This window comes from Pseudomonas sp. LFS074 (assembly GCF_047978165.1).
GTDB classification, from domain to species: domain Bacteria; phylum Pseudomonadota; class Gammaproteobacteria; order Pseudomonadales; family Pseudomonadaceae; genus Aquipseudomonas; species Aquipseudomonas putida_P.
In genome coordinates this window covers 3,018,653-3,074,331 of the sequence record NZ_JBFPFV010000001.1, presented here as the reverse complement: position 1 = coordinate 3,074,331, position 55,679 = coordinate 3,018,653, and the positions used below count along the sequence as shown (strand labels likewise).

Here is a 55,679-nt window from a genome sequence, read left to right as displayed (position 1 = left end):
CCGGAAACGGGCGGCGTGGCCCGGCACAGCTTCAAGGAATAAGCCGTTGCGCCTGACTGGTCGGTAGCACGGCCAGTTCGCCAAAGCGCTGCGCCGCGTCGATGTAGCGCAGCGCCGACTTGGCGTCTTTCCAGCCCACGTAGCTCATCAACGACTTCAATTCCCAGCCATTGGCGGTTGCCCAAGTGGCGAAGCCACGCCGCAGCGAGTGGCCGGTATACAGCGCCGCCGGTACCCCGGCACGCTCCAGCATGCGCCGCAGCAGGCCGACCAGGCTGTTGCTGTTGAGCGCGCTGTCGCCAAGGTTGCCCCAGCGGTCGAGCTTGCGAAACACCGGCCCATGGGCAATGCCGGCGACTTCCAGCCATTGCAGGTAGGCCGTGACCGGGCACAAGGCTTTGAGGGCAGGGGTACGATGTTGCACACCCAAGGCTTCGCGGTCGCCCTTGCTGCGTGGCAGGAACAGCGTGATGCCGACACCGGCCTCGGCCTGGATGTGCTCGATGCGCAGGCGTGCCAGTTCATCACCGCGAAAACCGCGCCAGAACCCCAGCAACAGCAACGCGCTGTCACGACGTGCCCGGCGCAGGGCGGCCAGGTCGTGGTGTTCACGGGCCTGGCGGGCTTCTTCTTCAAAACACGTCACGGCGGTTTGCAAATGTTGCAGCAACAGCGGGGCAGCCTGTTTGGGGGGTGTCGGGTGCAGGGTGCGGATGCCGCGCAGCACCTGACGCACCAGCGGCGCCTTGGTTGGGTCGGGGAAGCCTTGGGCGACGTGCCATTGGCTGAGCGCGGCCAGGCGTTGGCGCAGGGTGCTGACCGCATGCTGGTCGGCGTGGTCAACCAGGTAGCGGGCGATGCTCTCGGCGGTGGCCGGGAGAAAACCGCCCCAGTGGCTTTCGAAGTGCTCGATGGCGGCCTGGTAGCTGCGCCGGGTGTTGTCACGGGTGGCGGCGCGAAGGTAGCGCTCGATATCGGTCATGGTGCGGGTGTCGATGGGTAGTGGAGCACACCATAACGCGTATCAAGGGATATTGCATGCCAGGGTCAGCGCGGCAGCGCGGCATCCATCATCCGCTGCAGCGGCGCATATTCGGCTTGGCTGACTGGCACCAGCCCACTGGCATCCTGCGATTGCACGAACGCCGCCAGGGCCTGCGGGTCTTCGAGCATGGCGTGGCGAATACGCGCCCTCAGCGCCGGGCACAGGCTGGCACTGAACACGTATGGGTCGTAGTAGATCGGCCGCGAGCGCCACAGTGCCTTGAGCCGTGTCGGCGCCATGGCGTGCCGGGCCAGGTAGGCATCGGTGCGCTCGCTGGCAACGAACGCCGCATCCACTCGGCCCTCCAGCAGGGCTTCCAATGCCTTGTCGTGATTACCGGCATACACCAATGCGCCAAAGAACCGCGACAAGGGCATGCCTACCCGGGCGGCGAATTCGACGCTGGGCACCAGGCTGCCCGAAGTGCTAGCCGGGTCGGTCAGGGCCACACGCTTGCCCCGTAGGGCCTCGATGTCTTCTGGCGTGTCGTCACGGGTCAACAACAGTGCCTGATAATGGTTGCCCGCCGGGGTGTACGGGCCGGCACTCAAGGTAAAGGTGGCAAACGGCTCGATACGCGGGTCGCGACGGTGTGCCAGCACATACGAAGCCGGGCCGAGCCGGGCGATGTCCGCGCCCCCCGACACAATGGCATCCACCACGCTTTCGTAGGAGGCCGCGATCACCAGTTCCACCGGCACCCCAGCCGCCTGACTCAGGCGCTGCAACAGTGGCTGGTGCTCACGGGTCATGTCTTCGGCGCTTTTGATCGGGATAACGGCCAGGCGCAGGCTGTGCGGGGTGCAATCGGCCAACGCGACATTGGCTGACAGGTTGAGCGCCATCAGGCATACCAGTGTTTTCAGTACACGCATGCCTTGTCCTCGACGCCGTTGAAGGGCGGGTAATCGCATAACTGTGCCGGCGACAGCGGTCGGCTGAAGTGATAGCCCTGGGCGATATCGCAGCCGGCAAGCTTCAGGTACACCACCTGCTCACGGGTTTCGACACCCTCGGCCACCACTTCCAGGCCCAGGCGTTTGGCCAGGATGATGGTGGAGGACACGATAGGGCTGTCGTCATGGCTGTTGGACAGTGCCGCAATCAGCGACCGGTCGATCTTCAGCTTGCTTAGCGGCAGCGAGTGCAGGTGGGCAAAACCAGCGTAACCGCGGCCGAAATCGTCCAGGCTGATGCCCAGGCCCGCACCGCGCAGGGTGTGCAGATGGGTCACCGCCGTGCCTTCGGGGTCGAGGATGGTGGTTTCGGTAATTTCCAGCTCCAACTGCTGTGGCGCGATGCCGTGATGCTGCAATTGGCTCAGCAGGCGGGCAGCGAAGTCGCCTTGGCGCAACTGCAGCGCGGATACATTGACTGCCAGCCGAGTTTCCCGGCCCTGGGCATCCCAGCTCGACAACGCTTCACAGGCCAGGCGCAGCACCTCCCAGCCCAGTTCGACGATGAAACCACTGCGCTCGGCCAGGTCGATGAAGCGGTCCGGGTACAGCAAGCCGAACTCTGGGTGGTCCCAGCGCACAAGGGCTTCGTAGCCCAATACCTGCTGGGTGTCGAGGCGAATCTGTGGCTGGTAGTGCAGCACGAACTGGCGTTCGGCCAGGGCACTGCCGAATGCCTGCTCGAGGGTGAAGGCCTGGATGTCGGCCAGGTTCAGCGAAGGGTCGAAGAAGCGGTATTGCGCACGCCCGGCCTGCTTGGCCGAATACATCGCGGCGTCGGCGCTGCGGATAAGGCTGTCGATATCCTGGCCATCGCGTGGGCAAATGCTCACCCCAACGCTTGGGCTGGTGTTGACCTCCTGACCATCCAGGGCGTAAGTGGCTGACAGTTTTTGTACCAGTTCGCGAACCCAGGCGTTGATCTGCTCTTCGCTGCGCTCGCCGGCCAACAGCACTACGAATTCGTCGCCGCCAAAGCGCGAAGCCTCGTCACCGGGTTCCAGCAGCCGCTGAATGCGCCCGGCCACAGCTTGTAGCAGCAGGTCGCCAATCTTGTGCCCCAGCGAATCGTTGATCGACTTGAAGCGGTCCATGTCGATGAACAGGATCGCCATCAGCCGGCGCTTGCCACGCTGTCGCGTCAGCGCCTGGCCGGCCACCTCGACGAACTGGCGGCGGTTGTGCAGGCCACTCAGGTGGTCGGTGGCGGCGGCATGGCTGCTGCGCCGATGTTCGTCCTCGAGGCGCCCGATCAGTTGCTGGTTGACCTGCTGGGCATGTTCCAGCGCATCGAATGCCTCCTGGCGTTTACGCAGCAGGCGCAAGGTCCATAGCAGGCTGGCAAGAATCATCAGTGTCATGCTCAGGTTCAACCAGAACTGCCGGGAATAGGCCAGCGCCGAGGGGGCGAGGATTTCATCCTGGCGCTGGCTGACCACCACACTGAAGCCGCGCTCAGGTACATGGCGGTACAGGCTTTGGTAAGCGTCGCCCGCCACGTACTGGGTCATCATGCCCGCTTCAGTGTCAGTGCCAGGCAGCTCGGGCTGCAATGAATCGCCAGCCACCACCACGCCGCTGGTATCGATGCGCAGCCGCTCCAGGCCGTCTTCCTGCAGCAGGCGCACCAGGCCGCTGCTGCCCAGGTCGATATGCTGGAACAGCACTGCCAGGTAGCCAATATCCAGTTGCACGACCAGGATGTTGTCGATTTCTCGGCCGGCCGGGTCGGTCAGCGGCAGCAGAAAGGGCAAGCGCCAAGTGGGCAGGGCGGTGGGTTGGCCGGGGGGCTGAATGCTTGGCAGGAAGGGTTTGAAACCGTAGCGACCTGCATGGCGCCGCAACTGGCGCAACCAATCGGCAGGTAACTCGGCGACCTCGTCGGCATGGCTGGCCGACAGCAGCCGGCCTTGCCGATCGTACAGGCTCATGCGCTTGAACACCGGGTCTTCAGCCAGGATACGCGCCAGGCTGAAGTTACCTTGACGCAGCACTTTCATGTCGTCCTGGGTAACCCGGCCCACCGCTTGGGCACGGTCAACCAGCTGGCGCAGGCTTTCGCCGACAATACTGGCCAGGTTCAGGTGTTCGGCGGCCTTGGCCGACAACGCATCCTGGCGGGCGGCGGCTTTCTGCGTAACGTGCAACCCCCAGAGAAAGGCCAGGGTCGCTGCACAGAGCATCAGGATCAGCAGCCGCAAAAGGCTGGAAGAGGAAAGCGAACGGCGTATCACTGCTGATAGTTCCCGACCCTGGGTGATGTTCGGAAAATACGACAGTAAGATGACAACCTAATGACTGATGGCCAATCGCCTTTAGGGGTTTTCCCTATTCGCCACGGGTGTCTGCAGACGTGCGGTTTCTTCTTCGATGTAGCTCATCAATGCGCTGACTTCGGCATCGCCGAGGCGCATGTTGGGCATGGCCAAGCGGTTGTATTGCTCATACAGCAGCATGGCCAGCGGGTCTTTCTCGGCCAGCATCTGGTCGGGCTCCTTCAGCCAGCGGGTCAGCCAGTTGGCGTCACGCTGACGCGTCACGCCCAGCAGGTCGGGGCCGATGCCTGGCTGGCCTGGCTCGATGTTGCCCAAGGTGTGGCAGGACGAGCAGCGGGTGCGGAAGATCTGCTCGCCACTGCTGGGCGGACGCACCTGCGGGGCCTGGGCATAGTCATTGGCCAGGGCGCTGGCCTGCTTCCAGTTGTGCAGGCTGTTGCCCAGACGGTCGGCGAGGATATACGGGCTTTCGAAGGGCGAAGCCTTCATCCAGCGGCCAGTGGCCTGGTTACCGATGATCAAGCTCAGGTTGTGGTCTTTGGAGCGGCCGTTTTCCAGGCCATCGATCCACAGCCCCAGGCTGCGGCGCAGTTGCTCGATATCGTCGGGTTCGCCGGTCAGCAGCGTCCAGCCAGGGCCTATGCCGAACTTTTCGGCATAGCGTTTGAGGGTGGCGGGAGTGTCGTTGTAGGGGTCGATGCTGATGGAATAGAGGAAGATATCCTTGCCGACACGGTCACCGAGGATTTTCTGTACCTGCCGCAGGCGGGCGGTTTCCACCGGGCAGGAATCGGAACAGCCGGTGAAGATGAAGTTGATGGCGACCACCTTGTCCCTGATCAGGTCGTCGAAGAAATGCACTTTTTCGCCGTCCTGGGTCAGCAGGGGTATGTTGGGGAAATAGCTGGCACCCCAGGGCGTGGCGGCTTCTTCAGCTACCGGTTGTGGCGGCTGCAGTGGCCAAAATGGAATGCTGGCGGCGAACAGCGCGAGTACCAGCAGGAAACGCCATGAGCCGTGCATGATGCGATCCTCGTTGCTTGGTTGAAGTGGGGCCGCACAGCGGCCCCGTTTCACGCGTCGGTTACTTGATGCTGATCGGCACCGTCACACTTTGCCCCAGGGCCGATTTCACGGTCACCGTTGCCGGCGTTGCCGGGCCCGTGCCGGTGGTGGTCACCGACAGTTTCCAGCGAGCACCGGAGGTGGCGACCGTCAGCGTGGCATTGCCCAGATTCAGTGGGCCGCTGGTAGACGCTGCAGTCACACTGATGCTGTTGCCGGTCGCCACCGAAGTCGTGCCCGCCACGTCCCAGGTGTAGCGGTTGCCACTGCGCACCTGCACCGTGGCACTGGTGACCTGGACCTGGTCGACCGCGGCTGCCGGGCTCACGGCAATGCTGACGGTGGCCGGGGTTACCGACTCGGCACCCTTGGCATCACGCGCGGTGTAATTGAAGCTGGCAGTGAACGGCGTCTCGACCGTGGCCGGTGGGGTATAGGTCACCGTGGTGCCATCCGTGCTGACGGTGCCCTGGCCAGAGTCCGGTTGGCTGAGGCCGGTCACGGTCAGCGGTACGTTGCCGTCCGGGTCGGTGTCATTGGCCAGCACGTTCAGGGTGATCGGTTTGCCAGCGGTCGTTGCAGCACTGTCGTTAGCCGCCACAGGTGGTTTGTTGGCCGGGTCGTCGTTGTCGTCATGGCCTTTGGTGCGGAAGGTCGGCAGGCCAACCGACGCCATGTATTGCACGCCATCCCACCCTGGCAGCGGTGTCGGCATCACCTGGAACTGCCCTGGGTGTTCAATGTCCCAGCGCAATAGCATCGACGAGTCTTCATGCTGGGTGTTGTGGCAGTGCTCCATGTAGGTACCGGCGAATTCGCGGAAGCGGATGGCCATTTCCACCTCTTCCGAAGAATCGGCATCCGGCCCGATACGGTATACGTCCTTGCGTGCCCATTTTTCCCATTCTGGCGGGGCCTTGCCGTCACGGCTAAGAATCACGCCTTCCTCGAAGTGCACGTGTACCGGGTGGCTCCAGCCATTACCGCCGTTCTTGATCTTCCACACTTCCAGGGTGCCGTCGCCACTGAAGCCGCCGTCGGTGGACTGGTTGGCCAGTTGCGGTGCCGCACTGATACGCCGTGGGTCCATGCTGTAGCCAAAGCCACCGTCGGTCTTGATGGTCCAGGGGGTGGTGTCGGTGCCATCGGAGCGGCCAAAGATGAACTCACGGTGGCGGGCATCCTTGATCTTGGCCAGGTCGGTAGCCGAGTTGCGATCAATGGGCAGCGGCAGCATTTTCAGGCCTGCGGCTTTGCCTGGTTTGGCTGGCTCGTAGGCCACCGGGTCCATGCTCAGGTCCTGGCCGGTGTATGGCTGCACCAACAGTTGCAGGAACTTGCCGACCGCTGGGTCGCCTTTATCCCACTGTGGGCCTTTGCTGGTCTGCTTGATCACCGCCTTGTATTTTTCCGACAGTACGTCGGCCAGCGAAATGGTGCCTTCCGGGCCCTTGCCCGTGCGGTGCTCTTCCAGGTTGACGAAGTACAGCTTGTCGCCCGCCTTGATGCCGTTCTTGGCGAAGTTGATGATGATGTCGTAGCGCTCGGCGATGCCTTGCAGCGGCAGAATGCCGTTGTTGTCCTGCAGGTTGCCGTCACCGTTGAGGTCCAGGGTGCCGTCGAACGGCACGGCGTGCTCCATGATGTTGCCGTCGTTGGCGATCATGTGGAACGGCACTCGGGCATACGATACGTTGGAGCCGGAAGGGCCTTTGAACTCGCCACTGGTGCCGGCAATTTCCCGCACCACGGCAAACTTGAAGTAGCGCGACACCGAGCCGTTGAGGATACGGAAGCGGTAGCTGCGTGCACGCACCTTGAGTTTGGGCTGGTACTGCCAGTTGACCAGGATCTGATCACCCAGGAAGCCGTCGGTGTTGAACGGGTTGAACCACAGTTGGCCGTTGGCATCCCAGGCCTTGTCGGCTATCACCAGGTTGACGTCGTAGTCACGGTTACCCCACGGCATGCCCGAACCGCTGGGGAAGCGCAGGTTGACGCCGTCCTGCAGGGCTTCGTTGCCACGGTCCAGGGCGCTGTAGTAGTTCATCATCACGGCGTTGCCTTTGTAGACGTTCTGCGCCGTGAAATCCATCATGTGGTCGTGGAACCAGTGGGTGCTCATGGTTTCACGCCAGTCGCCGCGAATCTTGATGCTGCCGTTCTGGCAGGTTTTCAGGCCCGGTGTGCCGTCGTTGACGAACAGGGTTTCGCCCGGCGAGCAGGGGAAGGCCGCACGCGGGTCCTGGGCACGGGTGTTGATGGTGTCGTAGCCGGCCAGTTGCACCGGCCAACGGTAGTCGTAGTACTGGCCGGGGAAGAAGTAGGCGTTGGCGAAACCATCGCTTTCGGCCGGGGAATGGCCGTTGTGCTCGTGGGTCGAGATGGTGTGCAGGCCAAAACCGCCGTTGGCCGACGGGTCGATCGGCAGGGCATTGTAGTGGCGCATCAGGATCGGCTGGCCGTAGCGCACCATCAGCAGCTTGGGCGGGAAGGTGCCGTCGAAGGTCCACAGCGACTTGTGGTTCTGCAGCGGGAAGTTCGGGTGGAAGCGGGTATCGATGCCCTTGGTGGTGCCCAGCGTGGTCGGGATATCGGAGGTCTGGTAGTACAGGCCACCTGGGGCGAATTCCCCGACTGTGTAGTTGTGCATTTGCCTGCGATCGCGCAGGCCAAGGTTGATGCGCGCGCCAGCCTGCGCGGTCTTGAATGCCGCCTGCGGATAAAACTCGTTCCAGCGCTGGTGCGACCAGCCTTTTCCTGGTGGACGGCCTTCGGCGGGCGAACCGACCGGGTGGCGGTTGAGGAACATCTCGATCTGTGCTTTCCACGGGTTTCGATCAAGCACGTTGGAGAACTGGGTCGGGAACGGGTACAGGCCCGGTTGCTTGAGGAAAGCTTCCAGTGCTGTGCCACTGGGGCCGCTGCGGGCCACTACGTTGGGGTCTTGAGCCGGGGCCGCGCCCAAGGTGGGCACCGGGAAGGTCAGGTCTGGCGGCGGCAGTGTCGGGTCGAGTTTTTCCGGGCCGAACTCTTCGAAAAGCAGCAGTTGCTGGGTGAAGGGTTGCGCACCGAACAACGGGCTGGGCTTGCCGTTGGTGGGGTACCTGTCCGAGGTTTGCAAGGCGGGTGGCAGCACGTTGTCGGTACGCACCGTATCGCGGTTGCCGTACACGCCATCGGTCAGCTCCAGCGAGCCTTCGTTGGCTTCTGGCAAGGTGCTCAGGTTGAGCAAGGCCGGGGTCGGGTCGTCCGGCTGGTCGGTGTAGGCCGAGGGGTCCGTCGGCGGTGGCGGGCTGTTGTCGTCCAGCGGGCTCGCCATGGCCGTGATCAGCCCAAGGCTGAGCATCAGCGCGGTGACGGAAGAGAGCTGGAATACATACCGGTTCGGGTGAATCACGGCAGGTGTTTTCATTGCCTTATGCCTCGCTCACGGCTGTATGGCTGAGGGCCATCAATGGCGTTTTGCCTGGTCTTTGGGCCTGAGCAACGGCTGTGCCAACAGGTATTTCAGTAATGCTTTGTCATACAAAACCTTGCGGCGCCTAGGGTGCGCTAAATAATGGCGCGTCAAGAATGGGCCTAAGTCCCCAAAAGCGGGTGACCCAATGCCCACTCACTGGGTGGATCGGGGCGTGACAGCCCCGACGCACTGGGGTATACCTGTTCGCCACCAAGGGGAGCCCGGCAATGGGCTGAGAAACCGCTGAACACTGCAGCGCGGTGACCCTTCGAACCTGATCCGGATCATGCCGGCGAAGGGATGGGGCTTGTAACCTGCCTTTTTGCCGGCCTCACTGCGAGGCCCAGTCCATGTCAACTGCCAAGGTCTCGCTGTCACCCTCATCAAGGACAGCAACATGACCGAACGTTTCAGCCAGTCCCTGCACCGCCAGAACGAGCCGACCTGGTCGGCAGCCGTTGGCCACCGTTTCGTGACCCAATTGTGCGACGGCAGCCTGCCGGACCCGATCATGGTCAACTACCTGGTACAGGACCACCGCTTTCTTGACAGCTTCCTGACCCTGCTGGGCGCGGCCATCGCCACCGCCGACACGTTCGAGGCCCGCCTGCGTTTCGGCCGCTTCGCCGGGATGATCTCAAGCGACGAGAACACGTACTTCCTGCGCGCCTTCGAGGCCCTGGATGTCAGCCCGGCGCAACGCGATGAACCAGCCGATACCGCGCCTACCGCAGGTTTCAAGGCGATCATGCGCGAAGCGGCAGCCACCCGGTCCTACGCAGCGGCCCTGGCGGTGCTCAACGTTGCCGAAGGCCTGTACCTGGATTGGGCGCTGAAGGCACCGAAACCGATGCCGGAAAACTTCGTCCATGCCGAGTGGATCACCCTGCACGACAACCCGGCATTCCAGGACTTCGTCGCCTTCCTGCAGGCCGAGCTGGACCGCGTCGGCCCGCAACAGGCCGCGCTGGCAAGTGACTTCTACCAGCGCACGGTAGCGTTGGAGCTGGCCTTCTTCGATGCCGTCTACCCGGAGGGCCAGTGAGCATGGATATCTTCGAGCGCCTCAAGACCGCTGCCGCGCCGCAGTGGAACCGCTACGTGGACCATGACTTCGTGCGGCAGATGGGCGAGGGCACGCTGAGCGAGCAAGCGTTCCGAACCTACCTGGTGCAGGATTACCTGTTTCTGATCCAGTTCGCCCGCGCCTGGGCGCTGGCCGCCTACAAAAGCCGCCGCCCGGCCGACATCCGTGCCGCGCAGGCCGGGCTGGCGGCGATCCTGGATGAAACCGAGTTGCATGTGCGCCTGTGCGCGCGCTGGGGGTTGACTCAGGCTGATATCGAGGCCGCACCAGAGCACCAGGCGACGGTGGCGTATACCCGTTACGTGCTGGACTGCGGCGCCGCCGGCGACCTGCTGGAGCTGCATGTGGCACTGGCACCTTGCGTGATCGGCTATGCCGAGATCGGCCGAACCTTGGCCGAACGCATCGGCGATTTGAGCAACCACCCGTACCGCGAGTGGATTGGCGAATATGCCGGGGAGGGCTACCAAGGCGTGGCGGCGGCCGCGCGCAAGCATCTGGATGAACTGGCTGCGCGAAGCATGACAGAGCAGCGGTTTGCTGAGCTGGTGGGGATTTTCGGCCAGGCGTCCAGCCTGGAAGCGGATTTCTGGCAGATGGGGTTGGACGGGGCTGCGTAGGCCGTTACGGCCGCTTTGCGCCCCCATCGCGGCACAAGGCCCTTGTAGGAGCGGCCTTGCATCGCGATGGGCTGCGAAGCAGCCCCAGCATCGGTGATCCAACCCAATCGCTGCAGGCTCACCCCACCTCACGCACCAAGGGCCGCTCCCCCTGCAATACCCGGCCCAATCCTGGCATATCCTCCAGCAAGCTCCGCGTGTAGTCACTCGCGGGCCGCTCGAACACCTGCTCGGTCGGCCCTTGGTCCACCAGCCGCCCCTGGCGCATCACCAGCACCTGATCGCTGATGCCGCGCACCGTCGCCAGGTCGTGTGAAATGAACAGGTAGGTCAGCCCCAGCTCAGCCTGCAAACGCTGCAACAACGCCAACACCTGTGCCTGCACGGGCGCATCCAGGGCCGACAGCGGCTCATCGAGCACCAGCAGCTCCGGTTCAGCCGCCAAGGCACGAGCGATAGCCACACGCTGGCGCTGCCCACCAGACAACGCTCCAGGCCGACGCAGCAGCAACTCGGCGGGTAACCCGACCCGCTCCAGCAAACCCAGCACCCGCTGCCGATCGTCTCGTCGCGCGCCAATGGCAAAGGCGCGCATCGGCTCACTGACGATCTGCAGCAGGTTGTGCCTAGGGTCCAACGCAGCCCAGGGGTTCTGGTAGACCAGTTGCACTCGCCGCCGGTAGGCATGCAATTGGCGCCGGCTGGCGCCCAGTATTGGCTGGCCGTCGAACAACACGCTGCCTGCACTGGCTTGCTCCAAGGCCAGGATGATGCGGGCAGTGGTGGACTTACCCGAACCTGACTCGCCCACCAGGCTGGTGGTACTGCCACGGGGCAGGGTGAAGCTGACACCGTCGACCACCGGCGCGGCATGCCGGTTGAAACGCCGCATCAGGCCACTGACCTGCAACAGGGGTTCGCCAACTGCGCTGGCTGGGCCAGTACGCCGTTGCTGCAGGCGTGCCAACGGTGAGGCCGCCAGCAGCTGCCGCGTGTAGGGATGCTTGGGTGCATGCCATAACTGCGCGGGCGTGCCGCTCTCCAGCAGTTGGCCGTTGCGCATCACCAGAATGCGATCGGCACGGTCCAGCGCCACCGCCAGGTCATGGGTGATGAGCAACAAGCTGCTGCCGCGTGCGCGCACCAGTTGCTGCAGGCGGTCTAGAATTTGCCGCTGCACGCTGACATCCAGGGCGCTGGTGGGTTCGTCGGCGATCAACAGCGGTGGGTCATTGGCCAAGGCGATTGCGATCAACACCCGCTGGCACATGCCACCCGACAGCTCATGGGGGTAGCGGCGGGACAGTTGCTCGGCATCCCTGAGGCCCACCTGCTGCAGCAGTGCCAGCCCGCGCGCACCGGCTTCACGGCCCGGCACGCCATGCACGGTCATGGCTTCGACCAGCTGTGCACCGATGGTCTTGACCGGGTCCAGCGAGGTGCCGGGGTCTTGTGGCACGAAGCCGACCAGGCGGCCACGGCGTTGGCACCAGTCACGTTCAGCAAATTGTTCCAGCGCCTGGCCTTGCAGCCACAGTTGGCCTCGCTGCCGCGCCGCGGCTGGCAGCAGCCCGGCGAGGGCCGCAGCGGTGGTGGATTTGCCCGAACCGGACTCGCCCACCAGGCAGACAATTTCACCTGCGGCAATTTCCAGGTCCAGCGCCTGTACGGCGGCTTGCGGGTTGCCTGGATAATCGACGCTTAACTGCTGGATACGCACCAATGGGGTGTTCATCGCACATCTCCCTGTAACTGTTGCAGCCCATGGGCGAGTTGATGAGTGGCCAGCACCACGGCGGCCACCACCAAGCCCGGCAATGTGGTGTACCACCAGGCCACGACCATGTAGTTGCGGCCTTCGGCGATCAGCAGGCCCCACTCCGGTTGCGGTGGCGGTGCGCCAAAGCCGAGAAAGCTCAACGCCGACACAGCCAGCACGGCACTGGCGAACTCCAGTGCGGCCAAGGCCAGTAGCGGCCCGGCGGCGTGCGGCAACACATGCCGCCAGAGGTTGCACCAGCTGCCCACACCGGCCACCTGCGCCGCCTCGACAAAGCTGCGGCTGCGCCAGCGCAGCACTTCGCCGCGGGCCAGCCGGGCGAAGATGGCCACGGATGACAGCCCTACGGCTACGGCGATTTCCAGCGTGCCGAAGCCCAGCGCCGTGACAATCGCCATCGCCAGCAACAATGCGGGAATGGCCATCAGCACCTCCACCAGCACTGTCAGCGCACGATCGGCCAGGCCACCGAACCAGCCGGCGATGCCACCCAGCAGACTGCCGACCAGCAAAGCGATCAGCACGGCGATGCTGGTCGCCTGCAGTGACAGCGCCGCGCCATGGACACAGCGCGCGTACAGGTCGCGGCCAAGGTGGTCGGTGCCGAACCAGTGCCGGGCGGAAGGGGCTTGCAAGGCCTGACTGGGATCGGCCAGCAACGGGTCGGCGCGGCTGAACAGCTCTGGCCAAAAGGCCCAGCCCAGTACCAGCAGGAACAGGACGACACTCAATGCCAGTGGCAGGCGAGGCCAGCGTTTCGCTTGTACAAAGCCATAGGCGGTTTTTACGCTCATGCCCGGCCTCCTTGGCCAATACGTGGGTCGAGCAGGGGGTAGAACAGGTCGGTCAGCAAGTTGGTCAGCACGTACAAGGCCGCAGCCAGCAACACCACACCCTGAACCACGGCGATGTCCTGGCTGGCCACTGCGGCCTGGGCCAGGCGGCCGATACCCTCACGCGAGAACACGGTTTCGGTCACCACCGCCCCGGCCAGCAGGTTGCCCAGCAAGGTGCCGGCCAGGCTCAGCAGCGGTATTGCTGCATTGTGCAGCACGTGCCCGCACAACAAGCGCCAAGGCCCTAGCCCTTTGCTGCGCAATGCCTGGACGAATGGCTGGCGGCTGACACTGGCCAGTGAACGTCCCAGTACCTGAGCGATCATCGCCGCACAAGGCAGGGCCAGGGTTAGCGCCGGCAGCACCAGGCTGGCCGGGCCTTGATTGCCCATGGCCGGCAGCCAGTGCAGTTGGAAGGAAAACAGCTGCAACAGCACCAGGCCAACCCAGAAGGTCGGCAACGACACCACCACGGCCGGGGCGTTATGCAAAGCGCTCTGCAACGTGCGCTGGCGTACCTGATGCGCCGCCAGGGCCAAGCCGATGCCCAGTGGCACGGCCAGGGCCAGTGCGGCGAACGCCAGGGACAAGGTGGCGGGCAACGCGTCTGCCAGGGCCTGAGCCACTGGCTTGCCGCTTTGCAGCGAATGGCCCAAGTCCAGCTGCAACAGGCGCCAGAGTGCACCGCCGTACTGTTGCCACAAGCTGCCATCGAGGTGGTAGCGAGCGCGCAGTTCGGCCACCTTTGCCGGGTCTACCGCGCCTGGCTCGCCGCTCTGTGCCAGCAAGATCGCCACCGGGTCACCGGGCAACGCGTAGAGGATGACGAACGACAGGGAAAATGCAGCCCACAGCACCAGCAGTGCCTGGGCCAGCCGCCACGGTACGGCGTGGCGATAAGTCAGCGTGGTCATGGTTTGGTGGCCTCTGGTTGTGCCAGCCAGGTGTCATAAAACTGCAGACGAGTCGAGGCTTCGTAGTGCAGGCCGCGCACGGCATGGCGAAACGCTGTGACCGTTGCAGCCTCCACCAGCGGAATGACATGGCCTTGCTCCAGTAACGCCTGGCTGGCTTGAGCGATCAGCTCGCCACGTTTGTGCGCATCCAGGCTGGCTGCCGAATCGAGCAGGGCCTGGTCCAGTGGCAGCGCGCCACGCACGTTGACGTTGCGACCTGCGGCGAGGAACACGGTGCGCAATACGTCCGGGTCGGCGCGGGTCAGGTTGAAGAACCACAGCTGGTAGTTTTGCGAAGTCTGCAGCAGGCTCACCTGGCCAATGGTGGACTTGTTCAGGCGCAGCTCCACGCCAGCCTGGCGCAGTTGCTGCTGCACCAGTTCCAGCACCGGGGTGGTGGCCTGCCAGTAGTCGAGGGCGAAGCTCAGGCGCTGGCCATCGCGCTGGCGCCAGCCATCGGCACCTTTGGCCCAGCCCGCAGCATCCAACAGCTTGGCGGCACCTTCGGGATCGAAGGCGAGGCTGGCACTGAGGTCCTGGTAATACGGCGTGCTGCTGGCCAGTACCGAGCTGGCCGGTTTCTGGTAGCGCGAGATCACCGACTGCAACTGGCTGCGGTCGATGGCCTTGTTCAGTGCCCGGCGCACATTGGCGTCGTCCAGCGGCGGGTGCGACTCGTTGGGTGTCAGGTTGAAGACAATGCCAGGGTTGGAACGGGCGATCGACGGCACGCCCTGAGCTTGCAGCACGGCCTCGTCCTGCACCGGCACGCTTGTGTTGACGTCGATCTGCGCGGACAACAGGCTGCCCAGGCGCACGCCGGATTCCGGCAGGATGTGGAACTCGATGGCGTCGAGCCAGGCGCGGCCCTGGTGCCCGGCCAACGACGATGGCCAGGCATAGTCGTGGCGGGCCTCGATACGCACCAGGCGGTTATGTTCGAAGCGCTTGACATTGAACGGCCCGCTGCCTACCAGCGCACCTTGGCAGCGTTCCTCGGCGGAGCGCTTGAGGGTGGCCGGGGCTAGCAACCCCAGGCTCATGGTAGAGCTGGCCTGGAGGAATTGTGCGTTGGGTTGGTGGAAACCAATGCGCACGCTAAGCGGCCCGAGCACTTCAATGGTATCCAGGCCGGCCAGGTAGGTACTGGCCAGCTGCGCCTGGGCACCCAAGGCGATGATAGCCTCGAAATTGGCCTTCACCGCCGCCGCATCCAGCGGGCTGCCGTCTGCGAAGGTGGCGCCTTCGCGCAGGTGGAAAGTGAACTGGCGCGAGTCGTCACTGACCTCCCAGCGCTCGGCCAGCCACGGCACGATTGCAGCACTTTGCGGGTCTTGATCGGTAAGCGAGTCGACCAGTTGCCGGCCGACGTTGAGGGCAGTGTTGTTGCCCGCCTGCTGCGGGTCGATGCAGTTGGGGTCGCCGTCAAAGGCTACCCGTAGCACGCCGCCTTGCTGCGGGGTGGCTGCCTCAGCGCTGCTGGCCGGTTGCGCCGGTTTGTCGTCGCAACCGGCCAGGGCCAGGGCAATGGCCAGGCTCAATGAAGCCAAAGGTCGGAACATGAACACTCCTTAGAAAAAGCGGTTGGCGCGGTAAGGCAGGCCGAGGTTTTCCCGCAGCGTGCTGCCGGCGTATTCGCGCTGGAACAGCCCGCGCCGTTGCAGCTCAGGCACCACGCCGTCGACAAAGTCGTCGATGGCCGAGTGCAGGCCGCTGAACATGATGTTGAAACCGTCGGCGGCGCCGGCCTCGAACCACGCCTGCAGATCGTCGGCAATGCTCTGCGGGGTGCCTATCAGGATGCGGTGGCCACCGGAGGTGAGTTGGTTGAACAGCTGCCGCACCGTCGGCCGCTCGCGGCGGATCAGGTCGTACACCAGCTTTTGCCGGCTTTGGTGGGTGTTGGTGGTGAAGTGCTCCGGCGGCAGGGGCACCACCTCATCGAATGGCAGTTCCGACAGGTCGTAGCCAAGGCTGGCGAAACGCGAAATGGAGCTGAGAAAAGCCTTGGGCTCCAGCAACTGCTGCTGGCGGTCGTACTTGGCCTGGGCGTGGGCGAGGGTCTTGCCCACCACCGGCGCGACGCCGGGGAGTACCTTGAGTTCGTGGCCCCCACGGCCCAAGCCGGCAGCGGCCTGCTTGGTTTCGCGATAAAACGCCTTGCCCTGTTCCAGGGTGTGCTGGGCGGTGAAGATCAGTTCGCCCACCCGCGCCGCCAGCCGTTTGCCGGCTGCGGAGGCGCCCGCCTGGGCCACCACGGGATGGCCTTGCGGCGAACGCGCGACGTTCAAGGGCCCGCGCACCTGAAAGTGCTCGCCCTGGTGGTTGAGCACGTGCAGCTTGTCGATGTCCAGCCAGGTACCGCTGGCCTTGTCCTGAACGAAGGCATCGTCGGCCCAGCTGTCCCACAGGCCGCTGACCACATCGTAGAACTCTTCGGCGCGGGCGTAGCGGTCATCGTGCTCGACATGCTCCTGGCGGTTGAAGTTTTCGCCGCCACCCAGCGAGGTCACCAGGTTCCAGCCAGCGCGGCCACCGCTGAGGTGGTCGAGCGCGGCAAACTTGCGGGCGATGTTGTAGGGCTCGTTGTAGGTGCTGCTGGCGGTGGCGATCAGGCCGATATGCCGGGTGCTGGCCGCCAGCGCCGGGGCAAGGATCAGCGGGTCCCAGCGCACGCTGTTGGGGCCGCGCTGCAAGGCCAGGTCGAGTTTGACATCGAGGGTGTCGTTGAAGAACAGCGAGTGGAAGCGCCCGGCCTCCAGCTTGCGGGCGATGTACTGGTAATGCTCGAGCTGCCTGAACGTGTCCAGCGGTGCTTCGGGCAGACGCCAGGCGCTGCCGCTGAGGGTACCGGGGATAAAGGCGCCGAGAACAAACTGGCCTTGGCTCATAAAGGTTCTCCTGGCGCCCGCCAAGCGCGGCGGGCGCACGGTCGGTGGGGTCAGAAGTTGTAGGCGATGCGCGTGTACCAGAAGCCGCCGTAAGGGTCGAACGGCGAGATCGAGCCAAATTTCGGGAAGCCGTTGATGTCGCCCGCGGGGTAGCCGTTGTTGTCGGCGCGTACGTCGAACAGGTTGTTGGCACCTACGGCGATGTCGAAGTTGTCGGTCAGGGCATAGGCCACTTCCAGGTCAGTGAGCCATTTCGCGCCGTAGGTCACGTCATAGTCAGGATTGGCGTCACGGGCGATGACCTTGTCGTAGCGGGTCAGTGCAGCATTGATGGTGAAACGTTCGATCTGCCAGTTGGCGCTGAGGATCAATTTGGTCTTGGGGTTGGCAACGGTCAGGTAGCCCTGTGCCACGCGGTCGAACAGTTCCAGGTTATTGCCCGCAGCCCGCAACGATGCCGGCGTCTCCTTGATGTCGTCGATCTCGGTCTTGTTGTAGTTGAAACCCACGCCGTACTTGGCCCGGCCATAGCGGCCGTAGTCGACGCGGTAGTCGGCCACCAGGTCGACCCCGCGGGTGGTGGTGTCGGCGGCGTTGGTGAAGTACTTGACCCGGTATCCGGGCCTGTAGCCGTTGTCGAGCAGTACCTGGTCGACGCCGTTGCCATAGAGGAAGCCGGTGAGGGCAATGCGATCGCGGATTTCGATCTGGTAGGCATCCAGGGTCAGGCTGGCCTGGGGCAGAGGCTGCCAGGTAAAGCCGATGCTGATGTTGCGCGATTTCTCCGGGCTAAGGTCTTCAGCCCCCAGTGCCTGGGCCAGTGGCGAATCGACACGCACGGTCTTGGCCTCGACGAACTGCGCCACGCCATTGACGAGGGTGTACTGGTTGGACGTCTGGGCGTAGACCGACTGGGACAGCGATGGTGCGCGAAAGCCGTTGCTGAGGGTGCCGCGCACGGCGAAGGTGGAGGTGAAGTCGTAGCGTGCGGAAAGCTTGCCGCTGCGTGTGTTGCCGCTGCTGTCGTCGTACTTCTCGAAACGCGCGGCCACCCCCAGCCACAGTTTGTCGGTGGGGTTCAGGCCCAGGTCGAGGTAGCTGGCGTAGCTGTTGCGGCTGAGCTGGCCTTCGTCTTCGGGGGTCAGGGTGATTGCGCCCTGGGCGCCGACTGCACCCGGCTGGCCAGCCAGTGGGCCACTGGGGTAGATGTAACCGCCATTGATGTACGAAAGCGGGTCATCGGACTCGGTCTTGTAGCGCTCATGACGATGCTCCAGGCCCCACGACACCTGCAGCGGCTTGGCCAGGCCAACCTCGAAGGCGCGAGTCAGGTCGAGGTTGTTGGTCCACTGGTCGAAGTAGTTGGTGTAAGTGTCGAAGCGCGTCGGGCTGGTCGGGCCGAGCGAGGCGTTAAGGGTTTCGTCGGCACCGGCCTGGCCCTTGTCACGGCCAAAGGTAGAGCTCAGGTCCCAGTGCCATTCGCCCAGCTCGCCACGGCCGCCGGCGGCAGCCTGGTAGTCGGTTTCTTCCAGGGTATAGAAGGGCGCAGTACCGTCCGGGTAGATCTCGGGGATGATGTTGGTCGAGTTCGGGCGGCGGTAGTTTTGCCCGCCACGGGCATCGCGTTTGCTGAACGTGGAGAACGAGTAAAGAGTCAGGGCGTCATTGACGGGCAGCTCGGCGTTGTAGGACAGGTTGATGGCCTTGATCTTTGGCAGGCCATTCTTCTGCACATGGCGGTCGGCGCTGTCGTTGCGTGGGTCGCCGGCGAAGTACAGGTTGCCGGTGGCCTCGCGCGAGCGGGTGGCAGTCTGTACCGACTTGGCGTCCAGGGCGTAGTTGAAGAAGCCGCCGTTGTCGCCCAGGGCCAGGCCCTGGTTGAGGGTTTGCCGCAGGTTATCGCCATCGCCCTTGTAGTACTGGCCGTACTGGGTGCTGACCGAACCACCGTTGTCGCGCTGCTTGAGGATGATGTTGATCACCCCGGCGATGGCATCGGAGCCATACTGCGCCGAGGCACCATCACGCAATATCTCGACGTGGTCGATGGCGCTGATGGGGATCATGTCGAGGTCGACGGGGTTGGTGCCGTAGGCGGCGGTGGAGTCGAGGTTGATCACGGCACTGTTGTGGCGGCGCTTGCCGTTGACCAGCACCAGCACGTTGGAACCGTTCAGACCGCGCAGGCTGTAGGGGCGGGCGACGCTGTCATTGGACGTACCGGAAGGGCGTTGGGAGAACGATGGCAAGGTTTTCTGCAGCGCACCGCGCAGGCTGGATTCGCCAGTCTGTTCCAACTGCTTGCTGTCGATCACGTCGATCGGTGCCGGGCTGCTGGTGACGGTACGCACATCGCTGCCCCGCGAGCCGGTGACGATCACCGTGTCGAGTGCAGCGTCAGCCTCGGCCGCCATGGCCAGCGGGGTGAGCAGGTAGCCGGCGAGCAAGGTGGGGGCCAGCGTTAAAGGGGTAAACACAGACTTCATGACTGTTCCTTGGGTTCGATTGGCAGATCAGGCCCTGGATGTGCGATCGAACGGGCTCTCATGGGTGTTGCACGCAGTGCAGGCGCAGCCTGGTCCGCGGGAGGTGCGTTGCTCCCGGGGTCGATGTGCCTTGGAGTCGTCCGGCGCGCGCCGGTGCGTTTGCCGCAGCGGGGCCTAGCCGCTGAGCAGAAGGTTGAAGCGATCGTCCCAAAAGCGACGTACCTGCAGTGGCTGGCGCAGCAGGCCGCTGTCATGGAACAGGTCGGCGATACGCTGCTGGGCCGCGATCGCGTCTTCGCTGACCGGCAGCAGGCGGCTAGGCAAGCGGCGTTGCTCGTATTGCTGCAAGTAGAGTGCGCGGGGGATACCGGTCAGGCGCTCGCTACGTTCCGCCCAGGCCTGAGGGTGCTGCTCGACCCAGGCCCACGTGGCTTTTTCGCGTTGCAGAAAATCGCGAATGGCCGCTTGCTTGCCCGGCTGCTGCAGCACCTGGGCGCTGGTAGCGATCAGGTAGTTGCTGCACGGGTAGCGGTTGGCCTCGGCCAGCACCACGCCGTTCATGCTGACCTGGGCCTGCAGTGCGCCGATGCCGCCGGCGACGAGGGCGTCGAGATGGCCGTTCTGGAATGCCACCAGGGCATCGCGGGCTGGCATTGGCCGGGCCTGGATGTCAGCGAGGGTCAGTTGCTGATCGCGCAAAAGGTTCAGCAGCAGGTAATGGGTGTCGGTGGCACGTACAAAACTCACCCGCTTGCCCTTGAGGTCGGCCAGGGTATCGATCCCCCTGCCACGCTTGACGATCACGCTGCTACGGTTCTGCTCGCCTTGATAGCTGGCAATCAATACCAGCGGGTTACCGGCAGCGCTTGCAAACAGTGGCAATACCGGGCTCATGAAGGCGTAGTCCAGGCTGTTGCCGGCGAAGGCCTCCAGTACCATGGCCCCACCAGGCACATCCACCCACTGCAGTGGATAAGGTGTAGCGGCTTGCCCGGCATCGGCGAGGAAGCTCGCCGCCTGGCCTTTGTAGCGCCACACCCGCAGGGCCTCGCTGGCGTTGGCCAGCTGTGGGCCGAGCCCCACGGCCAGGGCTGCAGCGGCGCTGCGTTGCAGCAAGGTGCGGCGGCTGATGGAGTAAGCCATGCACTGCACCTCAGTCCAGGAGGTCGGGCTGCTGCTGGACGATACGGTCCCACAGCGGCACAAAGTTCAACCAGGCGAACAGTTCGCGTTGGGCCGGGTTGCTGGCCCCTTCGAGCTGTTCCGGTACGCGCGGCTGCCCGGCAGCATAAGCGAGCAAGTGCGCGCGAGCGGTGTCGTCGGCGAGGATGAAACGCCAGGCTGCGCTTTCGACCGACTGGCCGGTGACCCACAGCCCATGGTTCTGCCAGACCAGCAGGTTATGCCCGGCGAAGGTTTCGACGAAGGCCCGGGCAACCAGGTCGCGGTCTTGCAGCAGGCCACCGCCGGCATCACGCAGGGCGTTGCGGTCGAACAACACCTGCTCGCCACGGAAGGCCGAGGCTTCGGCCGTGATCGGCTGGAACAGCTGGCCCAGCGATGACCAGACCCGGCCATGAAAGCTGTGCAGGTGGGCGATACCGATCACTTCGGGGCGTGCCTGCTGCAATTGGTAATGCAGCTCGAGCGCGCTGGTGTTGAGCAGGCCGTTGCCTTCGACGACCTGGCCTTGGCCATCCACGCGTAGCAAGTCTGAGGTACGGATTTGCGTAAATGGCACGCCCAGCGGGTTGATCCAGTAGTGGTCAGTCTCGATCGGGTCGCGGGCGGTGAAATGGCCCGCCAGGCCCACTTCGAAGCCCAGCTCGGCAAACAACCTGTACGAGGCGGCCAGGCGTTGCTTGCGGTGCAGGCGTTCGGCAGACAGGTCGCTGAAGGTAGGCGGGGCACTTAGCTGCAAGCGATGGTTCTGGTGTGGCAGGTTGGTGATGCTGTGGCGTGGGGCTACTTGGGACATGGCGCTAACTCACGGAGGAAATGATCGTCAATCCGGTCATCCGCACTGCCACTGGTGCCCCGTTTCGGGCAGCTCGCAGGTGGATGAATCGGGGCCTCCACCGTGCGAGGGGTCGGGTCTGGAAGGACTGTAACAAGGGGGTGAGTAAGGCAGAAATACTGTTTTGATCTATTTTTATTATTATTTTTCAGAATATAAAAATATGCTTGATATTTGATTGGTGCATTTTGATTGCACCGCTTGCGTGCTCATGCATGCGCGACGCCCGGTTGGCTGGGTGATTAGTTCCCAGCCCAGACCCGCTTTGGTGCATGAATGCCTCAAAATAAGTCGTCAAGCACACTTTAATATCCTCATATAGGCGCTTTAATGTTCATGTTGCACATGAATATCTAGGCTTCCCGCCCGCTTTTTCCTGGGTTGCGGCCCTGGAAAAAGCGGCCCGCATATTGCTCTTTCTGCTCCCAACTACAATCCGGAGCCCCGTGCAATGAGCTCACCCAGTGAATTCCCCCTAAGCGAAGCCCCGCAGTCCGCCCGCAAGGGCCTGCTACCGATCGCGATGGTCCTGTTCAGCTTCACCTTTTTTACCGGCACGATGTTCGCTGGCGGCAAGCTGGGCATGGCCTTCGGCTTTGTCGACATGTTGTGGGTGGCAACCCTTGGCAACAGCCTGTTGGCCTTGTATGCCGCAGCGCTGGCGTTCATCGCCTCGCGCAGCGGGCTTAACACGGTGTTGATGGGGCGCTTCTGTTTCGGTGAGGCGGGCAGCCGGCTTTCGGATTTTCTGTTGGGTTTCGCTGAACTGGGCTGGTATGCCTGGGGCACGGCCACGGTAGCCATCGTGCTGGTCAAGCTGCTGGGGTTGGCAGAGGGCTTCAGCGTACCGCTGATGGTGCTGTTCGGACTGGGCTTCAGTGTCACTGCCATCATCGGCTTCAAGGGGCTGGACGTGCTGTCGCGGGTGTCAGTGCCATTGATGTTCGTGCTGCTGTTGGTGTCCATGTACATCGCCACCCGCGATGCCGGTGGCTTTGCCGGCCTGGCCGCCGTGATACCACACGAAACCATGACCTTTTCAGCGGCGGTGACCATGGTCTTCGGCACCTTCGCCAGTGGTGCCACCCAGGCCACCAACTGGACGCGGCTGTCACGCAGCGGCCGGGTAGCGGTGATCGCCAGCGTGGTGGCATTCCTGCTTGGCAACGGCCTGATGGTGGTGGCCGGTGCCTGGTGCGCGATGGTTTACCAGCAGGCCGATATCGTCGAGGTAATGATGCTGCAGGGCCTGTCGTTCGCGGCGGTGGTGATGCTGTGCTTGAACCTGTGGACCATCCAGGGGCCGACTATCTATAACGTGTCGGCCGCCGCCTGCCACCTGCTACGCAGTGAGCGTCGGCGCACGGCAACACTGATGGCAGCCGGGGTTGGCATCGTGCTGGCGATTGGCGGCATGTATGAAATGCTGATCCCGTTCCTGGTACTGCTGGGCTCGATCATTCCGCCGGTGGGCGGGGTCATCATGGCCGACTTCTGGTATCGCCACCGTGGCAAGTACCCGGCACTGAGCACGGTAAGCCTGCCACGCTACAACCTGACAGGCCTGTTTGCCTATGCCGTAGGTGCGGTACTGGCCTACGCCTCGCCATGGGTCGCTCCGCTGGTGGGTATCGGCGCCTCGGCGCTGTGCTATATCGTCATCCATGAGCTGGGTGCACGCCGCCGTGCGCCTGGCCAGGCGGGCGTCGAGCCGTGAGCCTGGCGCTGGACGAGATCCTGCATTTACCCGGCCTGCACGAAATGAGCGTGCGGGCCGGAGCGCGCAACCTGCAACGGCGAGTGCGCTGGCCTTACGTGGCGGAAAACGAGGGCATCGCCGAATGGGTGATGGGCGGTGAACTGGTGTTCGTCACGGGCATCAACCATCCGCGCGGCGAGGCCAACTTGCTGAGCCTGGTAGAGGACGGCGAGGCCGTGGGCATTGCCGGCATGGTGATTCTCACTGGCGGCAGCTTCATCCAGAGCATCCCGGCGTCCGTTATCGCATATGCAGAGCAACTGGGCTTGCCGCTGATCGAGCAGCCCTACGCGCTGAAGATGGTGGTGGTCACCCACCTGATCGGCACGGCACTGGTGCAGATGAGCCAGGTGCGTCGCTCGCGCAACGACATCCTTGGCCAACTGCTCACAGGCGACTACCCGAGCCTGGCGATTGCAAGGCAGCGAGCAGCGCACCTGCAACTGGCGCTGGACCACCCACGGCGCCTGCTGGCTTTGCGCCTGGCGGGCGTAGATAGCTTGTTCGAGCGCCACGGGCTGGCTCACGGTGAGCGTACCTGGCAGGCTACCCGTCAGGCCCTGGAGGACCAACTCGAAGCCTGGTGCCGTCAGCGGCCAGGCAGCGTAACGGCGCAGTTACCGGGCGACCTGTTCGTGGTGCTACTGGCCGACACGCCCGACCTGGCCGAGACGTTGGCGGTGCTGTACCGGCAACTGCAGGCCGCGACGGGTGAACTGAGCCTGTACATGGGCTTGTCGAGCCTCGCCGAAGAGTGTGCGCACTACCGCCAGGCCCTCAACGAGGCGCGCCAGGCGCTGGATGTGGCGCAGCACCTGCGCCCAGCCAACGGCTTTTGCAACTTCAGCGAACTGGGCGTACTGCGCCTGCTGCAAGGTATTGTCGACCGCTCGCTGATCGACGACTTCGTCAGCCGCACCCTCGGGCCGCTGATCGCCCCTGGGCGCAAGCAGGCCAATGCCCTGGTGCATACCCTCGACGCCTTGCTCATGGAAAACGGCAATGGGCTGAAGGCCGCACAGCGCTTGGGGTTGCACCGCAACACCATCAATCAGCGCATCCAGCGCATCGAACAACTGAGCGGGCAGTCTCTCGACGACCCGCTTTTTCGCATGAATGCTTCGGTCGCCATGCTGGTGTGGCGCATGAGCGAAGCCCACGGCAAGGAGTAACAGCATGAACATTATCAACGCACGCCTACGCGGCAAACCCGGCCTGTTCCGTATCGAACTGAACGGCGCGCGCATTGCCGCCATCGTGCCCCAAGCCGAGGTGGTGGCGCTCGCGGGTGTCGATGACCTGGACGCCGGGCAAAACCTGGTCGTGGCGCCCTTCGTGGAGCCGCACATCCACCTGGACGCCACACTGACTGCGGGTGAACCCAGGTGGAACATGAGCGGCACCTTGTTCGAAGGCATCGAATGCTGGGCTGAACGCAAGGAAACCACCACCCATGACGACATCAAGACGCGCGCGAAAAAGACCATCGGCATGCTGGTCGACCACGGTATCCAGCATGTGCGCACCCATGTCGATGTAACCGACCCGAAACTCACTGCGCTCAAGGCAATGGTCGAGGTGCGTGACGAAGTGCGCGAGCAGGTCGACCTGCAGATCGTCGCCTTCCCCCAGGAAGGGATCGAGTCGTACGCCAACGGACGGGCGCTGATGACCGAAGCGGTGGCCATCGGTGCCGATGTGGTCGGCGGTATTCCGCATTTCGAGAACACCCGCGACCAGGGTGTATCGTCGGTGAAGTTCCTGATGGACCTGGCCGAGCGCACCGGCTGCCTGGTGGACGTGCACTGCGACGAAACCGACGACCCGCAATCGCGTTTCCTCGAAGTGTTGGCCGAAGAAGCCCGGGTACGCGACATGGGGGCGCGGGTTACGGCCAGCCATACCGTGGCCATGGGCTCGTATGACAATGCCTACTGCTACAAGCTGTTCCGCCTGCTCAAGTTGTCTGGCATCAACTTCGTGTCGTGCCCGACCGAGAGCATTCACCTGCAGGGGCGCTTCGACAACTACCCGAAACGCCGTGGCGTCACCCGCGTGGCCGAGATCGACCGCGCCGGGATGAACGTGTGTTTTGGCCAGGACTCCATCGTCGACCCGTGGTACCCGCTGGGCAACGGCAACATTCTGCGCATTCTCGAAGCAGGGCTGCACATCTGCCACATGCTCGGCTATGAAGACCTGCAGCGCTGCCTGGACCTGATCACCGACAACAGCGCCCGCACGCTGAACCTGGGCGAACGCTATGGCATCGAAGTGGGGCGCCCCGCAAACCTGTTGCTGCTGTCGGCGCCGGATGATTACGAGATGGTGCGCAGCCAAGGGCATGCACTGGTGTCGGTGCGCAATGGCAAGGTGCTGATGCGCCGCACGCCTGCGCGGGTCGACCGCTCGTTCTGATACGCCACTACGCCCCTATGCAACGCCCCGCAGGCCCCGTGCCTGGCGGGGCGTTTTGCTTTTGAACATACGGTTATTCGCGATCGTTTTGCCAATTTTATGCCTGACATGCGATAAGCCGTGATTATTCAACCATAGTAATTGATTGCAGCTGCGCTTTGAAGTCGTCATAATTGGTACGTAATTACATATTACATAACACAGTACAGAATCGTAGGAGCAAGCATGGCGCGCGGCGGTATCAACAAGGTGGTAGTGCAGCAGGCGCGGCAGGCGCTGATTGCCCGGGGCGAGAACCCCAGCATCGATGCCATACGTATCGAGCTGGGCAATACCGGCTCTAAAACCACCATTCACCGCTATCTGAAGGAGTTGAACGGCCAGCAGCCGGTGGCCTCCGAAGGCGGCGCTGCGCTGAGCGATGTGCTGAGCCGCCTGGTCGGGCAACTGGCAACCCAGCTGCAGGACGAGGCCGATTTGAAGATCGAACAGGCCGAGAGCACCTTCACCCAACAGCGGGAAACGCTTGAGGCGCAGCTGGAAATCGCCCAGCAGGCGCTGAATGCAGCTCATCAGCAACACAAGATCGATGCAGCGGCCTTGGCCGCCGAGACAGAAAAACGGCTGTCCACGCAAAGCACGTTGCAAGCGGAACAACTGCGCAGCGCCAGCCTTAACCAGTCGCTAGGTGAATTGCAGGTGCGCCTGACCGACAAGGACGAGCAGGTCAAGTCGCTGGAAGACAAGCACCGCCATGCCCGCGATGCTCTGGAGCACTACCGCAATGCCAGCCGTGAACAGCGCGAGCAGGAACAGCGCCGCCATGAAGCGCAGTTGCAGCAGATGCAGGTGGAAATACGCCAGCTACAGCAAGGCATGATCGTCAAGCAGGACGAGCTAACCCGTCTGCACCGCGATAACGAGCGGTTGCTGGGCGAGCACCGCCAGGCCGCCAGCGAGTGCCGGGCGCAGGGCGAGTTGCTGGAACAGCGTGAAGCGCAGATCCAGGGCTTGCGCACGATCCTGGCCCAGGCCCAGGGCGCCAGCGAGGAAATGCGTCGCCAACTGGAGGAGCAAGCGCAAAACCTGGAGCACAGGCACGATGTGTGCGCCGAGCAGGCTCGCCAGTTGCAGCGGCTCGAGGAGCGCGTGAAAGAACGGGACGAGGCGCTGGCCCAGTGCAGAGCGGCCTTGCCAGCCCCATAGGTTAATGGCCGACGCAGAGGCGCATTGCACAACGCCCTTCGAGACCGTGAGCGTGCTCGCTGGCCAGAATGCCCCGGAGTCGATCGTTCAGCAGCCTTTCATGCAGCCTCTCAAACCCAAAACGGGCATAAAACGGCGCATTCCAGGGCACATCGACAAAGGTGGTCAAGGTCAGCTCGCGCACACCGGCGCAGCGTGCGGCATCGACCACTTGCCGCAGCAAGCGGCGCCCGACACCTTGCCCTTGGCCCTCCCGGCACACTGATATTTCATGAAGGTGCAGCGCTTGGTCCGCAAGCCTGGCGCAGGCAAAACCGACAATGCGCCCAGCCGGATCCTCAGCGACCCAACTACCACCTTCCTCGACGAAAGCCCTGTGTGCAGCGCAGTCCATCACATCACCTTGCGCCAGCCAGGCCAGTGCCGGCCAGCCGACAAAAGCCTGGGCTGCCGATCGCTCGACGCCTGGCAGCCGTTGAATGTCGCGCTCAAGGGTAGGGCGGATAAGCATGAATCACTCCTGTCGTTCTAATCAGCCGCCAACACCTGCGGCTGTAATTGCCAGCGCACCGAGCTTACACCTTTCTCCAGGCTGACCCGGCTGACCAGCCGCTCCAGCTGCGCCGGCGCCTGCGTGGTGCCCAGCAGTTCGGCACGTACTTCCAGGCGTGCAGGGTTGTCCAGGTCTGCGCTCTGCAGTGACTGCAGCCGCAGTTGCGGGTCGCCCAGGCTATGCAGCATCAGGCTGCGCACCTGAATCTCGTCCTCGGCGCGGCAGACGATACGTACTTCGAAGTGCTGCTCCACCTCGCTGGCCGGCACCACGTCCTGACGGTCCAGGCGCTGGGCGATGTCGCGCAGCAGGATATTGGCGCACAGCACCACCAGGCTACCCAGCGCAGCCTCCAACAGCAGCCCAAGGCTGCACAGCACGCCGACTGCAGCCGTGCACCACAAGGTGGCTGCGGTGTTCAGGCCACGCACGTTGAAACCGTCGCGCATGATCACGCCGCCACCCAGAAAGCCGATGCCCGACACGACATAGGCGGCCACGCGCGACGCATCGGCAGGCGCCATGCCTGGCACTGCCTGGGTCATCAGCACGAACAGGCAGGCACCGGTACTGACCAGTGCATTGGTGCGCAGCCCGGTCAGGCGTTGGCGCAATTGCCGTTCGGCACCGATCAGCGCCCCCAGCAGCAGGGCAATGGCAACGCGCAGTAAAAATACTTTCCAATCCATAGCAAACCTCTTCCGCAGGCAAACGCCCGCATGAACGCCATCAGTTGGCGCGGTTGAAAAACCAGAAAAATGCGCAGGACCACGAGGAGGGAAGGAGGTGCGGGGTTACAAGAAACCACCGTCTTGCCAGAGCGGCCAGACAGTGCAGGACACTGCCGGGCTAGCGCGCCACGTGGGCCTGTCGCAAGCGACTGGGGCTACTGTCCAAGGCAGGTCTCCTGTTGAGGAAGGCAAAATTGCGCCGCGGACCATACGCCGCGTGGCAGGGCAGGTCAAGGGCAAAAACATGACAATGGCTTCATCCGCGAATGGCCTGCAGCCGGTCACGCCCGCATGGAAAAATACCTGAGCAGCCGGTACCCTTGCGCCTCCCTTTGCCATCACCCGGACCGTTCCATGCTGTTCAATTTCGCCGTCCTGTTCGGCACCCTGGTGGCCATGGAGGGCGTTGGCACGCTGGCTCACAAGTACATCATGCATGGCTGGGGCTGGTGGCTGCATCGCTCGCACCATGAGCCACAACTGGGCATGCTCGAAACCAACGACCTCTACCTGGTGGCCCTGGGGCTGATTGCCACGGCGCTGGTGGCGCTCGGGAAAAGCGGTTTTGCACCGCTGCAGTGGGTAGGCGGCGGCGTGGCAGGGTACGGGGTGCTGTATGTGCTGGCCCACGACGGCTTCTTTCACCGGCATTGGCCGCACAAGCCACGGCCGGTCAACCGCTATCTGAAACGCTTGCACCGGGCGCATCGGTTGCACCATGCGGTGAAGGGGCGCACGGGGAGTGTGTCGTTCGGGTTCTTCTATGCGCCGCCCCTGAAGAGGTTGACGGCGCAGCTTCGACGCAAGCGCAGCCAGCCGTGATAAACCGACAGGGGTTCAATTCGCCGTTTCCCCTTTGGGTTGCGCCGCCACCTGCCCTCGGCTGACCCACCAGCCGAACCCAGCCGCAGTAAAGAACATGATCAGGCTGTACAACGCAGCCGGCACTGCCATGGTCGCGTTGTTCAGCAGCGACGGGCTCAATGCAAGGGCAATGGCCAAGGTCCCGTTATGGATGCCGATCTCCATGCCGATGGCAATCGCCTGGCGCTTGGGGATGTTCAGCAGCCGTGGCACCCAATAGCCCACCGTCAGGCTCAGCAGGTTGAACAGCAGCGCGGCCAGGCCTACCACCGGTGCGTACTCGACCACGGTCTGCCAGTCCTTGGCCAATGCCAAGACGATGGTGAAGGCCAGGAACAGCGCCGCTACCAGTTTCATCGGCTTTTCCATGCGCGCAGCGAATGCCGGGGCGAAATGGCGAATCAGCATGCCCAGCGCCACCGGCAGCAAGACAATGGCAAACACCTGCATGACCTTGGCGAACTGCAATGGGATAGCCTGGTCCGAAGCCATGAACCAGCTCAGCGACAGGTTCACCAGCAACGGCATGGTCAGGATCGCAATCAGCGAGTTGACCGCCGTCAGGGTAATATTCAACGCCACGTCACCATGAGCCAGGTGGCTGAACAGGTTGGCCGTGGTGCCGCCTGGCGAGGCGGCCAGCAGCATCAGCCCCACTGCCAAGGCAGACTCCAGACCAAAGCCGTTGGCGATCAGGAAGCACACCAGCGGCAGCAGCAGGATCTGACAGGCCAGGCCTACCACCACCGGCTTGGGGTACTTCACCACGCGAGCGAAATCAGCCAGGGTGAGCGACAACCCCAGGCCGAGCATGATGATGCCCAGGGCAAGCGGCAGAAAGGCTGTGAGCAAGGGCGAGGCGGTCATGGGCGGTCTCTCGGGCGAAGGATCTCGAGCAGTGTAGGCCGGCCCTGATTGATAGCTAATCGCAAAGGGCCAGCACTTGGTAACCGTTTGTTACCAAGCGCAGCGCGTGGCGAGGCTGCATGCCGCATTGCAGCGGGCCTGTGGGCGCAGTAGCATGCCGCTTTTAACCGAGGATTAGCCTGTCATGCCGTTCCAGCAAGGTCTGCTTGCCACCCCGGTGCCGGCCCACGCCCGCCACCTGTTCTTCACCCTGCAGTCGCCCGAGGCGTTGCCTGCCGCCCTGGATGCCTTGCTGCCACAGGTCGATGGTGAACAGCTTCTGCTCGGTATTGGCGCCCCGCTGGTCAAGGCCATGGGCCGTGATGTGCCAGGCTTGCGCGCCTTCCCGCTGCTGGATGCCGCCGTGGAGAACCCCAGCACCCAACACGCCCTGTGGCTGTGGTTGCGTGGCAACGAACGTGGCGACCTGCTGTTGCGCGCCCAGGCGCTCGAGCAGGCGCTGGCACCGGCATTGCGCCTGGCCGACAGCGTTGATGGTTTCCTGCACCGTGGCGGCCACGACCTGACCGGTTACGAAGACGGCACCGAAAATCCGGTGGACGAAGCTGCCGTAAAAGCGGCCATTGCCGCCGATGGTTCCAGCTATGCCGCGTTCCAGCTGTGGAAGCACGACCTGGAGTATTTCAAGTCGCTGCCCCAAGCTGATCAGGACAACATCATCGGCCGCCGCCTGAGCGACAACGAGGAACTCGACGATGCACCCGAGTCCGCACACGTCAAACGTACGGCTCAGGAAAGTTTCGAACCCGAGGCGTTCATGGTCCGTCGCTCGGTGGCCTGGGCCGACCAGCGCGGTGCCGGCCTGGCCTTCGTCGCCCTGGGCCAAAGCTTCGATGCGTTCGAAGTACAGCTGCGACGCATGAGCGGCCTGGAAGACGGCATTATCGACGGTCTCTACCGCTTCAGCCGGCCACTCACAGGCGGCTACTACTGGTGCCCGCCGATGGCTGAGACGGGTGTCGACCTGAGCCAACTGCTGCGGGCCTGATCACTAAACATCCAGATACAGAAACACCCGCTGGCGTGGGTTAGAGCGGCTAGCCTTGAAAGTTTCCGATTCATGACGGGAGCTTTTTCATGTACGCACGTCGTGATGTCCTACGCACAGGTGCCACGTTGGGCTTGCTGACCGTCGTCAGCCCCTGGCTGCATGCTGCCACCCCGGTGGGCTTGCTGGCTCGCAAAGTGCCGTCCACCGGTGAAGCCTTACCGGTGATCGGCGCGGGCACTTCCGGCAGCTTCGAGGTGGAGGCTGGCTCGGCTCAGTACCAGCAGCTCAAAGCGGTGCTCAAGGCGTTTTTCGACGGTGGCGGGCGGGTGATCGATACCTCGCCCAACTATGGCGGCGCCGACAGCATTCTTGGCCAATTGCTGGAGGAGGGCGGCTGGCACCGGCAATGCTTCATCGCTACCAAGATCGCCGCCGACAACCGGGCTGACGCCGAAAGGCAGTGGGCCGGCAGCCTCAGAAGCCTGCGCACCGACAAGGTCGACTTGCTGCAGATCCACAACCTGCGCGACTGGCAGACCCAACTGCCCTATGCCCGTGAGCTGAAGCAGCAAGGCAAAACGCGTTACGTCGGCATCACCCATTACCTGAACAGTGGCCAGGACGAAGTCGCGCGAATAGTGCGTAGCGAGCCGCTGGACTTTATCCAGATCAACTATTCGGTCAACGCCCCCGACGCCGCCCGTGAGCTGCTGCCGCTGTGCCAGGACAAGGGCGTTGCCGTATTGATCAACCGTGCCTTCGACGATGGCCGCCTGTTCGCCCGGGTCAAGGACCAGGCCTTGCCGGGCTGGGCCGCTGAAGCGGGCATCGGCAGCTGGGCGCAGTTGTTTTTGAAGTTCGCCATCAGCCACCCGGCAGTGACCACGGTCATCCCCGCCACCGGCCGGCCCGACCGCCAGCTTGACCAGCTCAAGGCTGGGCATGACCCCATGCTCACTCACGCGCAGCAACAGGCGCTGATCAAGCAGTTCGCCTGACACCATGGAGGCGTGGCGGCGGCGTCTGGACCAAGGGCTGAACATCCAGCCCGGCGAAGGGCCGGCGGTCATCGCCGGCTTGCTGTTGTTCTACCTGTTGTTCACCGGTTACTTCATGCTGCGCCCGGTGCGCGAAACCATGGGGGTTGCCGGTGGCGTGGACAACCTGCAATGGCTGTTCACCGGCACCTTCATCGCTACCCTGGCGTGCCTGCCGCTATTCGGTTGGTTGGCCTCCAAGGTGCAACGCAGGCATATCCTGCCCTGGGCCTACGGTTTCTTCGCCAGCAACCTGCTACTGTTCGCGGCACTGTTTGCCGGCAATCCAGACGACCTGTGGACTGCCCGAGCCTTCTACATTTGGCTATCAGTGTTCAACTTGCTGACGATCTCGCTGGCCTGGAGCGTGCTCGCCGACTTGTTTTCAACCGCGCAAGGCAAGCGCTTGTTCGGCCTGCTGGCGGCCGGGGCAAGCCTGGGTGGGCTTAGCGGCCCCCTGTTCGGCGCCTTGTTGGTCGCACCGCTGGGCCATGCCGGTTTGTTGGTGCTGGCCGCGGCATTTCTGATAGGCAGTATCGTCGCGGCCTTGTTCCTGCAACGCTGGCGGGCGCGCCAACCGCTGCCGGCGCAAACAGAACGTCTGGCCTCGCGCCCATTAGGCGGCAACCCGTTTGCCGGCGCCACCGCCGTGCTCCGTTCGCCGTACCTGTTGGGTATCGCGTTATTCGTGGTGCTGCTGGCCAGCGTCAGCACCTTTCTGTACTTCGAACAGGCGCGCATCGTCAGTGAAACCTTTACCGACCGCACCCGGCAAACCCAGGTTTTCGGCCTGATCGACACCGTTGTGCAGGCGCTGGCCATCCTCACCCAGGTGTTCATTACCGGGCGCCTGGCTCGTCGGCTAGGCGTTGGGGTCTTGCTGGTGGCAGTGCCGGTGGTGATGGCAGCAGGCTTTCTGTGGTTGGCACTGGCGCCGGTGTTCGCCGTGTTCGTTGTAGTGATGGTGGTGCGCCGTGCCGGCGAGTATGCGCTGGTGCGGCCAGGTCGCGAGATGCTGTTCACCGTGCTGCCCGCCGAGGACAAGTACAAGGCCAAGAACTTCATCGACACCGTGGTCTATCGTGGCGGCGATGCCCTGAGCGGCTGGGTCAAGCGTGCGCTGGACGTCATCGGCGAGCACCCGCAACTGGCGATGTTGATCGGCGCGCTGATTGCCCTGGGCTGGGCAGCGACAGGTGGCTGGCTGGGTCGCCACCAGGCTCGTATGGATAGCCCGCCGCGCGACTGACAGGCGCGCCAAATATGGCGTTGCCGCTTATTTAACGCCACCGGTCCGAACCCTTCGCAATAAAACGAATCCCGCGATATCGCCGAACTCCGAACCTGTGTACGGCAGCTTGCCGTGCATTCCGAAGTCACATGAGGTTTGAGCACCATGGCCACTAAAGACAACAGCCGTACCGGCAATCAACAAGGCAGCCAGGGCGGTAACAAGAACCCAGGTAATTTCGCCAATGACCGAGAAAAGGCTTCTGAAGCCGGACGCAAGGGCGGCCAGTCTTCGGGCAGCAACATGCCGCACGATCGCGAGTCGGGTCGCAAGGGCGGCCGCTCGTAATTGACCGACGCAGTGCCGGGGCGACCTGGCACTGCAATCAGCGAAAAGGGCGGCACTCAGCACCGCCAGGCTTGCAATTAGCCGGGGTTGGCCGACAATGGCCGCGCCCCTTGCAGCCACGCGGAAACACCTGCTCAATGATGCTGATCAAGCAATTCCCCGACATTTCCCTGAATGACACGCTGTTCGTTTTCGCCCTCGAGGCCGAGGCTGGCGATGTGTTCAACGAGGTGAACACCGTGTTCACTGGCATTGGCAAGGTCAATGCGGCTATTGCGCTCACCAAAGCGATCGCAACGCGCAAGCCCAAGCTTATCGTCAACCTTGGCTCAGCTGGCAGCCAGCGCCATGGCAAGGGCCAGGTGGTGTGCTGTAACCGCTTCGTGCAACGCGACATGGACGTGACCCCACTGGGCTTTGCCCGCTACGAAACACCCTTGTCGGATATCCCGGTAGTACTGGAGCATGGGGCAGTGATCCCCGGCCTGGCCCTGGAAGCCTGTGGCAGCGGTGACAGCTTCGAAATCAACCACGGCGATGCACCTTACGACGTGGTCGATATGGAAGCCTATGTGCTGGCGTTGATCGCGCGTGACGAAGGCATTCCGTTTGTTTGTCTGAAGTATGTTTCCGACGATGCCGGCAGCGATGCGGCGGGGGATTGGTCGGTGCAGGTGCACCTCGCGGCCGAGGCGTTCAAGCGGGTCCTGTTCAGCCAGGCTTGACTGCTGGTCGGTGCCCGCGCCCGCCGAGAAACCATTGACGCCCGCCGCAGTCACTTCTGGTATCGGCAGGCAATCTTCGGAGCACTTCATGGCTCGGGCAATCTGGAAAGGCGCCATCAGTTTTGGCCTCGTGCACATCCCCGTGGCACTCCATACCGCCGTGCGTACCGAGCGGGTGGATTTCGACTGGCTCGACAAGCGCAGCATGGAGCCTGTGGGCTATAAGCGGGTGAACAAGGTGACCGGCAAGGAAATCGACAAGGACAACATCGTCAAGGGCGTGGAATTCGAGAAGGGCCGCTACGTGGTAATCAGCGAGGAAGAGATCCGCAAGGCTCGGCCCGAAGCGACCCAGACCATCGATATCTTTTCCTTCGTCGAAGCTGGCGAGATCCCACTGCAGCATTTCGATACGCCGTACTACCTAACCCCGGACCGCCGTGGTGGCAAGGTGTATGCCTTGCTGCGCGAGACGCTTCAGAAGACCGGCAAGGTGGCACTGGCCACCGTGGTACTGCATACCCGCCAGCATCTGGCGCTGCTGCGCCCCCTGGACGACGCGCTGGTGATGATTACCCTGCGCTGGCCCGAAGAAGTACGCGGGCTGGAGACGCTGGAACTGGACAGCAGCGTGACGGACAACAAGGTGGAAAAGCGCGAGCTGGACATGGCCAAGCGTCTGGTGGAGGACATGAGCGAGCCTTGGAAGCCCGAGGCGTATCACGATGCCTTCCGCCAGACCATCATGGACCTGGTGGAAGAGAAGGCCAGCAAGGGCAAGATCGAGTCTGTGGTGAACGGCGACGCTGCGAGTGCTGAAAAGGGTGCGGACATCCTCGACCTTACCGAACTGCTCAAGCGCAGCCTGGCAGGCAAGAAGCCGGCGAAGAAAGCGCGCAAGGCGTCATGAGGTTTTAACCGGAGGGCTGTCGGGGGCGCTTTGCGAGGCCTGTGCCTGCAACCTCGCCAGATAATCACCAAACCCTTCGCGGGCGCGGCTGTCAAGCCGGCTGCTGGTGGCCACGCTGTGCCTGGCGGTCCAGACGATCTGTGCGCCGCAGGCCTGAAGGTCACTGACCAGTTGCACATCTTCATGCGCCGCCAACGGTTTGAAGCCGCCCACCCGCGCGTAGGCATCGGAACATACCCCCAGATTCGCGCCGTGCACATGCCGGTGGCCTTCGCGCGCTTCATAACGGCTCTGGTACACCTTGCGCAGGGCGGCTGTGTGCCAGGGTTGCCAGTAGTCGATGTGCACCGTGCCGCACACCACATCGGCGCTGCAGGCCAGCTGCGACATCAGCCAGTGTGCCGGTACCCGGCTATCTGCATCGGTGCAGGCCAACCACTGCGCGCCGCGTTCGAGCATGTGCGCCGCACCCACCCGGCGCGCCATGCCGACATTCCCGGCATCCACCATCAAGGCCTGGACACCGAAACGCCTTGCCACCGCGGCGCTTGCGTCACTGCAGCGGTCGAGTACCACCAGCACCTCCACGCGGTACCCCGCCTGCTGCGCCTGCTGGGCAGCGACCAGCACCGCCCGCAGGCAGCGTCCCAGCCGGCGCGCTTCGTTATGCGCAGGGATGACCACGGCAATCATGGGCAGGTCTCGTCGAGGTCGACCACGCTGGGCTGGCAGGACCAGTATTCCAGCACGAAGTCCGCCTCTTCATGCTGGAACTGCTGATACAGCGGCAGGTGCCGGGCGAGCATGCGGTGCACTTCACGGCCATCCTGCGGGCAACCGACGATGGGATGCTTCCAGTGGCACGCCAGCAGCCCACCGTCGTAGGTCAGGCTGGCCGCTGATTGCTCGATCACATGCAGCCAGTCGGTGGAGTCGAGGTAGTAGCCCACTTCGCTGAGCACGATCAGGTCAAAGCGCCCGCTCGGCCAGTGCGTAGGTAACCGGGCCAGTTCCACCGAGGCATTGGGTACCTGTGCAAGCCGCACGCGGGCCAGGTTCACAGCGGTCGGGTCCAGGTCCTGGCAGAGCAGGTCGGCGCAGCGTTCGGCCAGCAGCGCACTGAGCTCGCCATTGGCACAGGCTGGCTCGAACACTCGCTGATAGCACTGCCGAGGCAGGCTGGCCATGACCAACTCGCGCTTGCGTTTCTCGTACCAGCGAGTGCGGAAGGCCCAAGGGTCTTCGTTGGTGGCGTAAAGCTCGGCGAAATACTGCGAATCGAGGCTCATGAAGGCTCCACTACAGAAAGACCAGTTCGAAAGGTTGCAGCAGACAATCCAGCAGATTGGACGGCAGCACTGGCTGTTCGTCGTCCCGTCCCAGCTGGCTGACGTGAGCGGCCAACGCCTTGCGCTTGCGTGCCAAGCGGCTTTCATCGAGTTGCAGACGGTGGGCACGGGGCCACGGCAGACGTGGATCGTCAGGCTCTGCCCAATGCCATGCCCAAACCGGTACCTCGGCCAATTGCACCTGGCGGGCCGCCGCCGCATGCGCGGCAGCGCGGCCGACGGCCTCGTGATCGCAATGCCCGTCATTACGCCAGGTAGCCATCAACAGGTCATCGGGCCGCAGCAACTGGGTGAGGTGGCTAACCAGAAACGCTTCTTCACGCGGCAGCTGGCCGTCCCTGAGATGCAGCCTGCGCCAGTCCATCTGGTTTGGCTCCAGGCCCAGCTGCTTCAGGGCCTGGCGGCTCTCCAGAGGGCGCTGGCGGCGCAAGCGGTGCTCGCTCCAGTGGCTGGAACCTGGGTGACTGCCCTCACCATCGGTGGCGGAAATCAGCACCAGTTCTTCTTCGCGACCGGTGAACCCCGCCAGCAGGCCGCCGGCCATGAGTATTTCGTCGTCCGGGTGGGGTGCAATCAATACCAGGCGGCGCCCTGGCGGGCAAAGCTGGCGCGGATCGAGCCAGGTAGCACGGGCCAGATGCGCGGCCTGTTGCCAGGATGCCCAAGGCGTGCCACTGCTCGACTGAATCAGATTCTCGTTCATAGCTGCCAGGCTCCGGCCGGCCCCTGGGCCAACTGCTGGCCCAACACCGCCAGGTCACGCTCGGCATGACTTTGGCGAATGAACACCGGCAGATCGGCGCTCAGCCGAGCAAAGTGGCTGCTGCGGCAGAAGGGTGTAGCGCCCAGCGCTCGCCCGACATGGCTGATCACCTGTTCCACCGCCTGTTCTACCTGGGCACGGGTACGGCGCACTTCGAAACTGGCATCTGCTGCAGGCTGCAGGTCGATCCAGGCGGCGCACTCGCGCAGCGCTGCGCGGGCACCGTACAACGCAGCGTCAACGGCCCCCAGATGGGCATCGGCATGCGGGTCGGGGCGGGGCCTGCGGCAGTGTTCGCGCAGGTAGTCCGCCAGCGCTTCAGCCGCGCCGAACCAGCAGGCGGCGATGCCTGCACCGCCGTGCCAGAAGCCTGGGCGTGCAAGGTATTGGCCGGCCTTGCCGATGAGCGTACCAGGAGTGTCGTTGAACGACAGTTCGACGCTGGCAGTCGTGCCCATGCCTACAGCCTGCCAATGCTCGATGTTCAAACCCTGGCTCGGTTGCGACAATTCGATGGCCACCAGTTGCGGTTGCTCCGCCTCATCCCAGGCGGTGATCAACGCCCGGTCGATCTGCAAGGCGCCTGAACACCAGGCCTTGCGGCCGTTCAATAGCACCTGTTTACCTTCGCGAGCCGTGATCCGCGTACGGGCATCAGGCGGTTCGGCGGCCCACACGCCCCAGATGCCGTCGCGCGCGTGGTACGCGGCACCACACTCGGCCAGAATTGCCAGGGCATCTGTGTGGCCTTCATAGAGTTTGGCCAGAGCCAGGTCGCAACCCGCCACGCGGGCCAAGGTCTGCCAGCGACGCAGGGTGTTGCCTTGCCCCGGCAAGGGCAGCAGGTCCAGGTGGTCAGCTTGCAGCGCCTGAATCAGCTGCGGCAGCTGGGTGTCGAGGTTAAGCGCTTGCTGGCGTTCGCCAAAGGCGCGCAACAGGCGGTCAAGGGTGGTCAGGTTGAAGTCTTGAACGATGCTCATGGGCGTGTCTCCCGGGTCATGTCCATTCGCTGTTGCGCCATCACGAGAGCCCCAGTTGCTTGCGCATGCGGGCAGTGATGGACTGGCGCACCTTGCCCAGGTCGGCCCATGGGTCTTCGACTTCTGCGAGACGCTCGCGCACGTTGGCGATGTTCCACGTGTTGGCGGCTTTGAGCTGCACCAGCTCGTCGCGCCATATGGGCACCGAAACAGGCAGCCCCTCTCGGGCACGCAGGGAGTAAGCGCACGCGGTGGTGGCGCCTTTGCTGTTGCGCAGGTAATCGATGAAGATGCGCCCAACACGGTTTTTCGGCCCAGACACCGCGCTGAGACGGTCCGGGAACAACGTGGCCAGGTAGTTGACGATGGCGTGGCTGAAGCCTTTGACTTCGTCCCAGCCGGCGCGCCGGGTCAACGGCACTACAACATGAATGCCTTTGCCTCCACTGGTTTTCAGGAACACCTTCAGGCCTAGCTCGTCAAGCAGGGTAAGGGTGAGCTGAGTCGCCTCCAGCATGGCCTTCCAGGGCAACGCGGGGTCAGGGTCCAGGTCGAGCACGAAGCGGTCGGGTTTGTCGAAGTCCTTGTCCGTGGCGTTCCAGGTGTGCAGTTCAAGCATGTTCATCTGCACCGCGCCTAGCAGCGTGTCTGGGCGATTGATAACCATCGCCGCCTGGCCGGCCTCGGCCTTTTCGTAGCTAAGCACGTTGGGTATGTGCAGCTGGCCCGCGTTCTTTTGGAAGAACAGCTCGCCGGCCAGGCCGTCCGGTGCGCGAACCAGCGCCACCGGGCGGTGCTTGAGCTGTGGCAGGATCCATTGGCTGATGTCGGCATAGTATTCGGCGACTTCGCGCTTGGTCGCACCCAGGGTGGCGTCGATCACCCTGTCAGGATGTGTCAGGTGCAGTTCATCCGGGGTTTCAGACGTCTTGGCCTGCTTGCTGCGCTTAGGCACGGTCTTGGCGGGCATGGCGCGCTCCAGGTCGATAGCTGTTGCCGCCTTGTCGTCGCGCAGGCCGTGGAAAACCGAGTGGCGCACGATGCCATCACGGGTCATCTGGGCATAGGCGACTTCAGCGAGCAGTTTCGGTTGCAGCCAATGCACACCACGGGCTTCGGCACCGGTGGGCGGCCTGGCCACGGCTGGCTTGGCAGTTTCCAGGGACGTTAACCGGGCAAGCAGGGTGGCCAGGGTGGTATCACTGAAGCCGGTACCTACCTTTCCGGCATAGCGCAGCTCACCACTGTCGTTGTCGTGCAGGGCCAGCAGCAAGGCCCCGAAGCCGCTGCGGCTGCCTTTGGGGTCGGTGTAGCCGACGATCACGAATTCCTGGCGTTGCTTGCACTTGAGCTTGACCCAGTCCGAGCTGCGGCGGCCACTGTACGGGCTGTCGACGCGTTTGCCGATCAGCCCTTCGAGCTGCAGACGGCAGGCGCTGTCGAGCAGGGATTCGACAGGCTGGTCAAAGTCGGCAGAAAACTTGAGTACGTCCGACTTATCGTGCCCAAGCAATTGGCGTAAGGTGTCGCGGCGGCCCTGCAGCGGTACCTGACGCAGGTCCCGACCACCAAGAAACGGCAGGTCGAACAGGTAATAGGCAATGCCTTCGTCATGCTCGGTATCGAAGGCGTTCTGCAAGGCTTGGAAGTCTGCTGCGCCATTTTCGTCAACCACCACCATTTCGCCATCGAGCCAGGCCGAACCGACACCCAGCGCGCGCAAGGCAGCGACCTGCCGGGGCATTTTGCTGCTCCAGTCGTGGCCATTGCGGGTGAACAGGCGGATGTCTTCGCCGTCGATGCGGGCCATGATGCGGTAGCCGTCGAACTTGACTTCATAGCGCCAGTCGCCGCTAGGCGGGGAATCCACCAACGTTGCAAGCTGCGGCTGTAGCTGCGCTGGCAACGGCGCATGCTGGCCTTTTCCGGTGCGTTGACGGTTGGTGCGCGGTGTAGTGGCCTTTTTTGCAGCGGCCTTGCGTGGCAACAAGGTGCGGTCGCTGAGCACGCTGTCAGGCTGGGCCTCGACAATGCTGTAGTCAGCTTCGCTGCGCGCCTGGCCATCGTGGGACTTCACCAGCATCCATTGCTCCTTTTTGCCGGCCAGGTGGGTGCGAAACAGGTTCCACACACCACTGAGCTTTTCACCCTGCAGGCGAAAGCGCAGCTTGCCTTTGGCATAAGCCTCACGGGCATCGCCCTCGGGCTCCCATATGCCACGGTCCCAAACGATCACATCGCCTGCACCATAGTGGCCTTCGGGGATATGCCCCTCGAAGTCGGCGTAGTCCAGCGGATGGTCCTCCACATGCACGGCCAGTCGGCGCACCTTGGGGTCCAGCGACGGCCCCTTGGGGATCGCCCAGCTCTTCAGGGTGCCATCAAGCTCCAGGCGGAAGTCATAGTGCAGGTGGCTGGCGTCATGCTTCTGGATGCAGAACAGCAGGGCGTGGGCCTGTTTACCACGGCTGCGCCTGCCGTCTGGCTCGGGCGTGGCGCTGAAGTCACGCTTGCGCGCATATTCCTGCAGGGGCTTGGCCATGGAGGGCTCCGGGTGGTTCGCAGTCTCTAAGGTGGGAGGCGCTGCAGTGAGGGGTAGTTCAAAAAACTCTGAATCTTCAACAGGCAGACGCAGTCGACCGAATGAAGCCAACCGACGGAGAACCCACATGGCCAGAACAGATAAACCCACGCCGTATACCCCTACAGAAATCGATGACACCGAAGACCGCATGGGCAGCGTCCACGAGTTGGACTTCGATGAGCGCCTGGATGAGCGACAAGGACGTGTGGGCGACGAACGACCGGCCGACGACGTCGCTCGGGAGTTTTCACCACGGCGTGTGGCCGAAAGCGGCATGACCGGCGGCGAGGCGCTGAGTGATAGCCTGCATGAAGACAACGTCACCTATGACGATTTGAGCCAGGACACTCTGCTGGACGAAACAGGTGCCCGCGACCCGTATGAGTCTGGCGACAGTGAGGGCCCGGCGGATCAGACCTTGCGGCAGGTGAACGCCGATGAGATCGGGGGCGGCATAGGCTTGGACGAGGCCGAGCTGGCGCGGTCCGCGCCGCTGGACGGCATACCGTGGAGCGATGATGCGGTCATTGACGAGGACAGCAAGCCTTGAGCGAGCCGAGCCGCTGAGCGGCTGGACGTTGCCCTGAAGCCAGTGTCAGGTTTGGGCGGGTGTGTCGTCCTGGCGCATGGCTTTGGCGCGCTTTTCCAGGATCAGGTAGCAGATCACCGCCAGCAGCAGCGGGATCAAGTAGTACAGCGTGCGATAGCCCAGCAGGGCAGCCACCAGCGTGCCCTGGGCCATCTGCCCGTGTAGCAGAGCCAGAAACACTGCCTCCAGCACGCCCAGCCCGGCCGGTATATGCGCGACCACGCCAGCCACGCAGCTGATCAGCAGAATGCCGAGTATCGAGGGGTAAAACGCGTTGCCCGGCAAAAGCCAGAAGATCAGCAGCGCCATCAGTGCCCAGTTGCTGGCGCCCAGCGCCACCTGGCTCAACGCCAGGCGCAGCGACGGTAGCGTCACTTCGTGATCGCGCCAGCACCAGGTGCGCTTTTTGGCAAAACCACAGGCCAGCAGATAACCGCCGGCGATCGCCAGCAGCAGCAGGCCGATCAGGCGCAAGCCTGTAGCGCCCACCGCCCAGTTACTGGGCAGCTCGACCAGGTCCAAAGCAAATACTGTGCCGCCCAGTAGCATGTAGCCCATCCAGTTGGTCAGCAGGCCCAGGGTTAGAATGCGTGTGATCGTCGCCGTGTCCAGGCCAAGGCGCCCGTATAGCCGGTAACGCAAGGCGACGCCGCCCACCCAGGTGGTAAAATTGAGGTTGAAGGCGTAGCACACGAACGCGATGGGCACTACCTGCCGGGCAGGCAAGTGGTGGCCGGTGTAAGCCCGTGCCAGCAGGTCGTAGCTGGCGAACGTGAGGTAGCTGCACAGCGCAATCGCCAAGCCTATGACGAGGGCACCAGGTTTGTAGGCCAGCAAGGACTGGCGCACTTCGTTCCAGTCCAGGTTGCGCGCCAGCAGGTACAGCAACACAGGGATGAGGACCAGGAACGCCAGCGTGAACAAGCGTTTGCCCCAGCTTTGCCAGCCTTTGCGCGCCATCAGGTGCTGCCCTCGTGCAAGTCGCCTTGCGGCTCGGCTTCCGGCTGCACCGAGCGCAACCGCTGGCGGTGCGCCGGGAACCAGCCGGCAATGCGCGGAAAATGGCGAATCACGTGGAAACATACGAAAATCAGCGGTGCCCGCCACCAGTAACCGCGAATCATGCGCTCCAGGGTGACTGGCTTGCAGTGTTCGTTGGCCAGGGCCTGCAGGTGCTGATTCAGTTGCTGGTTGAAGGCTCGGTCACGGATGAACAGATTGGCCTCCAGGTTGAATGACAGGCTCAGTGGGTCGAGGTTGCTGGAACCGACGGTGGCCCACTGGTCGTCCACCAGCGCCACCTTGCCATGCAGCGGCCGCTGGCAGTATTCGTTAATCACCACGCCGTCGCGCAGCAGGTAGTTGTACAGCAGGCGTGAGAGTGCGCGGACCCAGCGCATGTCGGGTTGGCCCTGCAAAATCAAACGCACTTCCACGCCACGCCGGGCTGCATTGCGCAGCTCACGCATCAGCCGGTAGCCTGGGAAGAAATACGCATTGGCGACCACGATGCGCTGCTTGGCCCCCCGAAAAGCCTGAAGGTAGTGGGCTTCGATATCGGTACTGCGCAGCCCGTTGTCGCGCTCGACCAGCACGGCGCTGCTGGCCCCGGCAGGCTCGGTAACCGGGCGAGCCGCACTGGGTGGCTGCAGCACTGGCGACATCAGGCGCTTGCTGGCGGCATGTACCTGTGCAACCACCGGGCCGGTGACTTCCACGGCATAGTCCTGCTTGGCCATGGCACCAAAGTCGCCCAGGTGGTCGGCGCTGTAGTTGATGCCTCCGATGAAGGCCCGCTCACCATCGACCACCACGATCTTGCGGTGCAGGCGCCGGAACAGGTTGGTACGCATGCCCACTAGCCGCGGCTGCGGGTCGAACGCGTGGAAGCTCACGCCCACATCGGTCATCGCCGAAATGAACGCGCCTGGCAGGTCGGCGGTGCCGTAGCCGTCTACCGCCACTTCCACACGCACGCCGCGCCGGGCCGCATCGATCAGCACCTGCTGCAGTTGCTGGCCAACCTTGTCGTCGAAGATGATGAACGTTTCCAGCAGGATTTCTTCTCGCGCCTGGGCCATGGCCTCGAACACGCGGGGGTAGTACTGCTCGCCATTGATCAGCAACTGCACGCTGTTGCCGTCTACCCAAGGTCGGTTCACAGGTTGATCTCCGCAGCCAGTGGGACGTGGTCGGAGAGGTGCGACCACGGGTATTTCGACAGCACCTGGGCAGCACCGGGCACGGCGTTGCGCAAGTAGATGCGGTCCAGGCGTAACAACGGCAGGCGCGCGGGGAAACTGCGCGCCGGCTTGCCGAAGGCCTCTATCAGGTGCTCGCAGAGCACGGCGTCGGCCTTAAGCCGCCAATCGTTGAAATCGCCGGCGACGATCACCGGCGCTCGGGGCGGCAGGCTGGCCAACAGGTCCAGCATCAGCGTGACCTGGCGCTGCCGGTGGGCCTCACGCAGGCCCAGGTGTACGCACACCGCATGCACCTGATCATGGCCCGGCACTTCCAGCTGGCAATGCAGCAAGCCGCGCTGTTCGTTGCCCTGCACTGAAACATCCAGGTTGTTGAAGTGGCTGATGGGGAATTTCGACAGCAACGCGTTGCCGTGGTCGCCATGCGGGTACACGGCATTGCGCCCATAGGCGAACTGCGGCCACATGCTGTCGGCGAGAAACTCGTATTGCGGCGTTTCTGGCCAGGCCGCATGGCGCTGGGCATGTTGCTGGTGGCTGCCGTGCACTTCCTGCAAGAACACCAGGTCAGCGCCGGTGGCGCGCACCGCCTCGCGCAACTCGGGCAGGATGAAGCGCCGGTTGAAGAAGGTGAAGCCCTTGTGCACGTTAAGCGTCAGCACATTGAGCCGGCGCACCGTGGTGACTGTGTCGATGCTACGGTTTGGGGCGGGCAGGGTCTTGTCCACAAGGCGCCTTCCATTCAGTTGCTCTGAATGTGCGACTGGTGGAGCCCCCGCTGGGTTCAGCGCACGTGACCAATGGGAAGTGCTGATGTCGGGTTGAACTTTAGAGCGGCTGACGTTTCCACCGGTTATCCGCTTCGTGGAAGGGTGCCAGCATGAAATTCGACCGCTTCGCCCACTGGCTGGCCAATTGGGCCGGACGCCCGCTGAGCTTTGGCATCGCCTGCCTGCTGATCTTGACCTGGGCAGTGACCGGGCCGCTGTTTCACTTCAATGACACCTGGCAACTGGTGATCAACACCTCGACCACCATCATCACCTTCCTGATGGTGTTCCTGATCCAGAACACCCAGAACCGCGACAACGACGAACTGCACATCAAGATCGACGAACTGCTGCGCACCACGCGCCGGGCACACAAGGCGCTGCTGGACCTGGAGGATATGGACCCCGCCGAGCTGCACGCCCTGCGCAAGCAGTACCGACAGATGGCCGGGCAGGGCAACGATGCGCAGAACACCAAGGAATGAGCTGCCAACCCTGGAGGCAAGCATGGCCAGACATATCATTCACTTCACCGGGCCGATCAATTCCTCGACCTGTGGCAACCTGATCAGTACCTGTTCGCGGGCGTTGCAGCAGGGGGCCGAGGTGTTGCAACTGAACATCGCCACCATGGGCGGTGAATGCAGCTATGGGTTCACTTTGTACAATTTTCTGCGGGCGTTGCCAGTGGAGGTGCATACCCACAACCTGGGCACCGTGGAATCCATGGGCAATATCCTGTTCCTGGCCGGAGAACGGCGCACGGCGTGCAGTTTCAGCAAGTTCCTGTTCCATCCGTTTCACTGGACTTTGCATGGTTCGGTGGACCATTCACGGATGGCCGAGTATGCGATGAGCCTGGATTACGATCTGCGGCTCTATGCGCAGATCGTCACCGAGCGGACCGAGGGGGCAGCCGAGGTGCTGGATGTGCCACGCTACCTGATGGCCTATCCGCGGATTCTAGGGCCACGCGAGGCGATGGAGAACGGGCTGATTGATGCCATTGACGAAATGCCGATCGGGGTGGAGGCCGTTCAGTGGAGTGTGCATGCCTGAGTTTCGTGCCATTGGTCAGCTGCCGGCAAAACCATTGAGCAGACTCATCATTCAGAGGCTCGGAAGCTAGGCATGGCAAAGATTCATGCGACCAGCGACCCATCGCAAGGAGAAACGACATGGCGCAAGACCAAGAGCGAACCCGCCAGCGCGGCGGCACCAAGGAAACCAACCCAGGCAACTTCGCCAATGACCGGGAACGGGCTTCGCGCGCTGGCCAAAAGGGCGGCAAGGCCTCTGGCGGTAACTTCGCCAACGATCGCCAACGGGCTTCGGAAGCAGGCCGCAAGGGTGGGCAGAACAGCCACGGCGGGAGCCGTAGCCAATGAGTGACAGCGCTCGCAGATGATGCCAATTGTTCGCCGAAATTTTGAATTTTCTGGCCATGGCCTGATCAATCAGGGTGTCATCCATGGAGAAGAGGAGGCCCCAGCGATGCCAGGCCCACAGCTGTACATCATCGATTACCAACTGCATGGCCAGCCGCGCAGTTTCATCATTCGTCTGGAGCGGCTGGACAATGCCGAAGCCTGGCATTGGGCAAGTTGCGATGCGGGCATCGGCATCATTCCCAAGTTTGGTCGCGAAAAGATCAAAAAGGTCAGCCGGCCCATGGCCGAACGCTATGGGATTACCGCCGTGAGCTGGCGGGTTTCGGGAAGCAAGCCAAACCAATCGGCGGGAGACCCGGCGGCGACAGGGTAATTGGCCTCTGCGCGGCTGACTCGCGAAGAGGCCAATAGCTTCAACGGGTCATTGTGGCTTTTTCAGCACCAATGTCAGGATGTCATAGCTGGCCACCAGCTCACCCAGCTGGTTGGTCACCTCGACATCCCACGCCACCACACCCTGCGGCTGCCCCAGCGGGCTGGTCTTGCCTTGGTCGATCTTGCGCTTGCAGGTCAGGCGCGCCTGGATGGTATCGCCAATGCCCACCGGGTTGATGAAGCGCAAGGTATCCAGCCCATAGTTGGCCAGCACCGGCCCGGCACCGGGCGACACGAACAACCCGGCCGCCGCCGACAGCACGAAGTAGCCGTGGGCAATGCGTTTACCGAACTGCGATTCCTTCGCGGCGATTTCGTCGAAGTGCATGTAGAAATGGTCGCCCGACAGGCAGCCGAAATTGACCAGGTCAGCTTCCGTCACAGTGCGCCGATGGGTGAGCAGCGACTCGCCGATGCGCAGTTGCTCGAAGTAGCGGCGGAACGGGTGCACTTCGGTTTCGATCACTTCACCACCACGCACGTATTCGCCGGTGACCGCCGTGAGCATGCTCGGCGAACCTTGTATGGCGGCGCGCTGCAGGTAGTGCTTGACGGCCCGCAGGCCACCCAGCTCTTCACCACCACCGGCCCGGCCCGGGCCGCCGTGCTTGAGCTGCGGCAGTGGCGAGCCGTGGCCGGTGGATTCCTTGGCGGCCTCGCTGTCGAGCACCAGCAGGCGGCCATGCCAGGCAGCCGCCGCCGGGATTGCCTTGGCAGCCACGCTGCGGTCGGCGGTAACCAGGGTCGCCACCAGGCTGCCTTTGCCACGCGCCGCCAGCGCCAAGGCCTCGTCGAGGTCGTCATAGGCCATTAGCGTGCTGACCGGGCCGAACGCTTCGATATCGTGGGCGCCACCTTCGGCATGCGGGTCGCGGGCTTGCAGCAGAGTCGGGGCGAAGAAGGCGCCCTCGGCCACGCCCTCGCCACGCGGGGCAAAGCCGTCGCTGGCGCCGAACAATTGGTCACAGCTTTGCAGCAAGCTGCGCACGCGCTCGGCCACGTCGTGCTGCTGATCGTGGGAGGCCAGGGCGCCCATGCGCACGCCTTCCACCGACGGGTCACCGATCACGACTTTGCTCAACCGCTCGCGTAGGCGCGTGGCGACCGCGTCCAAATGCTTGGCCGGCACGATGGCGCGGCGGATGGCGGTGCATTTCTGCCCGGCCTTGGTGGTCATTTCACGCACCACCTCCTTGATGTAAAGGTCGAACTCTTCGCTGTCCGGGGTTACGTCCGGGCCAAGAATGGCGCAGTTCAGCGAGTCGGCTTCAGCCGTGAACGGTACCGAATTGCGTACAAGGTTCGGCGTGACACGCAATTTGGCGGCCGTGTCGGCGGAACCGGTGAAGGTCACCACGTCCTGGCCTTGCAGGCGGTCGAGCAGGTCGCCGGTACTGCCGATCACCAGTTGCAGACTGCCTTCGGGCAGCAGGCCGGAGGCATTCATCAGGCGCACCACGGCTTCGGTCAGGTAACTGGTCGAGGTCGCTGGCTTGACGATACATGGCATGCCGGCCAGGAAGGTCGGGGCGAATTTTTCCAGCATGCCCCAGATGGGGAAGTTGAACGCGTTGATGTGCACCGCAACGCCTGCACGCGGCACCAGAATATGGCTGCCGGCAAAGTGGCCTTGCTTGCCCAACGGGATGGCTGGGCCTTCGTGCACCAGGTTGCCTGATGGAAGCTCGCGGCTGCCGATGCCGGCATAGGAAAACAGCGTGGCGTTGCCGCCTTCGATGTCGATCCAGCTGTCGGCACGGGTTGCACCGCTGTGGTGGGACAGCGCGTAGAGCTGCTCCTTGCGTTCGGCCAAATACAGGGCCAGGGCTTTGAGGCGTTGGGCGCGCTGCTGGAAGTCCATGCCCATCAGCGAGGCCAGCCCCCGCGCTCGCGCGTAATCCACAGCTTCGGCGAAGTCCGGGCGCTCTTCATGGCTGTAGGCCAGCACGTGGCCGTCAAGGGCGCTGCGCAGGGCCTGGGCGCCGTGCTGGCCGAGCCAACGGCCGGCGATGAAACTTTGCAGAGTAGGGGCGGCAGACATGCTGTTCTCCATGCTGTTCAAATGTGAGGGGGGCGCTGTTACCACAGCGCCAGGGTGTAACCGATGATCAGGCGGTTCTCGTCCACGGCGTTGGTCAGGCCATTGCCGGAGCGGAAGGTGACGTTGCGCCAGCGCAGGCTGACGTCTTTGAACGGGCCGCTCTGGATGACATAGGTGATGTCGGTATCGCGCTCGCGCTCGCGGCCATTGCTGACGGTGGCGGTTTGCGCATGACGGCCGTCGGTGTAACGGGACATGAAGCTCAGGCCAGGGATACCCATGGCAACGAAATCGTAGTCGTAGCGCACTTGCCACGAGTCCAGCCCGGCCCGGGTGAAGGTGTTGTAGGTGACCAGGTTGACGGTGAACGGGTCGCCACCGTTGACGAACGGGAAGGCGCTGTCACCGGACATCTGCTGCCAGGTGGCGGTGAACTTGTGCGCCCGTACACCCAGGGTGAACATGGCGTTGAAGTTGCGGTTATCGATGTTGCCGGCACGCTCGGCGCCATCATTGCGGCTGTCGAAATAGCGCAGGTCGCTGCGCAGGCTCACCCCTTCACTCAATGGGCGGGTATCGATCAGGCCGACGAACTGCTGGCGATAGATGTCCTCAAGCTTGGCGTAGTAGTAGCTGACGCTGGTTTGCGGGGTGATGGCGTAGCTACCACCACCAAAGTCCAGGTGGTCGCTGGTCGCGGCGCCGTAGCCGATGTCATCGCGGCCCGAGGAATCGCGCAGGTTGGCCTTGGTCAGGCGGCCGCCATTGAAAGTAAGGCCTTCGAGGTCCTGGCTGGTCAGCAGGCCACCCTGGAAGGTGGATGCCAGCAGTCGGGTGTCGTTGTACACCACCACCGGCAGAATCGGCTGCAAGGTGCCCAGGCGCAAGGTGCTTTTGGACACCCGCACCTTGCCGGTCAGGCCCAACTCACTGTAGTCGTCGACGGGTTCATGGCTGTTCGGGCCGAAGGGCAACAGGCCGGTGTTGCGACGGTCCCGGCTGGAGTCGAGCTTGATGCCCAACTGGCCCATGGCGTCGACGCCAAAGCCGACGGGGCCTTCGGTGAAGCCCGACTCCAGCTTGGCGGTGAAGCCCTGGCCCCATTCCTCGGCCTTGGCCTGGGGCGCATTGCTTTGGCGGAAGTCGCGGTTGATGTAGTGGTTGCGCAGCTCCAGGCGTGCATGGCTGTCGCCGATGAAGTCCGCCAGCGCCGGCATTGGCAGGGCGAGGGTGGCCAGCCAGGCGGCTGACATGAAGTGCGTGCGGTTCATTGTTGTTGTTTTACCCGACATGGTTGTTCGTCCTTGAAATCAGTGCTTGCTGGCGCCGGCAGCGCCGATGCCGGTCATGGAGCGGATGAACTGGCCCAGGTAGCGGCCACGTTCCTCGACGGCACGTTCGGAGCTGTCGGTAACCGAGAACACCCAGGCACTGAGGAAGGCCAGGCTCATGGAGAACAGTGCCGGGTTGCTGTAGGGGAACAGCGCCGTCTCGTTGTGCAACACGTTGACCCACACTGCTGGGCCCAGCACGACCAACAGCACCGCCGAGACCAGGCCGGCCATGCTGCCGCACACCGCGCCGCGGGTGGTCAGGCCTTTCCAGAACATCGAGAGCAGCAGCACCGGGAAGTTGACCGAGGCGGCTACCGCCAGCACCAGGCCGGAGAGGAAGGCGATGTTCTGCGACTCGAACATCAGGCCGAGGATCACCGCAAGCAGGCCGATGACCAGCGTGGCAACACGCGACACGCGCATTTCCTCTTGCTCGGTCGCCTTGCCTTTGCGCATCACGCAGGCATACAGATCGTGGGAGACCGCCGATGCCCCGGACAGCGCCAGGCCGGCGACCACGGCCAGGATGGTGGCGAAAGCCACGGCAGAGATGAAGCCGAGGAACAGGTTGCCACCCACGGCCTGGGCCAAGTGCACGGCGACCATGTTGCCGCCGCCGATGATGGCGCCGGTGGCATCGCGGTAGGACGGCTCGGTGCCAACCATCACGATGGCGCCAAAGCCGACAATGATCAGCAGCAGGTAGAAGTAACCGATGAAGCCAGTGGCGTAGAACACGCTCTTGCGTGCTTCCTTGGCATCACTGACGGTGAAGAAGCGCATCAGAATATGCGGCAGGCCGGCGGTGCCGAACATCATGCCTAAACCGAGAGAAATCGCGTCCACTGGGTTTGACAGCAAGCCGCCCGGGGCCATGATCGCCTGGCCCTTGGCATGCACGGCCACGGCGCTGGCAAACATCGCTTCGGTGCTGAAACCAAAGTGCTTGAGCACCATGAAGGCCATGAAGCTGGTGCCCGACAGCAGCATTACGGCCTTGATGATCTGCACCCAGGTGGTGGCAAGCATGCCGCCGAAGGTGACATAGGCGACCATCAGCACACCGACCAGCATCACGGCGTACAGGTAGCTGATGCCGAACAGCAGCTCGATCAGCTTGCCGGCGCCGACCATCTGCGCCACCAGGTACATCAACGCCACCACCAGGGTGCCAAAGGCCGAGGTCAGGCGCACCGGGGTTTGCGCCAGGCGGTAGCTGACCACGTCGGCGAAAGTGTACTTGCCCAGGTTGCGCAGGCGCTCTGCAATCAGGAACAGGATGATCGGCCAACCGGCCAGTACGCCCAGGGCATACAGCAGGCCGTCGTAGCCGTTCATGAACATCATCGCGGAAATACCCAGGAACGACGCGGCGCTGATCATGTCACCGGCGATCGCCAGGCCGTTCTGCATACCGGTCAGCCCCCCGCCAGCGGTGTAGAAGTCGCTGGCTGAGCGGGTGCGCATGGCAGCCCAGCGGGTGACCATCAGCGTGAAGCAGACGAACACCATGAACATCGAAATGGCGGTCCAGTTCATTGTGCGCACTCCTGCTTGACCTTGTCGTTGAGCGGGTCGAGCACGTTGTTGGCGCGGTGCACATAGATGCCGGTAAGGGCGAAGGACAGCAGCACCATCAGCACGCCCACCAGCATGCCGACAGTGGTCACGCCGCCGCTGAGGGACTGGCCCAATGTGCTGGGCGAGAACGCCACCAGCAGGACGAAGCCGTAGTAGATCACCAGCATGGCCAGGGTCAGGCTGCCATTGAGACGGCGCTTGCGCCGCACCAGGTGCTGGAAGTCGGGGTGGTTGGCGATGCTTTCTATGCGTTCGGGTGTCATGGGTTGCGATCTCTGGGTGTTGTAATTGTTTTGTTGAGGTCACGCGGGTGTTGCGGTGTTGCTGATGGCCTCTTCGCGGGCTTGCCCGCTCCCACAGGTAAGGCGTTGCTCTTCGCCTTTGTGCGATCCCTGTGGGAGCGGGCGCGCCCGCGAAACAGGCGACGCGGTGTCAAAGCTGGTCGAAATCGAGCACCACCTTGTCGCTCACCGGGTAGGTCTGGCACGACAGCACGTACCCGGCCGCCACTTCGTAGTCTTCAAGGGCATGGTTGCTGTCCATTTCCACTTCGCCCTCGATCACTCGGCACTTGCAGGTGGAGCACACGCCGGCCTTGCACGAGTAGGGCAGCTCGGCGCCGATGGCGTTGCCGGCGTCCAGCACGTTCTGGGTGTTGCGCGGCAGGTCGAAGGTCAGCGCGCGGCCGTCGCTGATCACGGTGATATGGCTGAGCGCCGCGTCCACCTGGCGCGCAGCTTCGCGGGCCTCGCGTCGGGCTTCGTTGCCGGCAGCGGCGAACAGCTCGAAATGGATACGCTGTTTTTCCAGGCCGTTGGCTTGCAAGCTGTCACGCACCGTTTCGGTCATTGCCTGCGGGCCGCAGATGAATGCGGCGTCCAGGCCGGGCACGTCCAGCCAGCGCGAGAACAGCTGGCCGCACTTGTCGGCGTCGATGCGGCCGTTGTACAGGTCAACGTCCTGTTGTTCGCGGCTGAACACGAAAATCAGGTTCAGGCGGTCGAGGTAGGTGTTTTTCAGGTCTTCGAGCTTGTCGCGAAACAGCGCGCCCGAGCTGGAACGGTTGCCATACAGCAAGGTGAAGCGGCTGTTCGGCTCGCTGGCCAGGGTCGTGGCAATGATCGACAGAATCGGCGTAATGCCACTGCCGGCCGCCACTCCCAGGTAATTGCCCTGGCGAGTCGGGTCCAGCGGCACGAAGAAGCTGCCCGATGGCGGCATCACTTCCAGCTGCTGGCCGGCCTTGAGCACTTCGTTTGCAAACGCCGAAAAACGCCCGCCTGGCACACGTTTGACGGCCACACGCAGCTCGCCGTCCTGCACCGCGCTGCAGATGGAGTAGGAGCGGCGGACTTCTTCGTTATCCAGCTGGGTACGCATGACCAGGTACTGCCCCTGGGTGAAGCGGAATTGGTCCTGCAGGTGCTCGGGTATATCGAAGGCGATCGACACCGCATCACGGGTCTCGTTGCGCACTTGCTTGATGGTCAGGCTGTGAAACTGGCTCATGGCGTTCTCCACGGCTCAAATGCATTTGAAATAGTCGAACGGCTCCAGGCACTCGCGGCAGCGGTAAAGCGCCTTGCAGGCCGTGGAACCGAACTGGCTGAGCAATTCGGTATGGGTGCTGCCGCATTGCGGGCAGCACACCTGAGGCGCTTCGCCAAGCAGGCTGCGTTTGCTGGCGCTGCCTTGCGGCGGTGCGATGCCATAAGCACGCAGGCGCTCGCGGCCCAGCTCGGTGATCCAGTCAGTGCTCCAGGCCGGGGTCAGCCGGCGCTCAAGCGCTGGTGCGGCGAAACCGGCCTGCTCCAGCGCCTGGCGGATATCACCCTCGATCACCTCGGTGGCCGGGCAACCGGAGTAGGTCGGGGTGACCACCAGGTGCAGGTGGCCGGCCCGCCAGTCGAGGTCGCGCACGATCCCTAGGTCGACCACGCTGACCACCGGGACTTCCGGGTCCATGACCTGGCCCAATACCGCCCAGGCGCGTGCCAGGTCGCCCCCTTGCAGCGCCCGCGCACCGCGGTCGCCGGCAATCAGCTCACCAGGTTGCATCGGGGTAGGCCCTTGGCAGGAACTGCATCTCGGCCAGCAGCAGGCCCAAGTGCTCGGTGTGCAGCCCTTTGCGGCCATCCAGGTAGAAATGGCTGGCGGCCTTGGGCAGCGGCAGCTCGACCGAAGTGAAGGTCGTTGTGACCTGTTGGAGCCAGGCGGCACCGACAGCGGCAGGGTTGGCGCCGATACCGGCTTCGGCCAAATGCACTTCGTTGTCGCTGCCGGTCGTGAGTTCGACAGTGAAACGCCACAGTGACGGGATAGCGGCGAGCATGCGCTGGCGGCTTTCTTCGGTGCCATCACCCAGGCGTTGTACCCACTCGCTGGAGCGGCGCAAGTGGTAGGTGACTTCCTTCAGGGCCTTGGCGGCGATGCCGGCGACACGCGCATCGCTGGACTCGACCAGCCCCTGAAGCACGGCGAAGTGCCAGGCGTCGTAGAGAAACTGCTTGGTCATGGTCACGGCAAAGTCGCCGTTGGGTTGCTCGACCAGCAGCAGGTTGCGGTAGGCGCGCTCGTCACGGCGCAAAGCCAGGGCATCGGCATCACGGCCGTCATCGAGCAGCTCGGCGGCATACTCCAGCCAGTTGCGCGCCTGCCCGACCAGGTCGAGGCCGACGTTCATCAAGGCCAGCTCTTCTTCGATGGCAGGCGCACGGCCACACCATTCGCAAAGGCGCTGGCCCTGCACCAGGGCACTGTCGCCGAGCAGCAGCAGGTAAGGAATAAGGGCTTCTTTATGCATGGCCAACCTCACATGTGTCCGACTTCGTCGGGCAGCTCATAGAAGCTGGCATGGCGATAGACCTTATCGTCCGAGGGGGCGAACAGCGGGTCTTTCTCGTCGGGGGAGGAGGCGGTGATCAGCGCCGAAGGCACCACCCACAGGCTCACGCCTTCGCTGCGGCGGGTGTACAGCTCGCGGGCGTTCTCGATGGCCATGGCGGCATCGGCAGCGTGCACGCTGCCGACATGCTTGTGGTTAAGGCCGTGCTTGCTGCGCACGAACACTTCGTAGAGGGTCCAGACAGACATTTTCGATCTCCGCATCAATCGCCGCTCAGGCGGCGTTCTTGTTCTGTTGCTTGCGCGCGTAGGCCACGGCGGCCTCGCGTACCCAGGCACCGCTCTCGATGGCGTTGCGCCGAGTGGCGACACGTTCCAGGTTGCACGGGCCATTGCCCTTGATCACTTCGTAGAATTCGTCCCACTGGATTTCGCCGAAGTCGTAATGGCCGCGTTCGGCGTTCCACTTCAGCTCAGGGTCCGGGGCAGTGCAGCCAAGTAGCTCGAGCTGTGGCACGGTCTGGTCGATGAAACGCTGGCGCAGCTCGTCGTTGGTCTGGCGCTTGATCTTCCAGGCCATCGACTGGGCGCTGTTGGGCGAGTGTTCGTCGCTGGGGCCGAACATCATCAGCGCAGGCCACCACAGGCGGTTGATGGCGTCCTGGACCATGTCCTTCTGGGCCTGGGTGCCATGACGCATCATGGTCAGGAGCATTTCGTAGCCCTGGCGCTGGTGGAAGCTCTCTTCCTTGCAGATACGGATCATGGCGCGGGAGTAGGGGCCGTAGGAGGTGCGTTGCAGCACCACCTGGTTGACGATGGCCGCGCCATCTACCAGCCAGCCCACTGCGCCCATGTCGGCCCAGCTGAGGGTGGGGTAGTTGAAGATGCTTGAATACTTGGCCTTGCCGCTGTGCAGCTTGGCCACTTCTTCGTCGCGGTCGGCACCCAGGGTTTCCATGGCGCTGTACAGGTACAGGCCGTGGCCGGCTTCGTCCTGGATCTTGGCCATCAACTGCAGCTTGCGCTTGAGGCTGGGGGCGCGGGTGACCCAGTTGCCTTCGGGCAGCATGCCGACGATTTCCGAGTGGGCGTGCTGGGAGATCTGCCGGATGAGGGTTTGGCGGTAGGCCTCGGGCATCCAGTTCTTGGCTTCGATCTTGATTTCGGCGTCGATCTTTTCCTGGAAGTTGCGCTCCTCGGGGGACATTTCTTCCAGCGATTTGACGCGCTTGACTCCGGTTTCCACTAGCTGTGCGTACATGAGTTCAGACTCCTGCTGAGGCATGAGTCATTTGTAAGCGATACAAAACATAACGTCAAACAGTTTTATATGTATCGAATAAGATTTGTGTATCACATTGCCCACCGACGGGGGCTGCCTTGCAGGCCAATCGCGACGCAAGGCCGCTCCAACAGGCAAAAAAAAGCCCCGGACCATGCCGGGGCCGAAAAGGCAGCCGAATGACTCAGCTGGCCAACCGTTTGTCGAACACGTGGCACGCCTTGCCTTCTGAGCGCTTGAGCGTGCCGCAGGGTTGCAGGTGCACCTGGGTGCTGATGCCGATGTAGGTCTTGATCTGTTTGCTCAATTCCCCGATAACCAGCTTGCGCTGGCCTTCATCGAGGTGCTGGC

Annotated in this window: 52 protein-coding genes, 1 pseudogene and 1 riboswitch (2 of these 54 running past the window's edge); of the genes and pseudogenes, 19 read left to right on the top strand and 34 right to left on the bottom strand. The window is 63.4% G+C overall.

Going from position 1 to position 55,679, the window contains the following annotated elements; genetic code table 11:
* Positions 1-42: the end of an SMP-30/gluconolactonase/LRE family protein gene (locus ACNQP3_RS14080; protein WP_223296415.1), read on the top strand. Its footprint begins 1,068 nt before the window's first position; the window shows 42 of its 1,110 coding nt (coding positions 1,069-1,110); its start codon lies beyond the left edge, outside the window; its stop codon occupies positions 40-42.
* On the opposite strand, the gene ACNQP3_RS14075 is transcribed toward ACNQP3_RS14080, so the two are convergent.
* The 5 genes from ACNQP3_RS14075 to ACNQP3_RS14055 form a co-directional block, all read right to left on the bottom strand.
* Positions 32-982, bottom strand: a complete 951-nt coding sequence (locus ACNQP3_RS14075) for a site-specific integrase (protein WP_012272306.1) — start codon at positions 980-982, stop codon at positions 32-34. The genes ACNQP3_RS14080 and ACNQP3_RS14075 overlap by 11 nt on opposite strands.
* Positions 983-1,047: 65 nt before the next feature.
* Positions 1,048-1,920 carry a phosphate/phosphite/phosphonate ABC transporter substrate-binding protein gene (locus ACNQP3_RS14070; protein WP_069942620.1) on the bottom strand — a complete coding sequence of 291 codons (873 nt, stop codon included), beginning with the start codon at positions 1,918-1,920 and terminating at the stop codon, positions 1,048-1,050.
* Positions 1,908-4,235, bottom strand: a complete 2,328-nt coding sequence (locus ACNQP3_RS14065) for a putative bifunctional diguanylate cyclase/phosphodiesterase (RefSeq protein WP_060493667.1) — start codon at positions 4,233-4,235, stop codon at positions 1,908-1,910. Before ACNQP3_RS14065 ends, ACNQP3_RS14070 begins: the two co-directional genes overlap by 13 nt.
* Before the next feature lie 81 nt (positions 4,236-4,316).
* Positions 4,317-5,300: an SCO family protein gene (locus ACNQP3_RS14060; RefSeq protein ID WP_012272303.1), complete on the bottom strand. Its 984-nt coding sequence runs from the start codon at positions 5,298-5,300 to the stop codon at positions 4,317-4,319.
* Between the two features lie 61 nt (positions 5,301-5,361).
* On the bottom strand, positions 5,362-8,757 hold the full coding sequence (locus ACNQP3_RS14055; protein WP_012272302.1) for an Ig-like domain-containing protein: 3,396 nt from the start codon (positions 8,755-8,757) through the stop codon (positions 5,362-5,364).
* 251 nt (positions 8,758-9,008) lie between these two features.
* Positions 9,009-9,123: riboswitch (TPP riboswitch) on the top strand.
* A 79-nt stretch (positions 9,124-9,202) separates the two neighbouring features.
* Here ACNQP3_RS14055 and ACNQP3_RS14050 point away from each other — a divergent pair.
* Together ACNQP3_RS14050 and tenA are read left to right on the top strand one after the other, a co-directional pair.
* Positions 9,203-9,850, top strand: a complete 648-nt coding sequence (locus tag ACNQP3_RS14050) for a TenA family protein (protein ID WP_060493669.1) — start codon at positions 9,203-9,205, stop codon at positions 9,848-9,850.
* Positions 9,851-9,852: 2 nt separating this feature from the next.
* A complete protein-coding gene (tenA, locus tag ACNQP3_RS14045; protein ID WP_060493670.1) occupies positions 9,853-10,512 on the top strand; it encodes a thiaminase II in 660 nt (219 codons plus the stop codon).
* Positions 10,513-10,630: 118 nt separating this feature from the next.
* Here the strand turns inward: tenA and ACNQP3_RS14040 are convergent, their stop codons facing one another.
* The 8 genes from ACNQP3_RS14040 to ACNQP3_RS14005 all read right to left on the bottom strand — a co-directional run bounded on the left by ACNQP3_RS14040 (position 10,631) and on the right by ACNQP3_RS14005 (position 21,439).
* On the bottom strand, positions 10,631-12,247 hold the full coding sequence (locus ACNQP3_RS14040; protein WP_264317252.1) for a dipeptide ABC transporter ATP-binding protein: 1,617 nt from the start codon (positions 12,245-12,247) through the stop codon (positions 10,631-10,633).
* Entirely contained in the window at positions 12,244-13,086 is an 843-nt protein-coding gene (locus ACNQP3_RS14035; protein WP_264317251.1) for an ABC transporter permease, read from the bottom strand. The genes ACNQP3_RS14040 and ACNQP3_RS14035 overlap by 4 nt, the downstream gene beginning before the upstream one ends.
* Entirely contained in the window at positions 13,083-14,042 is a 960-nt protein-coding gene (locus ACNQP3_RS14030) for an ABC transporter permease (protein WP_060493672.1), read from the bottom strand. Before ACNQP3_RS14030 ends, ACNQP3_RS14035 begins: the two co-directional genes overlap by 4 nt.
* Entirely contained in the window at positions 14,039-15,646 is a 1,608-nt protein-coding gene (locus ACNQP3_RS14025) for an ABC transporter substrate-binding protein (RefSeq protein ID WP_264317250.1), read from the bottom strand. Before ACNQP3_RS14025 ends, ACNQP3_RS14030 begins: the two co-directional genes overlap by 4 nt.
* 9 nt (positions 15,647-15,655) lie before the next feature.
* Complete coding sequence (locus ACNQP3_RS14020) at positions 15,656-16,975, bottom strand: LLM class flavin-dependent oxidoreductase (protein ID WP_264317249.1); 1,320 nt, start codon at positions 16,973-16,975, stop codon at positions 15,656-15,658.
* A gap of 50 nt (positions 16,976-17,025) precedes the next feature.
* On the bottom strand, positions 17,026-19,461 hold the full coding sequence (locus ACNQP3_RS14015) for a TonB-dependent receptor plug domain-containing protein (RefSeq protein ID WP_264317248.1): 2,436 nt from the start codon (positions 19,459-19,461) through the stop codon (positions 17,026-17,028).
* A 174-nt stretch (positions 19,462-19,635) separates the two neighbouring features.
* On the bottom strand, positions 19,636-20,604 hold the full coding sequence (locus ACNQP3_RS14010) for an ABC transporter substrate-binding protein (protein ID WP_264317247.1): 969 nt from the start codon (positions 20,602-20,604) through the stop codon (positions 19,636-19,638).
* Positions 20,605-20,614: 10 nt separating this feature from the next.
* Positions 20,615-21,439 (bottom strand): class II aldolase/adducin family protein, encoded by an 825-nt coding sequence (locus ACNQP3_RS14005; RefSeq protein WP_060515524.1) that lies wholly within the window; start codon positions 21,437-21,439, stop codon positions 20,615-20,617.
* A 490-nt stretch (positions 21,440-21,929) separates the two neighbouring features.
* On the opposite strand from ACNQP3_RS14005, the gene codB reads away from it, so the two are divergent.
* The 4 genes from codB to ACNQP3_RS13985 all read left to right on the top strand — a co-directional run bounded on the left by codB (position 21,930) and on the right by ACNQP3_RS13985 (position 26,861).
* Positions 21,930-23,195 (top strand): cytosine permease, encoded by a 1,266-nt coding sequence (gene codB / locus ACNQP3_RS14000; RefSeq protein WP_264317246.1) that lies wholly within the window; start codon positions 21,930-21,932, stop codon positions 23,193-23,195.
* Positions 23,192-24,409 (top strand): PucR family transcriptional regulator, encoded by a 1,218-nt coding sequence (locus tag ACNQP3_RS13995; protein WP_060515526.1) that lies wholly within the window; start codon positions 23,192-23,194, stop codon positions 24,407-24,409. Before codB ends, ACNQP3_RS13995 begins: the two co-directional genes overlap by 4 nt.
* Before the next feature lie 4 nt (positions 24,410-24,413).
* Entirely contained in the window at positions 24,414-25,655 is a 1,242-nt protein-coding gene (codA, locus tag ACNQP3_RS13990; RefSeq protein ID WP_012272290.1) for a cytosine deaminase, read from the top strand.
* 225 nt (positions 25,656-25,880) lie between these two features.
* Positions 25,881-26,861, top strand: coding sequence for a DNA-binding protein (locus tag ACNQP3_RS13985; protein WP_264317245.1), 981 nt, complete (start codon positions 25,881-25,883; stop codon positions 26,859-26,861).
* Between the two features lies 1 nt (position 26,862).
* On the opposite strand, the gene ACNQP3_RS13980 is transcribed toward ACNQP3_RS13985, so the two are convergent.
* Both ACNQP3_RS13980 and ACNQP3_RS13975 read right to left on the bottom strand, forming a co-directional pair.
* On the bottom strand, positions 26,863-27,372 hold the full coding sequence (locus tag ACNQP3_RS13980; protein ID WP_060492364.1) for a GNAT family N-acetyltransferase: 510 nt from the start codon (positions 27,370-27,372) through the stop codon (positions 26,863-26,865).
* 17 nt (positions 27,373-27,389) lie between these two features.
* Complete coding sequence (locus ACNQP3_RS13975) at positions 27,390-28,103, bottom strand: MgtC/SapB family protein (RefSeq protein ID WP_012272287.1); 714 nt, start codon at positions 28,101-28,103, stop codon at positions 27,390-27,392.
* A gap of 396 nt (positions 28,104-28,499) precedes the next feature.
* Here ACNQP3_RS13975 and ACNQP3_RS13970 point away from each other — a divergent pair, with 396 nt between their 5' ends.
* Positions 28,500-28,967 (top strand): sterol desaturase family protein, encoded by a 468-nt coding sequence (locus tag ACNQP3_RS13970; RefSeq protein ID WP_041166491.1) that lies wholly within the window; start codon positions 28,500-28,502, stop codon positions 28,965-28,967.
* A 15-nt stretch (positions 28,968-28,982) separates the two neighbouring features.
* On the opposite strand, the gene ACNQP3_RS13965 is transcribed toward ACNQP3_RS13970, so the two are convergent.
* Positions 28,983-29,876 carry a bile acid:sodium symporter family protein gene (locus tag ACNQP3_RS13965; protein WP_012272285.1) on the bottom strand — a complete coding sequence of 298 codons (894 nt, stop codon included), beginning with the start codon at positions 29,874-29,876 and terminating at the stop codon, positions 28,983-28,985.
* A gap of 184 nt (positions 29,877-30,060) precedes the next feature.
* Here ACNQP3_RS13965 and ACNQP3_RS13960 point away from each other — a divergent pair, with 184 nt between their 5' ends.
* The 6 genes and pseudogenes from ACNQP3_RS13960 (at position 30,061) to ACNQP3_RS13935 (ending at position 35,178) form a co-directional block, all read left to right on the top strand.
* Positions 30,061-30,924 carry a Dyp-type peroxidase gene (locus ACNQP3_RS13960; RefSeq protein ID WP_264317244.1) on the top strand — a complete coding sequence of 288 codons (864 nt, stop codon included), beginning with the start codon at positions 30,061-30,063 and terminating at the stop codon, positions 30,922-30,924.
* Positions 30,925-31,013: 89 nt separating this feature from the next.
* Positions 31,014-31,925 (top strand): aldo/keto reductase, encoded by a 912-nt coding sequence (locus ACNQP3_RS13955; protein WP_012272283.1) that lies wholly within the window; start codon positions 31,014-31,016, stop codon positions 31,923-31,925.
* A gap of 4 nt (positions 31,926-31,929) precedes the next feature.
* Positions 31,930-33,213: an NTP/NDP exchange transporter gene (locus ACNQP3_RS13950; protein ID WP_012272282.1), complete on the top strand. Its 1,284-nt coding sequence runs from the start codon at positions 31,930-31,932 to the stop codon at positions 33,211-33,213.
* A gap of 204 nt (positions 33,214-33,417) precedes the next feature.
* Positions 33,418-33,543 (top strand): annotated as a pseudogene (locus tag ACNQP3_RS13945) (general stress protein); the annotation flags it as partial.
* A 137-nt stretch (positions 33,544-33,680) separates the two neighbouring features.
* Positions 33,681-34,268, top strand: a complete 588-nt coding sequence (locus tag ACNQP3_RS13940) for a nucleosidase (protein ID WP_012272280.1) — start codon at positions 33,681-33,683, stop codon at positions 34,266-34,268.
* An 88-nt stretch (positions 34,269-34,356) separates the two neighbouring features.
* The gene (locus tag ACNQP3_RS13935; RefSeq protein WP_012272279.1) at positions 34,357-35,178 is read left to right on the top strand and encodes a Ku protein; all 822 of its coding nucleotides are present in this window, start codon (positions 34,357-34,359) and stop codon (positions 35,176-35,178) included.
* Here ACNQP3_RS13935 and ACNQP3_RS13930 read toward each other — a convergent pair.
* The 5 genes from ACNQP3_RS13930 to ligD are packed head-to-tail and all read right to left on the bottom strand — an operon-like array spanning position 35,173 to position 40,812.
* Positions 35,173-35,871 carry a glycosyltransferase gene (locus tag ACNQP3_RS13930; protein ID WP_060492369.1) on the bottom strand — a complete coding sequence of 233 codons (699 nt, stop codon included), beginning with the start codon at positions 35,869-35,871 and terminating at the stop codon, positions 35,173-35,175. The two genes, ACNQP3_RS13935 and ACNQP3_RS13930, sit on opposite strands and share 6 nt — an antisense overlap.
* Positions 35,868-36,467, bottom strand: a complete 600-nt coding sequence (locus ACNQP3_RS13925) for a class I SAM-dependent methyltransferase (RefSeq protein ID WP_012272277.1) — start codon at positions 36,465-36,467, stop codon at positions 35,868-35,870. Before ACNQP3_RS13925 ends, ACNQP3_RS13930 begins: the two co-directional genes overlap by 4 nt.
* A gap of 10 nt (positions 36,468-36,477) precedes the next feature.
* Positions 36,478-37,230, bottom strand: coding sequence for a PIG-L deacetylase family protein (locus ACNQP3_RS13920; protein WP_264317243.1), 753 nt, complete (start codon positions 37,228-37,230; stop codon positions 36,478-36,480).
* The gene (locus tag ACNQP3_RS13915) at positions 37,227-38,270 is read right to left on the bottom strand and encodes an acyl-CoA dehydrogenase family protein (protein WP_264317242.1); all 1,044 of its coding nucleotides are present in this window, start codon (positions 38,268-38,270) and stop codon (positions 37,227-37,229) included. The genes ACNQP3_RS13920 and ACNQP3_RS13915 overlap by 4 nt, the downstream gene beginning before the upstream one ends.
* 40 nt (positions 38,271-38,310) lie before the next feature.
* Complete coding sequence (gene ligD / locus ACNQP3_RS13910; protein WP_264317241.1) at positions 38,311-40,812, bottom strand: DNA ligase D; 2,502 nt, start codon at positions 40,810-40,812, stop codon at positions 38,311-38,313.
* A 127-nt stretch (positions 40,813-40,939) separates the two neighbouring features.
* Between ligD and ACNQP3_RS13905 the strand changes: the two genes are divergently transcribed.
* Positions 40,940-41,404, top strand: coding sequence for a phosphotransferase system, HPr-related protein (locus tag ACNQP3_RS13905; RefSeq protein WP_264317240.1), 465 nt, complete (start codon positions 40,940-40,942; stop codon positions 41,402-41,404).
* 45 nt (positions 41,405-41,449) lie between these two features.
* Here the strand turns inward: ACNQP3_RS13905 and ACNQP3_RS13900 are convergent, their stop codons facing one another.
* From ACNQP3_RS13900 to ACNQP3_RS13890, 3 genes are read right to left on the bottom strand one after another with little or no spacing between them, the layout of a single operon-like run.
* Entirely contained in the window at positions 41,450-42,403 is a 954-nt protein-coding gene (locus ACNQP3_RS13900) for a lysylphosphatidylglycerol synthase domain-containing protein (protein ID WP_264317239.1), read from the bottom strand.
* On the bottom strand, positions 42,403-43,605 hold the full coding sequence (gene clsB / locus ACNQP3_RS13895) for a cardiolipin synthase ClsB (protein ID WP_264317238.1): 1,203 nt from the start codon (positions 43,603-43,605) through the stop codon (positions 42,403-42,405). The genes ACNQP3_RS13900 and clsB overlap by 1 nt, the downstream gene beginning before the upstream one ends.
* Positions 43,602-44,375: an endonuclease/exonuclease/phosphatase family protein gene (locus ACNQP3_RS13890; protein WP_264317237.1), complete on the bottom strand. Its 774-nt coding sequence runs from the start codon at positions 44,373-44,375 to the stop codon at positions 43,602-43,604. The genes clsB and ACNQP3_RS13890 overlap by 4 nt, the downstream gene beginning before the upstream one ends.
* A 152-nt stretch (positions 44,376-44,527) precedes the next feature.
* Between ACNQP3_RS13890 and ACNQP3_RS13885 the strand changes: the two genes are divergently transcribed.
* From ACNQP3_RS13885 to ACNQP3_RS13870, 4 genes are all read left to right on the top strand, one after another.
* Complete coding sequence (locus ACNQP3_RS13885; protein ID WP_012272269.1) at positions 44,528-44,902, top strand: low affinity iron permease family protein; 375 nt, start codon at positions 44,528-44,530, stop codon at positions 44,900-44,902.
* A 22-nt stretch (positions 44,903-44,924) separates the two neighbouring features.
* Positions 44,925-45,476 carry an ATP-dependent Clp protease proteolytic subunit gene (locus ACNQP3_RS13880; RefSeq protein ID WP_012272268.1) on the top strand — a complete coding sequence of 184 codons (552 nt, stop codon included), beginning with the start codon at positions 44,925-44,927 and terminating at the stop codon, positions 45,474-45,476.
* Between the two features lie 119 nt (positions 45,477-45,595).
* The gene (locus ACNQP3_RS13875) at positions 45,596-45,805 is read left to right on the top strand and encodes a general stress protein (RefSeq protein WP_012272267.1); all 210 of its coding nucleotides are present in this window, start codon (positions 45,596-45,598) and stop codon (positions 45,803-45,805) included.
* A gap of 106 nt (positions 45,806-45,911) precedes the next feature.
* Positions 45,912-46,181: a DUF6555 family protein gene (locus ACNQP3_RS13870; RefSeq protein ID WP_012272266.1), complete on the top strand. Its 270-nt coding sequence runs from the start codon at positions 45,912-45,914 to the stop codon at positions 46,179-46,181.
* A gap of 48 nt (positions 46,182-46,229) precedes the next feature.
* Here the strand turns inward: ACNQP3_RS13870 and paaZ are convergent, their stop codons facing one another.
* The 10 genes from paaZ to paaK all read right to left on the bottom strand — a co-directional run.
* On the bottom strand, positions 46,230-48,284 hold the full coding sequence (gene paaZ / locus ACNQP3_RS13865; RefSeq protein ID WP_264317236.1) for a phenylacetic acid degradation bifunctional protein PaaZ: 2,055 nt from the start codon (positions 48,282-48,284) through the stop codon (positions 46,230-46,232).
* Between the two features lie 38 nt (positions 48,285-48,322).
* The gene (locus ACNQP3_RS13860) at positions 48,323-49,555 is read right to left on the bottom strand and encodes an OprD family porin (RefSeq protein WP_012272264.1); all 1,233 of its coding nucleotides are present in this window, start codon (positions 49,553-49,555) and stop codon (positions 48,323-48,325) included.
* A 39-nt stretch (positions 49,556-49,594) separates the two neighbouring features.
* Complete coding sequence (locus ACNQP3_RS13855) at positions 49,595-51,157, bottom strand: cation acetate symporter (protein WP_244965051.1); 1,563 nt, start codon at positions 51,155-51,157, stop codon at positions 49,595-49,597.
* Positions 51,154-51,462, bottom strand: a complete 309-nt coding sequence (locus ACNQP3_RS13850; protein ID WP_012272262.1) for a DUF485 domain-containing protein — start codon at positions 51,460-51,462, stop codon at positions 51,154-51,156. The genes ACNQP3_RS13855 and ACNQP3_RS13850 overlap by 4 nt, the downstream gene beginning before the upstream one ends.
* A gap of 169 nt (positions 51,463-51,631) precedes the next feature.
* A complete protein-coding gene (gene paaE, locus ACNQP3_RS13845) occupies positions 51,632-52,708 on the bottom strand; it encodes a 1,2-phenylacetyl-CoA epoxidase subunit PaaE (RefSeq protein ID WP_264317235.1) in 1,077 nt (358 codons plus the stop codon).
* Between the two features lie 15 nt (positions 52,709-52,723).
* Positions 52,724-53,257 (bottom strand): 1,2-phenylacetyl-CoA epoxidase subunit PaaD, encoded by a 534-nt coding sequence (gene paaD / locus ACNQP3_RS13840; RefSeq protein ID WP_264317234.1) that lies wholly within the window; start codon positions 53,255-53,257, stop codon positions 52,724-52,726.
* Positions 53,244-54,002 carry a 1,2-phenylacetyl-CoA epoxidase subunit PaaC gene (paaC, locus tag ACNQP3_RS13835; protein WP_060492377.1) on the bottom strand — a complete coding sequence of 253 codons (759 nt, stop codon included), beginning with the start codon at positions 54,000-54,002 and terminating at the stop codon, positions 53,244-53,246. The genes paaD and paaC overlap by 14 nt, the downstream gene beginning before the upstream one ends.
* Positions 54,003-54,010: 8 nt before the next feature.
* A complete protein-coding gene (paaB, locus tag ACNQP3_RS13830) occupies positions 54,011-54,292 on the bottom strand; it encodes a 1,2-phenylacetyl-CoA epoxidase subunit PaaB (RefSeq protein ID WP_004374528.1) in 282 nt (93 codons plus the stop codon).
* Positions 54,293-54,317: 25 nt separating this feature from the next.
* On the bottom strand, positions 54,318-55,307 hold the full coding sequence (gene paaA / locus ACNQP3_RS13825) for a 1,2-phenylacetyl-CoA epoxidase subunit PaaA (RefSeq protein ID WP_060492378.1): 990 nt from the start codon (positions 55,305-55,307) through the stop codon (positions 54,318-54,320).
* 205 nt (positions 55,308-55,512) lie between these two features.
* Positions 55,513-55,679, bottom strand: the final stretch of a protein-coding gene (gene paaK, locus ACNQP3_RS13820) for a phenylacetate--CoA ligase PaaK (protein WP_012272257.1). It continues 1,153 nt past the right edge of the window; only the last 167 of its 1,320 coding nucleotides appear in the window; the start codon falls outside the window, past its right edge; its stop codon occupies positions 55,513-55,515.

Excerpts from the sequence above, each read along its gene's own strand:
- ACNQP3_RS14075 (WP_012272306.1), bottom strand. The coding sequence starts at position 982 with ATGACCGATATCGAGCGCTACCTTCGCGCCGCCACCCGTGACAACACC.
- ACNQP3_RS14070 (WP_069942620.1), bottom strand. The coding sequence starts at position 1,920 with ATGCGTGTACTGAAAACACTGGTATGCCTGATGGCGCTCAACCTGTCA.
- ACNQP3_RS14060 (WP_012272303.1), bottom strand. The coding sequence starts at position 5,300 with ATGCACGGCTCATGGCGTTTCCTGCTGGTACTCGCGCTGTTCGCCGCC.
- ACNQP3_RS14055 (WP_012272302.1), bottom strand. The coding sequence starts at position 8,757 with ATGAAAACACCTGCCGTGATTCACCCGAACCGGTATGTATTCCAGCTC.
- ACNQP3_RS14050 (WP_060493669.1), top strand. The coding sequence starts at position 9,203 with ATGACCGAACGTTTCAGCCAGTCCCTGCACCGCCAGAACGAGCCGACC.
- tenA (WP_060493670.1), top strand. The coding sequence starts at position 9,853 with ATGGATATCTTCGAGCGCCTCAAGACCGCTGCCGCGCCGCAGTGGAAC.
- ACNQP3_RS14040 (WP_264317252.1), bottom strand. The coding sequence starts at position 12,247 with ATGAACACCCCATTGGTGCGTATCCAGCAGTTAAGCGTCGATTATCCA.
- ACNQP3_RS14035 (WP_264317251.1), bottom strand. The coding sequence starts at position 13,086 with ATGAGCGTAAAAACCGCCTATGGCTTTGTACAAGCGAAACGCTGGCCT.
- ACNQP3_RS14030 (WP_060493672.1), bottom strand. The coding sequence starts at position 14,042 with ATGACCACGCTGACTTATCGCCACGCCGTACCGTGGCGGCTGGCCCAG.
- ACNQP3_RS14025 (WP_264317250.1), bottom strand. The coding sequence starts at position 15,646 with ATGTTCCGACCTTTGGCTTCATTGAGCCTGGCCATTGCCCTGGCCCTG.
- ACNQP3_RS14020 (WP_264317249.1), bottom strand. The coding sequence starts at position 16,975 with ATGAGCCAAGGCCAGTTTGTTCTCGGCGCCTTTATCCCCGGTACCCTC.
- ACNQP3_RS14015 (WP_264317248.1), bottom strand. The coding sequence starts at position 19,461 with ATGAAGTCTGTGTTTACCCCTTTAACGCTGGCCCCCACCTTGCTCGCC.
- ACNQP3_RS14010 (WP_264317247.1), bottom strand. The coding sequence starts at position 20,604 with ATGGCTTACTCCATCAGCCGCCGCACCTTGCTGCAACGCAGCGCCGCT.
- ACNQP3_RS14005 (WP_060515524.1), bottom strand. The coding sequence starts at position 21,439 with ATGTCCCAAGTAGCCCCACGCCACAGCATCACCAACCTGCCACACCAG.
- codB (WP_264317246.1), top strand. The coding sequence starts at position 21,930 with ATGAGCTCACCCAGTGAATTCCCCCTAAGCGAAGCCCCGCAGTCCGCC.
- codA (WP_012272290.1), top strand. The coding sequence starts at position 24,414 with ATGAACATTATCAACGCACGCCTACGCGGCAAACCCGGCCTGTTCCGT.
- ACNQP3_RS13985 (WP_264317245.1), top strand. The coding sequence starts at position 25,881 with ATGGCGCGCGGCGGTATCAACAAGGTGGTAGTGCAGCAGGCGCGGCAG.
- ACNQP3_RS13980 (WP_060492364.1), bottom strand. The coding sequence starts at position 27,372 with ATGCTTATCCGCCCTACCCTTGAGCGCGACATTCAACGGCTGCCAGGC.
- ACNQP3_RS13975 (WP_012272287.1), bottom strand. The coding sequence starts at position 28,103 with ATGGATTGGAAAGTATTTTTACTGCGCGTTGCCATTGCCCTGCTGCTG.
- ACNQP3_RS13970 (WP_041166491.1), top strand. The coding sequence starts at position 28,500 with ATGCTGTTCAATTTCGCCGTCCTGTTCGGCACCCTGGTGGCCATGGAG.
- ACNQP3_RS13965 (WP_012272285.1), bottom strand. The coding sequence starts at position 29,876 with ATGACCGCCTCGCCCTTGCTCACAGCCTTTCTGCCGCTTGCCCTGGGC.
- ACNQP3_RS13960 (WP_264317244.1), top strand. The coding sequence starts at position 30,061 with ATGCCGTTCCAGCAAGGTCTGCTTGCCACCCCGGTGCCGGCCCACGCC.
- ACNQP3_RS13955 (WP_012272283.1), top strand. The coding sequence starts at position 31,014 with ATGTACGCACGTCGTGATGTCCTACGCACAGGTGCCACGTTGGGCTTG.
- ACNQP3_RS13950 (WP_012272282.1), top strand. The coding sequence starts at position 31,930 with ATGGAGGCGTGGCGGCGGCGTCTGGACCAAGGGCTGAACATCCAGCCC.
- ACNQP3_RS13940 (WP_012272280.1), top strand. The coding sequence starts at position 33,681 with ATGATGCTGATCAAGCAATTCCCCGACATTTCCCTGAATGACACGCTG.
- ACNQP3_RS13935 (WP_012272279.1), top strand. The coding sequence starts at position 34,357 with ATGGCTCGGGCAATCTGGAAAGGCGCCATCAGTTTTGGCCTCGTGCAC.
- ACNQP3_RS13930 (WP_060492369.1), bottom strand. The coding sequence starts at position 35,871 with ATGATTGCCGTGGTCATCCCTGCGCATAACGAAGCGCGCCGGCTGGGA.
- ACNQP3_RS13925 (WP_012272277.1), bottom strand. The coding sequence starts at position 36,467 with ATGAGCCTCGATTCGCAGTATTTCGCCGAGCTTTACGCCACCAACGAA.
- ACNQP3_RS13920 (WP_264317243.1), bottom strand. The coding sequence starts at position 37,230 with ATGAACGAGAATCTGATTCAGTCGAGCAGTGGCACGCCTTGGGCATCC.
- ACNQP3_RS13915 (WP_264317242.1), bottom strand. The coding sequence starts at position 38,270 with ATGAGCATCGTTCAAGACTTCAACCTGACCACCCTTGACCGCCTGTTG.
- ligD (WP_264317241.1), bottom strand. The coding sequence starts at position 40,812 with ATGGCCAAGCCCCTGCAGGAATATGCGCGCAAGCGTGACTTCAGCGCC.
- ACNQP3_RS13905 (WP_264317240.1), top strand. The coding sequence starts at position 40,940 with ATGGCCAGAACAGATAAACCCACGCCGTATACCCCTACAGAAATCGAT.
- ACNQP3_RS13900 (WP_264317239.1), bottom strand. The coding sequence starts at position 42,403 with ATGGCGCGCAAAGGCTGGCAAAGCTGGGGCAAACGCTTGTTCACGCTG.
- ACNQP3_RS13885 (WP_012272269.1), top strand. The coding sequence starts at position 44,528 with ATGAAATTCGACCGCTTCGCCCACTGGCTGGCCAATTGGGCCGGACGC.
- ACNQP3_RS13880 (WP_012272268.1), top strand. The coding sequence starts at position 44,925 with ATGGCCAGACATATCATTCACTTCACCGGGCCGATCAATTCCTCGACC.
- ACNQP3_RS13875 (WP_012272267.1), top strand. The coding sequence starts at position 45,596 with ATGGCGCAAGACCAAGAGCGAACCCGCCAGCGCGGCGGCACCAAGGAA.
- ACNQP3_RS13870 (WP_012272266.1), top strand. The coding sequence starts at position 45,912 with ATGCCAGGCCCACAGCTGTACATCATCGATTACCAACTGCATGGCCAG.
- paaZ (WP_264317236.1), bottom strand. The coding sequence starts at position 48,284 with ATGTCTGCCGCCCCTACTCTGCAAAGTTTCATCGCCGGCCGTTGGCTC.
- ACNQP3_RS13860 (WP_012272264.1), bottom strand. The coding sequence starts at position 49,555 with ATGAACCGCACGCACTTCATGTCAGCCGCCTGGCTGGCCACCCTCGCC.
- ACNQP3_RS13855 (WP_244965051.1), bottom strand. The coding sequence starts at position 51,157 with ATGAACTGGACCGCCATTTCGATGTTCATGGTGTTCGTCTGCTTCACG.
- ACNQP3_RS13850 (WP_012272262.1), bottom strand. The coding sequence starts at position 51,462 with ATGACACCCGAACGCATAGAAAGCATCGCCAACCACCCCGACTTCCAG.
- paaE (WP_264317235.1), bottom strand. The coding sequence starts at position 52,708 with ATGAGCCAGTTTCACAGCCTGACCATCAAGCAAGTGCGCAACGAGACC.
- paaD (WP_264317234.1), bottom strand. The coding sequence starts at position 53,257 with ATGCAACCTGGTGAGCTGATTGCCGGCGACCGCGGTGCGCGGGCGCTG.
- paaC (WP_060492377.1), bottom strand. The coding sequence starts at position 54,002 with ATGCATAAAGAAGCCCTTATTCCTTACCTGCTGCTGCTCGGCGACAGT.
- paaB (WP_004374528.1), bottom strand. The coding sequence starts at position 54,292 with ATGTCTGTCTGGACCCTCTACGAAGTGTTCGTGCGCAGCAAGCACGGC.
- paaA (WP_060492378.1), bottom strand. The coding sequence starts at position 55,307 with ATGTACGCACAGCTAGTGGAAACCGGAGTCAAGCGCGTCAAATCGCTG.